At 61.9% G+C, this 52,965-nt stretch carries 45 protein-coding genes (1 of these 45 cut by a window edge); 10 read left to right on the top strand and 35 right to left on the bottom strand.

The features are described 5' to 3' along the window. The 6 genes from AB4Z53_RS25970 to cyoA form a co-directional block, all read right to left on the bottom strand. On the bottom strand, positions 1 to 6,482 hold a 6,482-nt coding region (locus AB4Z53_RS25970; RefSeq protein ID WP_441598454.1), incomplete at its 3' end, for a putative Ig domain-containing protein. A gap of 673 nt (positions 6,483 to 7,155) precedes the next feature. After that, a complete protein-coding gene (locus AB4Z53_RS25965) occupies positions 7,156 to 7,902 on the bottom strand; it encodes an SURF1 family protein (protein ID WP_441598452.1) in 747 nt (248 codons plus the stop codon). 28 nt (positions 7,903 to 7,930) lie between these two features. Beyond that, positions 7,931 to 8,332: a cytochrome o ubiquinol oxidase subunit IV gene (gene cyoD / locus AB4Z53_RS25960; RefSeq protein WP_113540671.1), complete on the bottom strand. Its 402-nt coding sequence runs from the start codon at positions 8,330 to 8,332 to the stop codon at positions 7,931 to 7,933. Next, on the bottom strand, positions 8,329 to 8,949 hold the full coding sequence (cyoC, locus tag AB4Z53_RS25955) for a cytochrome o ubiquinol oxidase subunit III (RefSeq protein WP_113540670.1): 621 nt from the start codon (positions 8,947 to 8,949) through the stop codon (positions 8,329 to 8,331). Before cyoC ends, cyoD begins: the two co-directional genes overlap by 4 nt. 4 nt (positions 8,950 to 8,953) lie before the next feature. Further along, positions 8,954 to 10,957 (bottom strand): cytochrome o ubiquinol oxidase subunit I, encoded by a 2,004-nt coding sequence (cyoB, locus tag AB4Z53_RS25950; RefSeq protein WP_113540669.1) that lies wholly within the window; start codon positions 10,955 to 10,957, stop codon positions 8,954 to 8,956. Between the two features lie 80 nt (positions 10,958 to 11,037). Beyond that, complete coding sequence (cyoA, locus tag AB4Z53_RS25945; protein ID WP_441598450.1) at positions 11,038 to 12,153, bottom strand: ubiquinol oxidase subunit II; 1,116 nt, start codon at positions 12,151 to 12,153, stop codon at positions 11,038 to 11,040. Between the two features lie 294 nt (positions 12,154 to 12,447). Here cyoA and AB4Z53_RS25940 point away from each other — a divergent pair, with 294 nt between their 5' ends. After that, entirely contained in the window at positions 12,448 to 13,773 is a 1,326-nt protein-coding gene (locus tag AB4Z53_RS25940; protein ID WP_113540667.1) for an MFS transporter, read from the top strand. A gap of 35 nt (positions 13,774 to 13,808) precedes the next feature. Here AB4Z53_RS25940 and AB4Z53_RS25935 read toward each other — a convergent pair whose 3' ends face one another. The 4 genes from AB4Z53_RS25935 to cmoA all read right to left on the bottom strand — a co-directional run bounded on the left by AB4Z53_RS25935 (position 13,809) and on the right by cmoA (position 17,442). Continuing rightward, complete coding sequence (locus AB4Z53_RS25935) at positions 13,809 to 15,125, bottom strand: ATP-binding protein (RefSeq protein WP_113540666.1); 1,317 nt, start codon at positions 15,123 to 15,125, stop codon at positions 13,809 to 13,811. Between the two features lie 4 nt (positions 15,126 to 15,129). Next, positions 15,130 to 15,783: a response regulator transcription factor gene (locus AB4Z53_RS25930; RefSeq protein WP_113540682.1), complete on the bottom strand. Its 654-nt coding sequence runs from the start codon at positions 15,781 to 15,783 to the stop codon at positions 15,130 to 15,132. Between the two features lie 144 nt (positions 15,784 to 15,927). Continuing rightward, positions 15,928 to 16,662 (bottom strand): methyltransferase family protein, encoded by a 735-nt coding sequence (locus AB4Z53_RS25925; RefSeq protein WP_441598448.1) that lies wholly within the window; start codon positions 16,660 to 16,662, stop codon positions 15,928 to 15,930. Positions 16,663 to 16,674: 12 nt separating this feature from the next. Next, the gene (gene cmoA, locus AB4Z53_RS25920; protein ID WP_113540664.1) at positions 16,675 to 17,442 is read right to left on the bottom strand and encodes a carboxy-S-adenosyl-L-methionine synthase CmoA; all 768 of its coding nucleotides are present in this window, start codon (positions 17,440 to 17,442) and stop codon (positions 16,675 to 16,677) included. A gap of 254 nt (positions 17,443 to 17,696) precedes the next feature. On the opposite strand from cmoA, the gene AB4Z53_RS25915 reads away from it, so the two are divergent. Next, positions 17,697 to 18,995 carry a S41 family peptidase gene (locus tag AB4Z53_RS25915; protein WP_441598447.1) on the top strand — a complete coding sequence of 433 codons (1,299 nt, stop codon included), beginning with the start codon at positions 17,697 to 17,699 and terminating at the stop codon, positions 18,993 to 18,995. 65 nt (positions 18,996 to 19,060) lie between these two features. Here AB4Z53_RS25915 and AB4Z53_RS25910 read toward each other — a convergent pair whose 3' ends face one another. Then, complete coding sequence (locus AB4Z53_RS25910; protein WP_441598445.1) at positions 19,061 to 19,906, bottom strand: class I SAM-dependent methyltransferase; 846 nt, start codon at positions 19,904 to 19,906, stop codon at positions 19,061 to 19,063. 204 nt (positions 19,907 to 20,110) lie between these two features. Here AB4Z53_RS25910 and AB4Z53_RS25905 point away from each other — a divergent pair, with 204 nt between their 5' ends. Next, the gene (locus tag AB4Z53_RS25905) at positions 20,111 to 21,919 is read left to right on the top strand and encodes an ABC transporter ATP-binding protein/permease (protein ID WP_291150347.1); all 1,809 of its coding nucleotides are present in this window, start codon (positions 20,111 to 20,113) and stop codon (positions 21,917 to 21,919) included. Between the two features lie 132 nt (positions 21,920 to 22,051). On the opposite strand, the gene AB4Z53_RS25900 is transcribed toward AB4Z53_RS25905, so the two are convergent. Beyond that, a complete protein-coding gene (locus AB4Z53_RS25900; RefSeq protein ID WP_441598442.1) occupies positions 22,052 to 22,879 on the bottom strand; it encodes a bifunctional allantoicase/(S)-ureidoglycine aminohydrolase in 828 nt (275 codons plus the stop codon). Positions 22,880 to 22,948: 69 nt separating this feature from the next. Next, complete coding sequence (locus AB4Z53_RS25895; RefSeq protein ID WP_113540660.1) at positions 22,949 to 23,635, bottom strand: GntR family transcriptional regulator; 687 nt, start codon at positions 23,633 to 23,635, stop codon at positions 22,949 to 22,951. A gap of 369 nt (positions 23,636 to 24,004) precedes the next feature. On the opposite strand from AB4Z53_RS25895, the gene AB4Z53_RS25890 reads away from it, so the two are divergent. Then, positions 24,005 to 24,739, top strand: a complete 735-nt coding sequence (locus AB4Z53_RS25890) for an aspartate/glutamate racemase family protein (RefSeq protein WP_441598440.1) — start codon at positions 24,005 to 24,007, stop codon at positions 24,737 to 24,739. A 67-nt stretch (positions 24,740 to 24,806) separates the two neighbouring features. Here the strand turns inward: AB4Z53_RS25890 and AB4Z53_RS25885 are convergent, their stop codons facing one another. The 17 genes from AB4Z53_RS25885 to AB4Z53_RS25805 all read right to left on the bottom strand — a co-directional run bounded on the left by AB4Z53_RS25885 (position 24,807) and on the right by AB4Z53_RS25805 (position 42,892). Next, the gene (locus AB4Z53_RS25885) at positions 24,807 to 25,457 is read right to left on the bottom strand and encodes a YceH family protein (protein ID WP_441598438.1); all 651 of its coding nucleotides are present in this window, start codon (positions 25,455 to 25,457) and stop codon (positions 24,807 to 24,809) included. A gap of 267 nt (positions 25,458 to 25,724) precedes the next feature. Next, on the bottom strand, positions 25,725 to 26,705 hold the full coding sequence (locus tag AB4Z53_RS25880) for an ABC transporter ATP-binding protein (protein ID WP_441598437.1): 981 nt from the start codon (positions 26,703 to 26,705) through the stop codon (positions 25,725 to 25,727). Continuing rightward, positions 26,702 to 27,688: an ABC transporter ATP-binding protein gene (locus AB4Z53_RS25875; RefSeq protein ID WP_441598435.1), complete on the bottom strand. Its 987-nt coding sequence runs from the start codon at positions 27,686 to 27,688 to the stop codon at positions 26,702 to 26,704. The genes AB4Z53_RS25880 and AB4Z53_RS25875 overlap by 4 nt, the downstream gene beginning before the upstream one ends. Further along, positions 27,685 to 29,169 carry an amidohydrolase family protein gene (locus AB4Z53_RS25870; RefSeq protein ID WP_441598433.1) on the bottom strand — a complete coding sequence of 495 codons (1,485 nt, stop codon included), beginning with the start codon at positions 29,167 to 29,169 and terminating at the stop codon, positions 27,685 to 27,687. The genes AB4Z53_RS25875 and AB4Z53_RS25870 overlap by 4 nt, the downstream gene beginning before the upstream one ends. Further along, entirely contained in the window at positions 29,166 to 30,359 is a 1,194-nt protein-coding gene (locus AB4Z53_RS25865; RefSeq protein ID WP_441598431.1) for an amidohydrolase family protein, read from the bottom strand. Before AB4Z53_RS25865 ends, AB4Z53_RS25870 begins: the two co-directional genes overlap by 4 nt. Before the next feature lie 3 nt (positions 30,360 to 30,362). After that, positions 30,363 to 31,313, bottom strand: a complete 951-nt coding sequence (locus AB4Z53_RS25860) for an ABC transporter permease (protein WP_441598429.1) — start codon at positions 31,311 to 31,313, stop codon at positions 30,363 to 30,365. 10 nt (positions 31,314 to 31,323) lie between these two features. Then, positions 31,324 to 32,295 (bottom strand): ABC transporter permease, encoded by a 972-nt coding sequence (locus tag AB4Z53_RS25855; RefSeq protein ID WP_113540653.1) that lies wholly within the window; start codon positions 32,293 to 32,295, stop codon positions 31,324 to 31,326. Between the two features lie 58 nt (positions 32,296 to 32,353). Continuing rightward, the gene (locus AB4Z53_RS25850) at positions 32,354 to 33,916 is read right to left on the bottom strand and encodes an ABC transporter substrate-binding protein (protein WP_113540652.1); all 1,563 of its coding nucleotides are present in this window, start codon (positions 33,914 to 33,916) and stop codon (positions 32,354 to 32,356) included. A gap of 427 nt (positions 33,917 to 34,343) precedes the next feature. Continuing rightward, a complete protein-coding gene (locus tag AB4Z53_RS25845; RefSeq protein WP_441598427.1) occupies positions 34,344 to 35,375 on the bottom strand; it encodes a histone deacetylase family protein in 1,032 nt (343 codons plus the stop codon). A 22-nt stretch (positions 35,376 to 35,397) separates the two neighbouring features. Next, positions 35,398 to 35,802, bottom strand: coding sequence for a GNAT family N-acetyltransferase (locus tag AB4Z53_RS25840; protein WP_441598425.1), 405 nt, complete (start codon positions 35,800 to 35,802; stop codon positions 35,398 to 35,400). Between the two features lie 169 nt (positions 35,803 to 35,971). Then, positions 35,972 to 36,916: a 3-keto-5-aminohexanoate cleavage protein gene (locus AB4Z53_RS25835; RefSeq protein WP_113540649.1), complete on the bottom strand. Its 945-nt coding sequence runs from the start codon at positions 36,914 to 36,916 to the stop codon at positions 35,972 to 35,974. 10 nt (positions 36,917 to 36,926) lie between these two features. Further along, positions 36,927 to 38,294, bottom strand: a complete 1,368-nt coding sequence (locus AB4Z53_RS25830; protein WP_441598422.1) for an aminotransferase family protein — start codon at positions 38,292 to 38,294, stop codon at positions 36,927 to 36,929. Positions 38,295 to 38,306: 12 nt separating this feature from the next. Next, positions 38,307 to 39,944, bottom strand: coding sequence for a N,N-dimethylformamidase beta subunit family domain-containing protein (locus AB4Z53_RS25825; RefSeq protein WP_441598421.1), 1,638 nt, complete (start codon positions 39,942 to 39,944; stop codon positions 38,307 to 38,309). A gap of 7 nt (positions 39,945 to 39,951) precedes the next feature. After that, complete coding sequence (locus AB4Z53_RS25820; RefSeq protein WP_441598419.1) at positions 39,952 to 40,716, bottom strand: amino acid ABC transporter ATP-binding protein; 765 nt, start codon at positions 40,714 to 40,716, stop codon at positions 39,952 to 39,954. Then, on the bottom strand, positions 40,713 to 41,372 hold the full coding sequence (locus AB4Z53_RS25815) for an amino acid ABC transporter permease (protein ID WP_223728943.1): 660 nt from the start codon (positions 41,370 to 41,372) through the stop codon (positions 40,713 to 40,715). Before AB4Z53_RS25815 ends, AB4Z53_RS25820 begins: the two co-directional genes overlap by 4 nt. Positions 41,373 to 41,386: 14 nt before the next feature. After that, on the bottom strand, positions 41,387 to 42,034 hold the full coding sequence (locus AB4Z53_RS25810; RefSeq protein ID WP_441598417.1) for an amino acid ABC transporter permease: 648 nt from the start codon (positions 42,032 to 42,034) through the stop codon (positions 41,387 to 41,389). 75 nt (positions 42,035 to 42,109) lie between these two features. Next, entirely contained in the window at positions 42,110 to 42,892 is a 783-nt protein-coding gene (locus AB4Z53_RS25805; RefSeq protein ID WP_113540643.1) for an ABC transporter substrate-binding protein, read from the bottom strand. Positions 42,893 to 43,034: 142 nt separating this feature from the next. On the opposite strand from AB4Z53_RS25805, the gene AB4Z53_RS25800 reads away from it, so the two are divergent. Continuing rightward, positions 43,035 to 43,994 carry a LysR family transcriptional regulator gene (locus AB4Z53_RS25800; RefSeq protein WP_113540642.1) on the top strand — a complete coding sequence of 320 codons (960 nt, stop codon included), beginning with the start codon at positions 43,035 to 43,037 and terminating at the stop codon, positions 43,992 to 43,994. Here the strand turns inward: AB4Z53_RS25800 and AB4Z53_RS25795 are convergent. Then, positions 43,982 to 44,431: an acyl-CoA thioesterase gene (locus AB4Z53_RS25795; protein ID WP_113540679.1), complete on the bottom strand. Its 450-nt coding sequence runs from the start codon at positions 44,429 to 44,431 to the stop codon at positions 43,982 to 43,984. The two genes, AB4Z53_RS25800 and AB4Z53_RS25795, sit on opposite strands and share 13 nt — an antisense overlap. A 224-nt stretch (positions 44,432 to 44,655) precedes the next feature. Here AB4Z53_RS25795 and AB4Z53_RS25790 point away from each other — a divergent pair, with 224 nt between their 5' ends. After that, a complete protein-coding gene (locus tag AB4Z53_RS25790) occupies positions 44,656 to 45,225 on the top strand; it encodes a nucleoside 2-deoxyribosyltransferase (RefSeq protein WP_113540641.1) in 570 nt (189 codons plus the stop codon). Positions 45,226 to 45,268: 43 nt separating this feature from the next. Here AB4Z53_RS25790 and AB4Z53_RS25785 read toward each other — a convergent pair whose 3' ends face one another. Continuing rightward, positions 45,269 to 45,976 (bottom strand): pentapeptide repeat-containing protein, encoded by a 708-nt coding sequence (locus AB4Z53_RS25785; protein ID WP_441598464.1) that lies wholly within the window; start codon positions 45,974 to 45,976, stop codon positions 45,269 to 45,271. 236 nt (positions 45,977 to 46,212) lie between these two features. Further along, positions 46,213 to 47,142 (bottom strand): LysR family transcriptional regulator, encoded by a 930-nt coding sequence (locus AB4Z53_RS25780; protein WP_441598414.1) that lies wholly within the window; start codon positions 47,140 to 47,142, stop codon positions 46,213 to 46,215. Between the two features lie 66 nt (positions 47,143 to 47,208). Between AB4Z53_RS25780 and AB4Z53_RS25775 the strand changes: the two genes are divergently transcribed. The 4 genes from AB4Z53_RS25775 to AB4Z53_RS25760 all read left to right on the top strand — a co-directional run bounded on the left by AB4Z53_RS25775 (position 47,209) and on the right by AB4Z53_RS25760 (position 52,078). Further along, positions 47,209 to 47,829, top strand: a complete 621-nt coding sequence (locus AB4Z53_RS25775) for a LysE family translocator (protein ID WP_441598412.1) — start codon at positions 47,209 to 47,211, stop codon at positions 47,827 to 47,829. Positions 47,830 to 47,911: 82 nt separating this feature from the next. Then, on the top strand, positions 47,912 to 49,309 hold the full coding sequence (locus AB4Z53_RS25770) for an aminotransferase-like domain-containing protein (RefSeq protein ID WP_441598410.1): 1,398 nt from the start codon (positions 47,912 to 47,914) through the stop codon (positions 49,307 to 49,309). A 187-nt stretch (positions 49,310 to 49,496) separates the two neighbouring features. Next, positions 49,497 to 49,907 carry a DUF983 domain-containing protein gene (locus AB4Z53_RS25765; RefSeq protein WP_441598408.1) on the top strand — a complete coding sequence of 137 codons (411 nt, stop codon included), beginning with the start codon at positions 49,497 to 49,499 and terminating at the stop codon, positions 49,905 to 49,907. A 1,130-nt stretch (positions 49,908 to 51,037) separates the two neighbouring features. Continuing rightward, entirely contained in the window at positions 51,038 to 52,078 is a 1,041-nt protein-coding gene (locus AB4Z53_RS25760; RefSeq protein ID WP_113540635.1) for a porin, read from the top strand. Positions 52,079 to 52,174: 96 nt separating this feature from the next. Here AB4Z53_RS25760 and AB4Z53_RS25755 read toward each other — a convergent pair whose 3' ends face one another. Then, positions 52,175 to 52,777, bottom strand: a complete 603-nt coding sequence (locus tag AB4Z53_RS25755; protein WP_441598406.1) for an alkylhydroperoxidase domain protein — start codon at positions 52,775 to 52,777, stop codon at positions 52,175 to 52,177. 22 nt (positions 52,778 to 52,799) lie between these two features. After that, positions 52,800 to 52,965: the end of a CMD domain protein gene (locus AB4Z53_RS25750; protein ID WP_441598404.1), read on the bottom strand. The gene runs 452 nt beyond the window's last position; the window shows 166 of its 618 coding nt (coding positions 453-618); its start codon lies beyond the right edge, outside the window — the gene reads right to left on this strand; its stop codon occupies positions 52,800 to 52,802.

The following is a 52,965-nucleotide window of genomic DNA, read 5'->3' as shown; positions in this document are numbered from 1 at the left end:
GAACCGTCGCCTTCGATGTTGAACAGCAGCGAGAAGTCGAGGTCCCAGTTGTCGGTGTTCGACAAGGCCAACCCGGCTGAAACCCGCCCGAACAGGCCTTCGCCGTCGAGCGAGGCGAAGCCGACATCGGCACCGACCGACGGCGACAGGATCAGGCCGTTTTCCAGTTCCAGCGTCCGCTCGACGTCGAAGCCGACGCTGAAGCGCGCCTGTTCCTCGATGAAGCCCTTGAGATCGATGACCTCGCCGAGCACGTTCTTCACGCTGTAATCATCGGTCTCTTCGTTGAAATAGACTGCCCGGAGCTTCGGCGTCAGCACCGTGATCTCGTCGAACTGCCATTCGCCGGTCAGCTTCACATCCGCCATCCAGCGGGTGGTGTCGAAATTGCCCTTGAAGATGCCGGTGTCGATGTCGTTCGAGGAGCCGCCATAAAGCAGGTTGGCATCGAGGAACACGCCCTTGCCGAGTTCGAACGAGGCATAGGGGCCGGCCAGCCAGCCATTGCCCTTCAGTTCGGCATCCTCGTCGGTCGGATCGGTCATGTAGTCGTAGTGGAACGACAGGCCGAAGAGCGCCCGGTCATTGACGAGATAATCGGCACCGACGGAGAACAGCGCGAAGTTGCCCCACTTGTCGCTGGCGTCWTCCTCGTCCTTGTGGAACAGGAAGCTGCCGTTCATCCAGATRTCGAAGGGCCGGTCGGTCTTGACGAAGGTTTCGCCGGCCGCCGCCGCTTCCGCCGCATCGCGCGCCGCCTGRATCTGGGTGAGGCTGGTCGAGAAGCCGAGCCGTGCACCCTTGTCCGATGGCGTCACCGCCGTCGTCACCGGATCGGTGCCGGCCGCCGCCCGCCGCCGGTCGAGCAGACCGGGCGTCTGCACCGTCGAGGACAASAGGTTCTGCCGGGTGCGGACGAAGTCGCGYACGAGCCCGTCGATTTCCTCGCCGGCSGCCACGCGATCGAGCGCGATCCTGTAGGTGACGCGGCCGACATTCGACGAGCCGAGCGCGCTCTTCAGGGTGTAGCTCACGACGACGGAGCCGGAATAAGCCGGGTTCGGCGTGAACTTGAGGTAATAGCCGACCGGGGTGAAGCTGCCTGCAGCCGCAAGTTCGCCTTCGACGATCTCCGCCTTGCCGGCGATCGGCGGCGAGACCGCGGCCACCGCCGCSCCGAYGAACGGACCACCGGTGGCGCCGGCATTGAGGTAGACGTTGTTCGGTGTCGAGCCGGCGGGAACCTCGACGACGATATCCGGCGCCGTCACCGAGCGTGCCTTCAGTTCCAGCGAATAGACCGCCGAACCGCTGGCGCCGCGGCTGTCGACGACGGCGATGGTGAAGGAATAGGTATCCGGTGTGGCGTCCGCCGCCAGCGGCCCGGTCAGCTCGCCGGTGGAGACGTTGAGGACCATGCCCTTCGGCAGGTCGCCACTCTTGACGCTGTAGATCAGCGCACCGACGCCGCCGGTGGCGGAGATCCGTGACGAATAGGCCTCGCCGACCATCGCATCCGGCAGTGCTCCTGACGATGGGCTGAAGACGAAATTGCTGGAGAGGACGGCGATCTGATAGCTCGCCTGTCCCGTCGCGCCATTGGCGTCGGTCGCCGTCACCGTGAACTGGAAGTCGCCGTCGCTGGCCGGCCGGCCGGAGATGGTCCCGCTCGATGCGTCAAGCGCCAGGCCGCCCGGCAGCGCGCCGGATGTAATGGCGTAGCTGTAGGGCGCAGTTCCGGTGCTCGCCGTAATTGTCTGGCTGTAGGACACGCCGGAAATTGCATTGGGAAGTTTGCCGGACGACGGGGAAAACGCCAGAGCGGGCGGCGAAACGGTCACCGTGACCGTCGCCGGCGCCGTGGTGCCGGTCGCATTGGTCGCGGTATAGGTGAAACTGTCCGAGCCTGAATAGCCGGTAGTCGGCGTGTAGAGGATCGATAGACCCGATGTCGACACCGTTCCATGCGCGGGAGGACTTGCAACGGCGATCGACGCAGCAGCGCCGCCGGAGAGATTGGGCGTCACGGCATTTGCTGCGGAATTTGCGGCAACCGTAACAGAAACCGGACCGGCGGCAGGAGCCTGAACAGCAACGGCAAGGCTGTAGCTCGCCGCACCCGTTGCACCGTTGGCATCGGTCGCGGTGACAGAGAAATTGGTCAGACCGTCGACCGATGGGGTTCCCGAAAGGCGGCCATCCACAGCAAGCGTCAAACCCGCTGGAAGCGCGCCGCCAGTGACCGCATAGCTATAGGGAGCGTTGCCGTTCGCAGCCGTAATCGTCTGGTCATAGAACTGGCCTGCAGTCGTGCCCGGAAGCGCTCCTGCAGTCGGCGTGAAGGCGAGTGTCGGCTGCGACACGGTGATCGTGACGGTTCCGACGGCGGATGTGCCGGTCCCGTTCGTTGCCGTATAGCTGAAGCTGTCTGGGCCCGAATAGCCGGCGGCCGGCGTGTAGGCGATGGCAGTTCCCGAGGCGCTGGCTGTGCCGTGTGCCGGCGCGGAGTTGACGGCGACCGTTGCCGCAGTGCCGCCGGAAAGATCGAGCGCAATGGCATTTGCCGCGGAATTGGCCGCTACTGTCGCCACCGTAGCGCCGGCGATTGGCGCCTGGATGCGAACGGCCACACTGTAGCTCGCAGTGCCTACCGCACCGTTCACGTCTGTTGCCTGGACGGTAAAATTATAATTTCCGTCGGCCGTCGGTGCTCCCGCGATTTCGCCGGTAGCGGCGTCAAGCGTCAACCCCGGCGGCAGCGCACCACCGGAAATCGAAAAGCTGTAAGGCGCCATGCCATCGGCGACCGAGACCGTCTGCGTGTAAGCACTCGCAACCGTGCCCCCCGGAAGTGTTCCGGCTGTCGGCGCGAAGACGAGCGTCGGCGCCGTCACGGTGATCGTGACCGTGGCCGGAGATGATGTGCCGGTGGCGTTGGTCGCCGTATAGGTGAAGCTGTCGGATCCCGAATAGCCCGAAGCCGGCGTATAGGTGATCGACAGGCCCGAAACCGTAGCCGTTCCGTGCGCGGGATTACCTGCTACGGCAACCGAGTTTGCTGTGCCGCCTGAAATACTCAGCGTGATCGCGTTGTTCGACGAATTGGCTGCGACCGTGGCCGAAACCGGTGCGGTCGTGGGCGCCTGTACGGCCACGGTCAGGTCATAAGTGGCGGTCCCGGTGGCCCCATTCACATCGGTTGCCTGAACCGTGAAGTTGTAGCTGCCGTCTGCGGTCGGTGTGCCCGCAAGGATGCCGGTCGAGGCGTCGAGGGTCAGTCCAGGCGGCTCGGTGCCGCCAGAGATCGCATAGCTGTAGGGCGCCATGCCATCGGCGGCTGAAATCGTCTGGCTGTAAGCGCTTGCGACCGTAGCACTGGGCAGCGCGCCTGCTGCCGGCGAGAAGGTCAGTGTCGGCCGCGAGACCGTGATTGTAACCGTCGCCGGCGACGAGGTCCCGGTCGAATTCGTTGCAGTATAGGTGAAACTGTCGGAGCCGGAGTATCCCGCGGTCGGGGTGTAGGTGATCGAGGTTCCGGAAGCGGCCGCAACACCGTGCGTCGGATTGGTCGCAATGGCAACTGAAGCGGCCGTACCGCCGGAGAGAGCGAGTGTAATCGAATTTGCAGACGAGTTTGCCGCGACCGTCGCCGAAGCTGGGCCGGCGATCGGAGCCGCTATCGGCGTCACGGCATTGGACGCACCAGAGCTCGCGCCCTTCCCCACGCCGTTTTCGGCTGCAACGGTGAAGGTGTAAGACGTTCCATTGCTGAGGCCCGTTACGGTGATCGGGCTTGCCGGTCCGCTCACGCTGATGCCGCCTGGATTAGACGTGACGGTATAGCCGCTGATCGCGTCGCCGCCCGTGAAGGAAGGGGCGGTGAACGATACGGTTGCTTCGCTATCGGCGGCCGTCGCGGTGCCAATCGTCGGGGCGCCAGGGACGACGGCGTTAATGGTGAAGCTCTGTGTCACCGTCGGTGCTGCTTGATAGGCTGAATCCCCTCCCTGGTCTGCACTGACGGTGCAGGTACCCGCTTGAAGGAACCGAAGCTGGCCGCCACTGGTGATGGTGCAAACAGCTGTGGTCGACGAGGTGAACGTCGGTGTCAGGCTGGAGCTCGCCGTGGCGGTCAAAATCGGGGTCGTGTCGAAGTTCTGCGCGCCAGGATTGGTGAAGGATATCGATTGAGATCCCTTCGGCGTAACCACATTGGAAGCGGCGGAGACTGGCCCGGGGCCCCCGCTGTTGGCCGCCGTCACCGTGAATGTGTAGGAATAGCCGTTGGTGAGGCCCGGGACCGTGATTGGACTCGATCCGCCGGTCGCGCTGTGACCGCCGGGGTTAGACGTGACTGTATACAGGCTCGGCACTTCGCCGCCGCTCGTCGACGGAGCAGAGAACGTTACGCTCGCCTGCATGTCGCCGGCGGTTGCAGTCCCGATTGTCGGCGCGCCGGGAGCGATGGCATTGACGGTGAAGCTCTGAGTTACCGTCGTTGCGGCAAGATAGGTGCCATCGCCGGGCTCGTCGGCGCTGATCGTGCAGGTACCAGCTTTCTCGAAATTCAACTCACCGGCGCTCGTGATCGTGCAGACGGCCGTGGTGGAAGAGGTGAACGTGGGGGTGAGGCCGGAGTCCGACGACGCGCTCAGTGTCGGGCTCGTGCCGAAGGCCTGGGCGCCGGGATTGGTGAAGGTGATCGTCTGGGTCGCTTTCGGAGTGACTGAATTCGAGGCAGCGGAAGCAGCACCTTCACCAACGATGTTGGTCGCGGTCACGGTGAACGTATAGGCAGTCCCATTCGCGAGGCCGGTCACACGGATCGGGCTCGATGGTCCGTCTACCTTCATTCCTCCGGGGCTCGCTATCGCGGTATAGTGTAAGATCGCCGCTCCGCCGGTAATCGGCGGCGCGGTGAAGGCCACATCGGCCGTCGTGTCGCCCTCGACGGCAGTGCCGATAACGGGCGCCCCGGGGACGACCGGCGCAATGGTCATGCCGTAGGCACGGCTCCCCGTCTGGCCGTATTGATCCGTCGCCGTAACGGTGAAGGTGAACGGACCGGCCGCGGTCGGCGTGCCAGAAAGCGTGCCGTTGCTTGCGAGCGTCAATCCGTTGGGCAGCGCCCCTTGCGTCACGGCGAGCGTATAGGCCGAAGCGCCGCCGGAGGCCGCAAGCGTCTGCGAATAGGCCGTACCGAAGGTGCCGTTGGAGAGCGATACTGGTTCGATCGCAATCGTCGGGGCGGCAATGGTCACAGAGTATGCCTGTGATGCCGTCGACCCTTCGGCGTCGGTCGCAGTGATGGTGAAGTTGAAAGGCCCGCTCGCGGTCGGCTTGCCTGAAAGAACGCCGCCGCTTGAGAGAAACATCCCAGCCGGCAAAGCACCGGCGGTTCTGCTGAAGGTCAGCGCTCCCGATCCGCCAGTGGCGGCCACCGTCTGCGACGAATAGGTCTGATTGTAGACCGGATTCGGCAGCGTCGTCGTTGAGATGGCAATGGGAGCGTAAGTGACAGTATTGTCGGAACTCGTCGAGGCGTCGTTGGTGAGGCCCGCCACGCTCGTGGCTTTCCCGGCAGGAATGCTGGCCGTAACCGTGCCCGCCTGCGTCATTCCGCTCACAGAGACCGTGTAGCTGGCGCCGGACCCGGACACGCTTGCCGTGGTTGCTCCGGCGGTACCGGAAAGCTGGACGTCGCTGCCGTTGAAGCCGGTGACTGATTTGTCGAAGGTGACGTTGAAGAGGACTGACGCCTTCGCGCTCGGGTCTGCTTGACCTGGCGCCTGGTTGATGGTGACGGTCGGCTTGCTGTCGACCCAATGGCTCGTGCCTGTCTTCGTGCCGGTGCTGCATCCGCTACCGCCGCCATAGCTTACCGAAACGGCATGTTCGCCGACCGGCAGAGTCGACGTCTGGAACGTCGCTGACGAAGCCGGGCTGACCGGTCCGGTTGGAGTAAGCCCAAGGGTCGCCGATTGCGATCCAATGGAGATCGTCACGCTGCCCGGCGGCGATTGACCTGCGTTACAGCCCATCGACGAAACAGTCGCCGTCACGGATACCTGCTGCCCCGGGATCGATGGGCTCGGCGAAGCTACCACGTCCATGACGACGGGACCGCCGGTCGCTGCACGCACGACGATCGTGTTGCTGTTGGCGGTATAGTTGCCGCCGGTGCGCGTCCCGGTGAATGTCACGAAATCGACAAACTGCCCGGACATCGCATCCAAAGCATCGACCTGGTAGGAACCGGTGCAGGTAACCGGGGAAGTAGTTCCGCCGCCGGCGATCGGTGGGCATGAAACCACCACGGCCTTATTGGCGGTCGAGACCGGTGCGATACTGAGGATGTTGTAGGATCCGGGGTTCAGCACATAGCTGAAATTGATCGTGTCGCCGGCCGCGTTGAAGGTCGCAGGGCTCGCCGATATCGTGACGACCTGCGCTGACGCGCTGGCAGCCGCAACGAGCAGCATGCCGATCGCTGCGAAGAAAGACAGAAAAGAACCTCGCCAAAACGCGCACGAAAACGATCGTCCGCTTGCGACGTTGCCGCCCCGCAGCCCCATGAATACCCCCAATTATTACCGGGAAAATAGCCCCACCCGGCGCTCGCAGCTAATAAAGCAGCAGGCAACAAGTCAATGATGCAACTCTCCATTGTTCCTCAAAGTATCAACCGGCAATCTCGTGTGGCCTATTCAACACACCATCTGACGCGGCCGTCGCGGACAGTTCGCCGGCCGCGCGCAGGGTACGCGGTAGCCACAACTTTTGGAGGCATTTTCACAACAAATCCATGGAGACAGGCCCAGGCCCGTCATTGCGGCGGTCGACGGGAATCAGGAGCGCCAGAAGCCCTGACTCTTTTCGTCTCAAGCGGCACCCTGACACCGAAAACGTATTGGCATCGCCCTTGAAATCTTCGAAATCCCCTCCATCTAACGACCATCACCCGTTTCGAGGGTTTCGTTCGACGTGCCGCTGGCACGCGATTGGAGCTTTCCGGGTTGGAACAGGGCGCTCCCCGAAAGGGTCGAGTGCCCTGTTTCGTTTTAAAGTGCTGCTGAAATGGATCGGCGACCGGTCCGCACCTCGTTGGGGCGCCGCCGCTCATGCGGGATTGGACAGGACGCATGCGCCCCGGCGTTAAGTCTTGTTTCGGTGGCGGTAGACGAGATATGCGCCAGCCATGCTCATCGCCGCCAAAGCGAACCAGGTCAGCGCATAGACCAGATGGCTATTGCGAAAACGAACGACCGTAAGTCCGCCGACAGGCAGGCCGCCGGGATTGGGTGCCGCATCCGCATCGATGAAGTAGGGTGCGACATCATGCAGGCCCTTCGCCGCAGAAATCGCGGCGACGTCGCGCGAGAACCAACGGTCGTTTGCCGGATCATTGGAGCGCAGGAAGGCGCCGCCAGGTTCGGTGACGCGGAGTAGCCCTGTTACCGTGGTGGCCCCGTCGGTATCACCTTCAGCGCGTTCGGCAGCATTGCGGCGATCGACGGGCACAAAGCCGCGATTGATCAGCACGTTCGAACCGTCTTCCAGGCGCATTGGCGTCAGAACCCAGAACCCGGCGCCAAGCTCCGTCAATGCCTGCACCAGCGTGGACTTGTCATGACTGAAGGTGCCGCTTGCGGTGACGCGACGGTATTCCTCCTTCTCCCGTGTGACGGCACCCCAGTCAGATCGCGCTGGTGCCGGCACGGCGGGCGCATTGATGCGTGCCTCGACACGGGCAATGAGATCAAGCTTCCAGGAGAGCCGCTGCACCTGCCAGGTGCCGAGCGCCAGGAACACCGCTACGAGGAACAACAGGGCGCCCGTCATCATCAAACGGGCGCGGGAGGATACGCGGTCCCTCCCCTTCACCTTGTCGTCGGTGGTCATCGTGGTATCCACCTGCCCTGACCCGTCGTCAGGGCATGTTCTTCATCATCTCGTGGGTCATCGGCATCATGTTGGTGTTGAGGTGATGCATGACCCAGAGAGAGCCCGCGAGTGCGATGCCGACGATGATGATCGTGAAGATCAGCGCCATCAACGTCCAGCCTCCCTCGGAGCGCGCATTCATGTGCAGGAAGTAGATCACGTGCACGACGATCTGGACGACGCCGATGCCCATGACGATGACGGCGGTCAAGATCTTGCTGTCCAGCACGCCACCCATAACCAGCCAGAACGGGATGGCCGTCAGGATCACCGAGAGGATGAAGCCCGTCATATAGCTCTTGAACGAACCGTGACCGGCGGCGTCGCCGTGATGGCTGTGCGCGTGATGCGGTTCGAACGCGCTTTCGTGGTCGGAATGTGCGCTCATCCGAGAACTCCCAGGAGATAGACGAAGGAGAAGACGCCGATCCAGATGACGTCGAGGAAGTGCCAGAACATCGACAGGCACATCAGGCGACGGCGGTTTTCCGGGATCAGCCCGTGCTTGCCGACCTGCACCATCAGCGTGATCAGCCAGATGATGCCGAAGGTGACGTGCAGCCCGTGCGTGCCGACCAGCGTGAAGAACGACGACAGGAAGGCCGAGCGCGTCGGGCCTGCACCTTCGAGAAGCAGGTGATAGAACTCATAGAGTTCGACCGCCAGGAAGATCGCGCCGAACACGCCGGTGACGCCGAGCCAGAACAGCGTCTCCATCTTGGCGTTGCGCTCCATCTGGAGCATCGCAAAGCCATAGGTGATGGAAGAGAGAAGCAGCATCGCCGTGTTGAAGGCGACGAGGCCGAGGTCGAAAAGATCCGCCGGCGACGGTCCCGCCGCGTAGTTGCGGCCGACAACGCCATGCGTCGCAAAGAGCACGGCGAAGATCAGGCAGTCGCTCATCAGGTAGAGCCAGAAACCCAGCATGGTGCTGTGTTCCGGGTGATGCTCTTCCGTCAGGTAGAACTGCGGCTTTTCGTTTTCTTGGACTTGGGTTTGGCTCATCGTCTCAGATCCGTTCCGTGAGCAGCTTGGAGCGCGCATCCTCGGTCGCCGCAACGGTTTCGGCGGGGATGAAGAAATCACGCTGATAGTTGAACGTGTGACCGATCGCGACGGCGATGAGGGCGATGAAGGACACGGCCGCCAGCCACCAGATGTACCAGATGAGCGCGAAGGCGAGCATGACGCTGATGCCCGAGAGGATGACGCCCGTGCCGGTGTTCTTCGGCATGTGGATCGGCTTGAAGCCTTCGAGCGGGCGCTCGTAACCTCGGTTCTTCATGTCGTACCAGCTGTCGTGGTCGTGGACGACTGGGGTGAAGGCGAAGTTGTAGTCCGGCGGCGGCGACGAGGTCGACCATTCGAGCGTGCGGCCATCCCAGGCATCGCCTGAGGTCTCGCGCAACTGATCGCGCCTGAGGAAGCTGACGACCAGTTGGATGATGAAGGACGCGATGCCGATGGCGATCAGGACCGCGCCGAAGGCGGCAATGATGAACCAGATCTGCAGCGACGGATCTTCGAACTGGCTGACGCGGCGGGTGACGCCCATCAGGCCGAGCACGTAGAGCGGCATGAAGGCGAAGAAGAAGCCGATCTGCCAGAACCAGAAGCTCATCTTACCCCAGAACGGATCAAGCTTGTAGCCGAACGCCTTCGGCCACCAGTAGACCAAGCCCGCCATCAGCCCGAACAACACCCCTCCGATGATGACGTTGTGGAAGTGGGCAATCAGGAACAGCGAGTTGTGCAGCACGAAGTCGGCCGGCGGGATCGCCAGCATGACGCCGGTCATGCCGCCGATGACGAAGGTGACCATGAAGCCAATAGTCCAGAGCATCGGCAGCTCATAGCGGATGCGGCCGCGATACATGGTGAAGAGCCAGTTGAACATTTTGGCGCCCGTCGGGATCGAGATGATCATCGTGGTGATCCCGAAGAAGGCATTGACCGATGCACCGGAACCCATGGTGAAGAAGTGGTGCAACCACACGAGGTAGGACAGGATCATGATCACGCAGGTGGCATAGACCATCGACGTGTAGCCGAAGAGGCGTTTGCCGCAGAAGGTCGCCACCACCTCGGAGAAGATGCCGAAGGCCGGCAGCACGAGGATGTAGACCTCCGGGTGACCCCAGATCCAGATGAGGTTGATGTACATCATCGGATTGCCACCAAGGTCATTGGTGAAGAAGTTCATGCCGAGGTAGCGGTCGAGCGAAAGAAGGGCGAGTGTTGCCGTCAGGATCGGGAAGGTCGCCACGATCAGGATGTTGGTGCAAAGCGAGGTCCAGGTGAAGACCGGCATCTTCATGAAGGTCATGCCGGGAGCGCGCATCTTCACGATGGTCGCGATCAGGTTGATGCCTGATAGCGTCGTGCCGACACCGGCCACCTGAAGTCCCCAGATGTAATAGTCGACGCCGACGCCCGGACTGTAATCCGCGCCCGAAAGCGGCGGGTAGGCGAGCCAGCCGGTCCGTGCGAACTCACCGACGAACAGCGACATCATGATGATGACCGCACCGCCCGTCGTCATCCAGAACGAGAAATTGTTGAGGAACGGGAACGAGACGTCGCGCGCGCCAATTTGCAACGGCACGACATAGTTCATGAAACCAGTGACGAAGGGCATCGCCACGAAGAAGATCATGATCACGCCGTGGGCGGTGAAGATCTGGTCGTAGTGATGCGGGTTGAGATAGCCCTCGTTGCCGTTGAAGGCGATCGCCTGCTGTATGCGCATCATGATCGCATCGGCAAAGCCACGCAAAAGCATGACGATCGCCAGGATGATGTACATGATGCCGATCTTCTTGTGATCGACCGACGTGAACCACTCGTGCCAGAGATAGCCCCAGAGCTTGTACTTCGTGACCAGGGCGAGAATGGCGATGCCGCCGACGGCCACCGCTGCGAAGGTCGCGACGAGGATCGGTTCGTGATAGGGGATCGCTTCTAACGTAAGCCGCCCGAAGATGAATTGCGTGAGGCTGGTGTCACCAAACATGGGTCTTCCAATATGTCTCGAATTGCGGCCCAAAGGACCTTGGCGCTCGCTGGATCAGGGCCAGCGAGCGCGCGAAATTCCTAGTGCGTCTTGTGCATGTCGTGGTTCATCGGTTCGACCGCCGACGGCTGATCGCTGCCGGCGACCGGCTGTTCGCGACCGGCGGCATTGCCGGCTTCCGGAGCCGTTGCGCCCGGTGCTGCCGCTTCGACCACGCCGCCCGCATGGCGGTTGTCATGCTCGAGCTTGGCGCGGTTCTCGTGGCTTTCAACGCCGGCGCCACCCATCATGTCGATGTGCATCATGTCCTTCATGCACATCTGCCCTTCGCGAACGCACATGTTGAGCACGGCGTCGTAGAGACCGTCTTCAACGGAGGCGAAGTAACGCACCGGCTCCTTGACGCTCGGCTTTTCGAGCTTCAGGTAAGCGTCGCGGTTGAGCATCGTGCCGTTTTGCTTCACGCGAGCGACCCACTGGTCGAAGCCCGCCTGGTCCACACCGTGGAACTTGAAGCGCATGTGCGAGAAGCCGTCGCCGCTATAGTTGGACGAAAGGCCCTCGTACTCGCCGGCCTTGTTGATGACGGCGTGCAGCTTGGTCTGCATGCCGGGCATGGCGTAGATCATGCCGGCAAGCGCCGGGACGTAGAAGGAATTCATCACCGAGGATGCCGTGATCTTGAAGTTGATCGGCACATCGACTGGTGCTGCCATCTCGTTGACCGTGGCGATGCCGTAGTCCGGATAGAAGAACAGCCATTTCCAGTCGAGGGCTACGACCTCGACGGTGATCGGCTTCATCTCATCGGTTACCGGGCGCGCCGCATCGATGCGATCGAGCGGCCGATAGGGGTCGAGCTTGTGCGTGCTTACCCAGGTAATCGCGCCGAGTGCGATGATGATGGCGAGCGGCGCCGACCAGATGATAACTTCGAGACCGGTGGAATGGTGCCATTCCGGATCGTACTTGGCAGCGGTGTTCGACTGGCGATAGCGCCAGGCGAAGAAGAGCGTCAGGAAAATGACGGGGACGATGATCACCAGCATCAGGACCGTCGAAATGACGATCAGATCCCTCTGCTGAGCGGCAATATCGCCGGAGGGCGACATGACCACCATGTTGCATCCCGAGAGAACGGAGAGCAACAGGACGGCGACCATCGATCGTCCGGCTAAACTGAATGGCTTCGGCATTGCGGCCTCAACTTGCGTTTTGTCTAGTCGGCATTACTCGGGCATGGTCGCGCATGGAAGTGAGGTCCATCGTCGCAGCGCAGCATTTTGCCGCAGTGCAGTGACGGCCGTATCGCTCTATGCGCGTCTGTACGGGCGCAATGGCTTAATGTCGGTTCGATGCCGGCTGTTCAAGCGAACGTTAGGCACGAACTCGAATGAGGCATGTGCGCATGTACGTGCACGGCATTCTTGATATCAGACGCCAATTGGTCAACACTCTAACGACAAGACGCACGTTCGTCGGAGAAGTTCATGGTTTCGGTCACTCATCCCACATCGTCTGGACTCGAACGGGATGCACGTCGCATCCATGAGGACGACAAGCCTCTGTCCCCGGGAAGTATCGCCATCGGCGTGGTCATTGGGCGAACCTCCGAGTTCTTCGATTTCTTCGTCTATGGCCTCGGCTCGATTCTTGTTTTCCCGAAGCTGATCTTCCCGTTCGCGCCCAATGCGGTCACCGCGACGCTTATGTCCTTCGCGCTGTTTCCCCTCGCCTTCCTCGCCCGTCCCGTCGGGTCCTTCGTATTCATGTGGGTCGACCGCAACTACGGACGCGGCACGAAGCTGACGATCGCCCTCGTCATCCTCGGCGGCTCCACCGCGTCCATCGCCTTCCTGCCGGGCTACGACACGATCGGCTACTGGGCCGTGGCGCTCCTTGCGCTCTTCCGACTGGGACAGGGCTTTGCGCTGGGCGGGGCCTGGGATGGCCTTGCGTCGCTGCTGAACCTCAATGCGCCGCAGAATCACCGCGGCTGGTACGCAATGATCCCACAGCTCGGTGCGCCGATCGGCTTTGCGCTTGCGAGCATTCTCTTCGGCTACTTCGTCAGCAATCTCTCGCAGGAGGATTTCCTCGCCTGGGGCTGGCGGTACCCCTTCTTCGTTGCCTTCGCGATCAACGTCGTGGCGCTTTTCGCGCGCCTGCGCATCGTTGCCAGCAAGGAATTCGGCGCTGCAATGGAAGCCAAGGAGCTCGAGGCGCGGCCGATCTTCGAGATGCTGAGCAAGCACAGCATCGACGTCGTGCTCGGCGCCTTCGTGCCGCTCGCAAGCTTTGCGATGTTCCACCTCGTAACGATCTTCCCCTTGAGCTGGGTGACTCTCAACGGTGGCCAGTCGGCCGCTGAATTCCTGTGGGTCCAGGTTGCGGGCGCCGCCCTCGGTGCCATCGGCATCGTGCTGTCAGGCGTGATCGCCGACCGCGTCGGCCGCCGCAACCAGCTGATGATTGGTGCGATCCTGATCGCGATCTTCAGCTTCTCGGCTCCGTTCCTGCTCGATGCCGGCGGCAAAGGTCAGGACGCCTATATCCTGATCGGATTTGCCATTCTCGGGCTTTCCTTCGGCCAGTCCTCTGGTGCCGTGTCTTCGCGCTTCACCCAGTACTATCGCTACACGGGTGCTGCACTGACATCCGATCTCGCCTGGCTCGTCGGCGCCGCCTTCGCGCCGCTCGTGGCGCTCGGGCTTGCCAGCAGCTTCGGCATCATATTCATCGGCGGTTACCTGATTTCCGGTGCGATCTGCACGATCGCCGCGCTTAGCCTGACCCGCGCTCTGGATCAGCAGTAAGGAGACGGCGGGGCGGCGACGCCCTGCTGACCTCTTCAGAGGCGGACCTCGACGTGAAAGCCCCGGTCCGTTCCCGGGGCGGGCGATGCGATCAGCAATCGTCCATGCATCTGTTCCACCAACCGCTGCACGATTGCAAGGCCGAGACCGGAGCCGGAAGCTTCCGTCGGCCCACGACTGAAGCGCTTGGTCAGGCCAGCCAGCGTCTCCGCGTCGATGATGGCACTGTCGTTGGTGACACCCACACCACGAGCATCAACGTTGATCCTGACCGGACTGCCGGATGGGCTGTGGATCAGGGCGTTTTCCAGAAGATTGCGGAGCACGATCGCAAAGGCATCGGCGGGGATCGGACGGACGAGATCGGCGCCTTCCGCGACATGGACCTTCAGGCGGCTGGCACCAAGTGCCGAGCGTTCCATGTCCTCAAGGACGAGATCCAGAACCGGCAATAGTTCGGTGCTTTCATCGGATATGGCGATCCCGGCTTCGGCCCGCGACATCTGCAACAGCTTTTCGGCCAGTCGACCCAGATGAAGCAGTGCGCGCTCGATTTGGCTGGTTCGCTGGCGAAAGGCGGGAGGCACCTCGCTCGCCAGCCGCTGTGTTTGCGCCAGCGCACCCGCGATCGGCGTCCTCAGCTCATGGGCGCTGTTGGAAGTGAATTCGCGTTCCGCTTCGAGTGCCGCCTTGAGGCGCGTCAGCAGAAGGTTGACCGAACGGGCGATCGCGCGCAGTTCTCTCGGTAGCGCGCCCTCATCAAGCGGGGCCAGGTTGCCGCTGTCCTTGGTGAGGATTTCTTCGCGCAACTGTTCGACCGGCGCCAGTGCGCGGCGCGCGACAAGAATGATGGCGAGAATGCTTGTTGGGATCAGCACGAGCAACGGCAGGAGAAGCGCCGTGCCGCCCTCGAAGAGGGCTTCAGTCCGGTGCTCGAAAGCGTCGGCCACCTGGACGAAGAGCGAGCCGTCGGCTGCTCCGGCCGTGTAGATCCGGTGCGTGTCTGTCTGCGAGAAGCCGACCTCGAGCGGAACTGCGAAGGGCTCCGGTGCTCCGTCTTCGAGCAGAACCCTGCCGTCGCGATCGCGGACCTGATAGGTCAGATATTGTGAGTTCATCGCAGGCGCGATGAGGGCCACGGCGGGCTTGCCGTCGTTACGGTCACGAGCAACGTCATCGGCCACGATTTGCAGCAGCCGCTCGGCGGTCTCCTGGACGCCGCTGTCGAAGATCTCGGTGAACTCGTCGTGCATGACAAAGACGCCGAGACCAAGCGCGACGCACCAGAAGACCGCGACGACGCTCGTGATCGCGATGGTCAGCCTGCGGGTCATGCTTGCGACGCGCGACATCCGGTCACCTGATGCTGTAGCCGAGGCCCCGCACGGTCTCGATCCGGTCGGAGCCGATCTTCTTGCGCAGGCGGCTGATATAGACCTCGACCGTATTGCTCTCGATTTCAGCGCCAAAGGCGTAGAGCGCGTCGTGCAACTGTTCTTTCGACACGAGTGCGCCGGGATGGGCGACGAGCTTGTCGAGCACGGCCCACTCCCGCGCGCTGAGGTTCTGGCTTTCCCCTTCGACCAGCACCTTGCGATGAACCTGGTCGATCTCGATGCCGGGAAGTCTGACCGTCGGCGTGGCATTGCCGACATAGCGCCTGGAAACGGCCAGCATGCGCGCACTCAACTCGCCGAGGTCGAATGGCTTGACCAGGTAGTCGTCGGCGCCGCTGTTCAAGCCTTCGATGCGATCGGAGATCTGGTCGTGCGCCGTCAAGATGATGACCGGCGTGCCGTCGTCCCGCTTCCGAAGAGCACGCAGCAGCGACAGCCCCGAGCCATCAGGCAGCCGGAGGTCAAGCAGTATCAGGCCGTAGAGGACCGTCTCCGTCGCTGCCGTAGCGTCGACTATACGCGTAAACCAATCGACTGCATGGCCAGCCGCCGCGACATGATCGCGTAGCGCCTCCCCCAGAACCTGATCGTCTTCGACTAGTAGGACTCTCAAGATATCACCGGACACTTGTTCATCCTTGCCTATGTTCGATGGGGGATGGGCGTCAAGCCCCTGAGCGTTGCGCATCACGATGCGGCAACGACGTGGCCGACGCATGGGCGGCCGCGACGGTGGGATAATGGCGCTGGCGGATTGTCAGGAAGCGGCGCGTTCGCGAAACGCACCGCGCCTTTTTTTGTAGCTGATGATCGCCGTGGCGATACCGACAAGCGCCATCAAAACGCCGAGCACCGTGAGTGCACCGGTGTTGTGTTCAACGGGCGCATTGCTCGCGAACTTGTACATTTCGGTCGCAAGAATTGCGATCAGGGCCGCCGAGACGGTCGAATAGTCCTTGCCGATGACGCGCTTCACGTTGAAATTCATGCCCTCGGTAGACTGCGCGAAATTTCTCAAACGCAACGCCCACCGCGGAACGTCGCGGCAGTATTCCCGATAGGCGACCCCGAACGTCCTGTCGAGAAAGGCTTCTTCGGCATAGACGATGCACTGGTACATGAAGGCAAAGAGCCCGATACCGAGGACGACCAGAAGCGGATTACCGTGCAGGAGGAACACGCCGGAATAGAGCAGCATGTTTCCAACGTAGAGCGGGTTGCGGCAGACGCCGAACATGCCTTCGGTCACCAGATCCTTGGCGTAGACCTTTTTCTTCAGGCCGCCGCGCTGAATGTATTTGTAGCCGACCACGGTCGCGCGCAAGGCGAGCCCCGCCAGGATGACCAGCACGGCGGCGAGGTCCTTGAGCAGCGTGAGTGCCGGGTTATCCAGCACAAGGGCTGGAGGCGGCGCCAGCAGAAACAGAACGATGATGATGGCCGGAAACAGCTGGTTCCGGAAGCGGAAGAGAAAATTGCCGATCGCGATCATGGTCTGGATTTCCTACTTGACCGCGATGATGCCGCAGAAATTGTACCAGCGGAAAAAGACCTCGACACTGCGGAAGCCGGCTTCCTTGAGCAACTGCATGTTCTCGTCCAGACGATAGGGGATGAGGACGTTCTCCAGAGCTTCGCGCTTCTTGGCGATCTCGATATCGGAGTAGCCGTTGCGGCGCTTGTAGTCGTAGTAGTGCTCGATGAACAGGCGGTTGAAGGTCGAGTCTTCGCTGGTGAGCTTTTCGACCAGCAGCAGGGCGCCGCGTTCATTGAGCCCATTATAGATCGTGCGCATGATCCGCTCGCGATGGAGCGGACGGACGAACTGCAACGTCAGCAGCATCATCACGACACTTGCGTCATGAATGTCGATGCCCTGGTGAAGGTCGCCAACCCTGAGGTCTATCGACCGGTTGGTGTTGGCTTCGACGATCTTCTCCCTCGCCTTCTCGATCATGTCGGGAGCGTTGTCGATGCCGACAAAGCGGACAGAGGGATCAACCATAGTGTCGAGGCCGAGCAGTGTCGTCGCCGTCGAACAGCCGATGTCGTAGAGACAGCTACCCGGTTCTGCGAAGTCTCCGGCGAGTTCGCAGGCCATGCGCTGGATCTCACCGTAGTAGGGAACCGAGCGGCTGACCATGTCGTCGAAGACGGCGGCAACCGTCGCATTGAACGCGAAGTCGCCGACCGGCTGGTCGGGTGCCGCGAAAACTTCATCTCGCCTGTTGTTGTTCTCGTGCACCTGCAGGTGCGGTACCTTGCTGGCCATATGCAGGTTCCTTTGTCCTTCCAAAGCACTTCCGGCATTCGGGCCCCGCCAATCGTCAGGGACCGATTTGGCGGCTAGAGGGCCATCGAAACCTGACATGAACCTGAAAGGCACGCGCTGACTATGTCGAGCCGGCCGCGCGCCACCGGTAATGAGACCTTTGCCCACAGATCACGCGATTTTGCAGACAGGTGAACACGGGTGCGGGCAGAGTTCGCCGATAATCGACCCCTCGGAAATCGGGAGAGATGGCGATGCCCTCAGGACTATCGGCTGTGGCGCTGTCCTTGTCATTGTTGCTAGCGGCATCGGCGGTGTCGCACGCAGATGACTTGCCGCGCTCCGGCCAGCCGGTGTTCGACCGTGTCGTCGAGTTGGTGAATGCGAACTTTTACGACGGCAAGGCGCTCGACCGCTTCAACGCGGCGGTTCGGTCTAAATTGGGTCCCGGGAATGCGCCAATCTCGCCGACCAGCCCGGTCGCCGACGTCGACGGCGCAATCACGTCGGTCCTCGCCAGCCTTAGGGTATCGCATACCGGGCGCTACAAGCCCGATACGATCGACTATTTCGAGCTCTCCGACATTTTCCGTTTCGCGATCCGCGACGATGTATGCCGCCTATTTCCGCCGGACGGCGAGGTCCGCTATCCCGGTATCGGCATGGTGACGACCGTCGAGGACGGCCACCGTTTCGTCGTCGACGTCTATGATGGTTCCCCTGCCAAGAAGGCCGGCCTGCTCGTCGGAGACGAGATCCTCGCTGTCGATGGGGATCCCTATCGGGAGATCGGCTCGTTCGATGGCAAGGTCGGCAGCAGTGTCGATATCCGATTGCAACGGGAGCGCGGCGCAGCACCGATTTCGATCAGGATTCCGGTGGAGCAATTGCGACCGCTGCCGATGTTCGAGCGGGCTATCGACGAAAGCGTGACACTGAGCGAACGAGATGGCCACAGGATCGGCTACGTGCGCATGTGGACACTGTCCACGCGCCATGGTCTCGATATCGTCGCAGACGCCCTGGCGAACGGAGCGCTCAAGGATGCGGAAGGCCTCGTCGTTGATCTGCGCGGGCGTTGGGGTGGGGGTCCGGCCGATGCAGCCGAGCTTTTCGTTGGCGATACGCCTTCGTTCCGGCTGATTCCGCGAAAGGGCGAAGCAACGCTCGCGAACTTTCGGTGGCGCAAGCCTGTGATCGCGTTGATAGACAAGGGCACGCGCAGCGGCCTGGAACTTTTCGCCTACGCACTTAGGCAAAACGCCATTCCGCTGGTCGGCGAACGGACGGCAGGTGCCCTTCTCGCAGGCCGCGCCTATGTGCTCCCGGATGACAGCCTGCTCGAACTTGCGGTTTCCGACGCCGTGATCGACAACGATCTGCGGCTCGAAGGGATCGGCATCGAGCCTGATATTTCCGTGGCATCGCCACTCGCCTATGCCGCAGGAAAGGATCCGCAACGGGAGGCGGGGTTCGTTGAGATGGCCCGGATGCTCGCTGCCGGGAAAAGTGGTCAGGCAGCGACGCCGCGCGATCCGGCATTCACACGCTGATCCGGCCAATGGCCTTGCCCGCTGCAGGTGACGTCGAGGCTTAGTCCACAAGTATGCCCTTAGGGCTAACGCGTACCGGCGACGATGGTCGCGGTGGAGCGCAGTTCGACTTTGCCCGCCCTGCTCGCCTGTCGGGCAAGACCCAGCACCTCGACCTTTATACGCTCCCGTGTTGCTACATCTGCCTGCCCCAGACCCGCCACCACGGGCGCGGCGATTTCGGTCATGAAGGCCCAATAGTCTTCGGGCGTGTCGTGCACCATCGTGGTCGTGACCTCTTCCTCGTGGACGTCGCGCAGCCCTGCGTCGGTAAAGACAGCCGTCATCAGTCCTTCCGGCGCGCAACGGAACAAGCCGGGCGCTCCCGCCGGCGGTTTCGGCAATTCGACGTGGCGCGCTATGGTCGACATGATCGTCGTTGCCCAGGCGTTCTTGTCAGGAGCCCCCCAAACGGCGGCACAGACGCGCGCACCCGGCTTCGCTACCCGCCGCAGCTGCTCGGTGGCTGCCGCCACGTCCGGGAAGAACATGAACCCGAACCGGCACAGGACAGCATCGAACGTCGCGTCGGAGAAAGGCAACGCGCCGGCATCACTGATCCTGGTTTCAAAGTTCGACAGACCCCGGTTCCTGGCATTTTCGTTCGCCACCTGCAGCATGCGCTCCGAGAGATCGGTGACGGTGACGCGGCCTTTCGGGATCGACGCGGCGACGGTCAGTCCCGGCTCGCCCGTTCCGGCGGCGACGTCAAGCACCTGATCGCCGTCCTTGATCGCTGCCTGGCGGATCATCGCCTGGCCGAAGGGGGCAAGCCAACCGAGGACGAGAGCGTCCCACTTCTTCCAGCCGGCGGAAAATCGATCCCAGGTTTCTCTTTGCTGATCGCGGATTTGATCGAGATGCGCGGACATGCAGGTTCCTCCCATGGCGCCGTTTTCGCCCTCGTCTGGCGAAACTATGGACCCGCTGCCAAACGTTACAAATCACTTTTGCGCCGGGACAAGCGGGGCTTTGTGACCGCGGTTACATGTGATCTCAGACAATCCGCTCTAGGGTGAGGGGGCGAGGCACGCTATATTCTAATTGAGGAGACCGGGAAGGAGAGATTCGCACCGATGTCGAACCGGACCAACGGCAAAAATAACGGCCGGATAGAACCCAGCGACGAACAATCCCTCGGTGATCAATTGCGGATGATGCATCGGGCCTTTATGGCCTCGCCGCTACGCAACAAGATCATTTGGCTGACCATAAGCATCGTCGTTGTCATTGTGGTGACAGCCTTCGGCCAAATCATCCTCAATCAATGGTACAAGCCATTCTACGACACGCTCGAGCGCCGCGACCTGCCAGCCTTTTTGCATCAGCTTGTCGTTTTCGCCCAGATCGCAGGCGTGCTTCTCGTCCTCAACGTTCTGCAAACCTGGCTCGGACAGGTGATAAAGCTGCGTCTGCGAGAAGGGCTGACCGAAGATCTCATCAACGAATGGATGCGCCCCTCGCGTGCATTTCGGTTGGCGAATGCCGGCGCGATCGGCATCAACCCGGATCAACGCATCCATGAGGATGCGCGCCATCTGACCGATCTCTCCGCAGGCCTTTCGATCGGCCTTTTCCAATCGGGCATTCTGCTGGTGAGCTTCATCGGCGTGCTGTGGTCACTTTCCGACGGTTTCGTCTTCCATGTCGCGGACTACGCCTTCGCCATACCCGGCTACATGGTCTGGGCTGCCATTCTCTACGCGGGCACGGCCTCCTGGCTCAGCTGGCTCGTCGGCCGGCCGCTGGTGGCGCTCAACGGAGAGCACTATGCCCGCGAGGCGGCGCTGCGGTTCTCGCTCATGCGCGTCAGCGAACATATCGAGGCAGTATCCCTCTCGTCGGGTGAAGCAAATGAAAAGAAGCGCTTACAGCGCGACCTTGCATCAGTACTTGAGATCAGCTACGGCCTCTTGCGCGCCGTGACGAGACTGACCTGGGTAACCGGGGGCTATGGCTGGATCACCGTCGTCGCCCCGATCGTCATCGCCGCACCGGTCTATTTCTCGGGAGACTTAAGCTTCGGCGGGCTGATGATGGCAGTCGGCGCCTTCAACCAGGTGCATGCATCCTTGCGCTGGTTCGTCGACAACATTGGCGCGATCGCCGACTGGCGCGCCACGCTGCTGCGTGTTGCCGCCTTCCGTTCGGCATTGCTGATGACCGACGAAAGGCATGAGGGCGACAAGCGTATCGACTTCAAGACGTCGGAAACGCCGCAGATGAGCTTCGACAATGTCGAGATCGTCTCACCGACCGGCTGCATCAAGCTTCGGGAGCAAAGCGTTACGATCGATCCGGGCGAACGGGTGCTCGTTACCGGTGCTCCCGAGGTGGAGAAGGCGCCATTCTTCCGGGCGATCGCCGGACTTTGGCCCTGGGGCCATGGCCGTATCGCACTGCCGGTGGATGATGGCCTCGCCTTCGTCCCGAAGTCACCTTACTTCCCACCCGGGACCCTTGGCGACGTACTMGCCTATCCCGGTGCTGCAGATACCTACGGCAAGGGCGAGCTCGCAGGCGTGCTCTCGAAGGTCGGACTTGGTCGGCTGAGCGGCCGGCTCGACCAGGATGCGCGCAAGCAGATGAACCTCAGCGAGGCGGAGCAACGGCTTCTGGCCATCGCCCGGCTCAGCCTGCACAAGCCGCGGTGGCTGATCATCGACGAGGCGCTCGACACGCTGGAGGACGATGCCTATCAGCGCGTCCTGAAGTTCATGGACGAGGAACTCAAAGGCGTCACGATCGTCAATATTGGAAGGACCGAGCGTGGCAACGACTTCTTCACGCGCGTGCTGCATCTCGACAAGAACCCGGCCGGCAATACGCTGCGGCGGTTGCAGCCAAGGAGCCTCCAGCCAGCTGATCCGCAACTGGTGGATTGAAGCAAGCGATCGTGTCCGCGCGGTCGCGGCAATGTCTCGAACGCACGGCTCGGACCGGCGTAAAATGTAATGGAATCAGAAAACCGCGCATTCTGTGAATGCGCGGTTTTGCTTTACCCGGCGTCGATCGCCTTAACGCGCCTTCAGCTTCATGTGGCGGTTCACGTCCTTGTAGAGCAGGTAGCGGAACCTGCCCGGGCCACCGGCGTAGCAGGCCTGCGGGCAGAAGGCGCGCAGCCACATGTAGTCACCGGCCTCGACTTCGACCCAATCCTGATTGAGCCGATAGACCGCCTTGCCTTCCAGCACATAGAGGCCGTGCTCCATGACGTGGGTTTCGGCAAAGGGGATGATCGCGCCAGGCTCGAACGTCACGATGGTGATGTGCATGTCGTGGCGCAGATCGGCCGGATCAACGAAGCGGGTCGTCGCCCACTTGCCGTCGGTGCCGGGCATCGGCGACGGGGTGATCTCGGCTTCGTTGGCAAAGAAGGCTTCCGGCACCGGCAAGCCGTCAACCTGCTCATAGGCCTTGCGCACCCAATGGAAACGAACCGGCGCTTCGCTTCCGTTGCGAACGGTCCAATTGCTGGCCGGCGGAATGAAGGCGAACCCGCCCGGCTGCATCTTGTGCGCCTTGCCGTCGAGCGTGACGGTCAGTTCGCCCTCGACGACGAAGATCGCGCCCTCGGCGCCCGCGTCGAGTTCCGGCCGCTCGCTACCGCCGCCCGGAGCGACTTCCATGATATATTGTGAAAATGTTTCAGCAAAACCGGAGAGCGGACGGGACAATATCCACAGCCGGGTCTTGTCCCAGAACGGCAGATAGCTGGTGACGATGTCCATCATCGTCCCCTTGGGAATCACCGCGTAGGCTTCGGTAAAGACCGCGCGATCCGAAAGGAGTTGGGTTTGCGGCGGGTTGCCGCCATGGGGCGCATAGTAACTACGGTTGGTCATATCTTCCTTCAGTCTGCTGGCAGGCACCGCCTCCTCTAAAGAGCGGTGCAATGGGTCGGGCGCCGGGCGTCAAAGCAAGGCAGTGCGCAGATCGCGGGGCTGGTCCTTTTCCTCGTCCAAGTCCAGTTCTGCTTCCACGTGGTTCAGGTGTTCGGCCATTTCCTTGATCGCACTTGCGGCATCGCGCGACGCGACGTGCTCGACCACAGCCAGATGTTCGTCCGGTCCGCAGTTGTGCAGGTGGTTCGAGCGATACATAGCGGTGATCAAGGATGTGCGGGAAACGAGGTCGCGCAGGATGCCGAAGAGGAAGGCCGAGCCCGAGAGTTCGGCGAGCAACAGGTGGAAACCACCGGAAAGCCGAACGATATCAGAGAGATTGCCGGACCGACCTGCGATGCGCTCTTCCTCGATATGTGCGCGCAGCCGCACGATATCCTTGGGGTTGGCGCGTTCGCAGAGGCGTTCGACCACGCGCTGCTCGATGGCCCGGCGGGCAACGAAGACATCGCGCGCCTCATCCACGGAGGGCTCGGAGACAAAGGCGCCGCGGTTCGGCATGATCGTCACCAGGCCGTCGCGCTCGAGCGCAGTCAGTGCCTGCCGGATCCGGGCCCTGCTGACGGAGAATATTTCGGCAAGTTGCTCTTCCTTCAATCGCGTTCCCGGCCTTAGCCGCCGTTCTGCAATCGCAAGCCAGATCTTCTCGCAAATGATCGCCGTCGGAGCACCGGCGGCTTCGTCCGCGTTGTACATGAAATCTCCCTTAGCCGTTCACTTACTCTCGCCGTGCGGCGCTCAAAGTCAATTCCACCCGCTGCAGTTAGATATTGACTACAAAATTGTAGACAATATTGTGTACCGCAACTTGATGTGCAATGGCAACTGCTTAAACACGACCGCGCGACGGGGCTTGAGACCCAGGCGCGGCGCCACTTGAGAGCCCCGATGGACTTTGATTTCACTGAACTGCCGGCCCAGGACTATTTATCGCCTGCTGCCGGATTTCACCGGACGACGGCCGAATGCGGCGGCCCCGGCGCTCTCGCCAAGCGGTCCGCAATGCTGACGCCTGACACGGCGGCCGCCCCCCTCCTTGCTGCTCTTCGGAAATCGAGCTGATCCATGCGCCTCCTGCTCATCAACCCGAATTCCACCCGCTCCATGACCGAACAGGCGCATCGAAGCGCCGAGCGTGTTGCAGCACCCCAGACCCAACTGGAGTCTGTTAACCCAACGTCAAGCCCAGCCAGCATTGAAGGCCACGCCGATGAAGCCATGGCCGTGCCGGCCATGCTTGCCGAAATACGCAAGGGTGAGCAGCGCGGCGTCGACGCCTACGTTATCGCCTGCTTCGACGATCCCGGTCTTGGCGCCGCGCGTGAAATCGCCCGCGGTCCGGTGATCGGCATCTGTCAGGCGGCAGTGCAAGTGGCGATGAACATAGCCACCCGGTTTACGATCATCACGACCCTGCCCCGCTCGGTGCCGATCATCGAGGACCTCGCCGAGGCCTATGGTGCCGGCCATCGCTGCCGCAAGGTCCGCTCGGTTGACATGCCTGTGCTGGCATTGGAGGAAGATCTCGTCCACACAGAGGAAATGCTGGTACAGGAGATCCTCAAGGCGCGGCAGGAAGACGGCGCTGAAGCAATCATCCTCGGCTGTGCGGGAATGTCCGAACTCTGCGACCGCCTGAAAGCGCGCACAGGGATGCCCGTTATCGACGGCGTGACCGCTGCGGTGAAGCTGGCCGAAGCTCTGGTCGGTGGCGGCTATGCCACCTCGAAGGTCGGCGCCTATGATTATCCTCGCGTCAAGGAAAGCCCGGCCTGCAGGCTGGTTGACGTGGCCGGTTAAATCTCGGCCGTCACGACCACCGGGCGGCGACCCGTCCGGTGGATCTCACTGACACGGGATAGCTGTTTCAGCGCAACAAGGCGTCAAGCTGCTCCTGCAGTGTCGCCACCTTCTGCTCGAGTGCTTCCAGTCGTTCTTCGAGGGCAGATAGCGCCGAGCCGCTCGGCGCCGAAGATACCGCCACCCTTTCGGCCGTCGGCTGCTCGACTTCGCCGCACAGCAGGTGCGCAAAACGGTCCTCGCGCTGACCTGCTCCCCGGTTCAATTGAACGATCAGTGGCGGCCTGCGGCCCATCATCAGGTCGATATTGTCCTTCAGATCCTCGATCGAGGCGAAACGCGCCATGCGCTCGCTGCGCGCCCAGAGCTCGTAGGCAGTCTGCGGGCCACGAAGAAGCAGGAGGCCCAGCATGGCGATCTGCGGCGATGTCAGTGAGAAGCGGTTGGCGACCAGGTGTTCGTAGCGCTCGACGCGCGATGCAAACGCCTGGCGCACCAGTCCTTTCTGCGACAGCGAAGAGAGCGCGCGATGAACATCTACCTGCTCGACCGCCATGACGGGGTCGCGTGCCGTCTTCTGGTTGGCCGCCGCATGGGCAGAGTTGAGCGTCAGCGGATAGACGTCAGGCGTCGTTTCCTTCTTCTCGATCAGGCATCCGAGAACGCGGGCTTCAACGGCATTGAGGACGGGGAAATCGGTATCGGAGGTCGTGTTCATAAGCCAACTCTTCAAATCAACGCATTCGATCCCAGCCAAACCTCGCTGCGAGTCCGGTCTGGCCTGCGGCCCCACCCTAACGTGAGTGTCGAAGCCCGGAAATGGTCATGGGCCGATTTCGTTGAATTCCGGTTAGCACCGTAGCATTCACCTGACGACGGGAATGCGAAATACATTGGTTCGCAAAGCGGCTCGCTTGAACCGCGAAAAAAGAGGCTCCGCGACTGGCACGACACGGAGCCCAAGGCTTCAGGGAACTAAATTATCTCAGGCCGCGTGGATCGCCTTCACCGTCTCTTCGATGCGGTGGCAGGCGGCTCGCGAGCCATCGGCGAAACTGCGCATTTCCGGCCGCTCGCTCTTGCAGCGCTGGTCAGCGAAGGGGCAGCGTGGATGGAACGTGCAGCCGGACGGCGGATTGAGCGGACTTGGCACCTCACTCGCAGCAATGCTGCGTCCGCGCTTGGGATGGGTGATGTCCGGAATCGTCTCCAGCAGCAGCTGCGTATAGGGGTGCCGCGGATTGGCGAACAGCGTTTCGGTGTCCGCCTCTTCGACGATCCGTCCGAGATACATTACCGCGATACGGTCCGACATGTGGCGCACCACGCTCATGTCGTGGCTGATGAAGAGATAGGTCAGCCCCATCTCGTCCTGCAGCTTGCGCATGAGGTTCAGGATCTGTGCCTGGACCGACACGTCGAGTGCCGAGGTCGGCTCGTCGCAGACGAGGAATTCCGGTTCGCCGGCAAGAGCGCGTGCAATCGAGATGCGCTGGCGCTGTCCGCCCGAGAATTCGTGTGGGAACTTCGCGCCATCCGAGGGCGCGAGACCGACGATGGTCAGCAACTCACCGACACGTTCCATGATCTCGGCTTCCGAATTGCGCAGCTTCAGCTCGCGCAGCGGCTCGGCGATGATGTTGCGAACGCGCCAGCGTGGATTGAGGCTGGCATAGGGATCCTGAAAGATCATCTGGGCCGAAAGCGGTCGCCCGTCCCTGCCCGGCGCAAACCGCACCTCGCCTTCCGTCGGCCGGTAGAGACCGGTGACGAGCCGCGCCACCGTCGACTTGCCGCAACCGGATTCGCCGACGAGGCTGAGGCAGCCGCCCATTGGCACGGTGAAGCTGATGTCGTCGACCGCCCGCACGAACTGCTGCGGCTTGCGCTCGATCACCCGGTTGAGCCAGGGCGCGGAAACATCGAAATTGCAGGTCAGGTCGTTGACCGTCAGGGCATCACTCATAGAACTCCTCCTGCATTGAGCCAGCAAGCGGCGACGCCGGTGCCGACCGAAGCCGGTTCGGGACGATCCTTGCGGCAGCGCGGACCCGCCTCCGGGCAGCGCGGGTTGAAGGCGCAGCCGGTGGGGATCGCGTTGAGACGCGGCATCGAACCGTCGATCTGGTTCAGCCGCTCGACACGACGGCCGAGAGCCGGGATCGAGCCCATCAGGCCGCGGGTATAGGGGTGGCGCGCGTTCTTCAGCACGTCGTCGACCGGGCCGATCTCGACCAGTCGTCCGGCATACATCACGGCGACACGGTCGGCGGTCTCTGCGATAACGCCCATGTCGTGTGTGACCAGCATGACCGCAGTTCCATGGTCGTCGCAGAGACGACGCAACAGCGAGGTGATCTGCGCCTGGATCGAGACGTCGAGGGCGGTCGTCGGTTCGTCCGCAATGATCAGCTTCGGCTCGGCGGCGAGCGCCAAGGCGATGACGACGCGCTGACGCATGCCGCCGGAGAACTGATGCGGATAGTGATCGTAGCGCGCCTCGGGAGCCGGGATACCGACTTCCTTCAGGAGCTGGATCGCGCGGGCCTTCGCATCGGCCTTGGGGAGCTTCAGGTGAAGACGGATCGTTTCGACGAGCTGCGCGCCGATGGTAAAGAGCGGGTTCAGCGAGGTCAACGGATCCTGAAAGATCGCGCCGATCTGCCGGCCACGCACCTGCTGCATCTGGGTGTCGTCGAGTTGGTCGATACGCCGTCCGGAGAGCCAGACTTCGCCGCCGGAGACACGGCCGGGCGGCTCCAGCAGACCCTGGACCGCAAGGCCGGTCATCGACTTTCCGGCACCGGATTCGCCAACGACGCCGAGGATTTCGCCTGGGCGGATGCTGAGGGAGACGTCCGAAAGCGCCTGCACCGTTCCATGGCGCCCGGGGAATTCGACGCAGAGGCCGCGCACGTCAAGCACGGCCGATGAGTGGTGTTCCGTCATCGCTGCACCTCCAGAGGATAACTCGGCGGGAAGATCTCGCTGACCGGCGGATGGCCGAAGCTTCTTTCCGGATACTTGGCGATCAGGCCATCGAACTGCACCTGCGCCTTTGCGCGCGCCTCGTTCATGTCGAAACCTGCAACCTCGCCATCACGCATCGACAGCCGGCCATCGACGAAGACAGCCTTGGTGACGCGTCCGGAACCACCGACCACCAGCGTGGTGATCGGATCGATTGCCGGTGCCATGTGGTGGTCCATGAGGTCGAAGACGGCGATGTCGGCGCGGGCACCTGCTTCCAGGCGACCGAGGTCCGACCGGCCGAGCGCCTTGGCGCCGCCAAGCGTCGCGGCGTCGAAAAGATCGGCACAGCTGACAGCGGACGCATCACCCTCCACAACGCGACAAGTGATCAACCCGACCAGCAGGTTCATCAGCATGTCCGGAGGCGTCGTATCCGTACCCATGGCAATGTTGACGCCGCGAGCCTTGACGGAGCGGAACGAGTTCAGCGTGCTGCCGCCGCGGGCCGAAACCAGCGGGCAGTGAACGATGCTGACGCCGTTTTCCGCATAGAGCCGCAGATCGTTGTCGGTCGCCTGGGTCGCATGCGGCGCAATCAGCCGGTCGCTTAAGAAACCGAGGCTGGCCAGCCACTCCGGCGCCGTCTTGTTGTGCAGGCGGCGAACGGTATCGACTTCCATGGTGCCCTGCGCCGCATGCAGGCGGATCGGGCAATCAAGATCACGCGCCGCGTCTGCCGTACGGACCAGAAGCTTCTCGGTACACGTTTCCACCCGATCCGGAGCCAGCAGGCCCTTGACCAGACCGCCGTGACGCCCTTCGTGCTCGCGGATGAAGCCGATGGCATCATCGAGGCCCTTGAGGCCCCTTGCCTCGTCGAAGATCGCTTCGAGCTGGCCAGGCGCTGTGACCATCATGCCGCCGGCGCGATAGGCCGGGCTCAGATAGACGCGCAAGCCCAGATCGCCAGCCGCATCCGAAGCCGCGGCGAATTCCGCGACGGTCTCGCCCCACTCGCGATAAAAGAGCGAGGCGATCGGAGCGGCCGTGGTGATGCCGTTCAGGAGAAGCTGGGCGAAGGCAAAGCGCTTCTGGAACGCCAGTTCCTCCTGCGTGTACATCTCATAGGGGCCGCGCTCAATGTAGGAACGCGGCCAGACGCGACCCTTGGCCCAGCCGGGCTGATGGTCGATCGAGAGGATCGTCGTGTCGAGATCGGAGAGCGCATCGAGATCGATCAGCCCGGGGCTGATCATCGCCGCTCCAAGATCGATCCGCCGGGCCACCTCGCCCTCGAAGTGCGGTCCGACATAGAGCAGCGTGCCGCCTTCGATCACCACCTCGCCGTTCGGGATAAGCCGATGGGAGCCGTCACGGTGACCGAGCACCCATTGCGCGGTCAGAAGCGTGCGTCCCTCGGCACGGTGGCCGAGTGTCAAATCCTTGATGCTGCTCACGGGATGGCTACCTCCGAAACGCCGTTGCGGGCGACGATTCGTCCGCGCTTGACGACCAGCGGCCGCGGCGCGACGTCGACGACGGCATGCGCCAGCGTCTCGCCGGTAAGCAGGGTGAAATCTGCGTCGCAGCCGACCTCAAGACCGTACCCCTTGATGTCCATGACCTCGGCGCCGCCCTTCGAGCAGACATGGAGCGCATGCTCGAGGTCGACGTCACGGCGCAGGCCGTTCTTCATGCCGAGGATGCGGGCACGATCCATCATGTCGGGTTGTCCCCACGGACCCCAGGTGTCGCGAATGCCGTCGCAGCCAGCCGCCACCTTGACGCCTGCCTCCTTCAACCGAAGGATCTGCGGCACGGTCGAGGACGGTGAACCGGTCGTGATGATGCGGATATCGAGCTCGGCGATCTGTTCGATCAGGCCGGCGACCCGCAGATAATCCGGGGCTCCGAGTGCGAAGGCGTGGCTGATCGCCACCTTGCCCTGCATGCCGAGCGCGCGGATGCGCTCGAACATCATCTCCATGCTGAAGGCGCCGAGTTCGCCCTGCTCGTGCAGGTGAATGTCGATCGGCTTGGCATGTTTGTCGGCAAGGCCGAAGATCGCATCGAGGTGTCCCTTCGGGTCTCGGTCGATGCCACAAGGGTCAATGCCACCAAGGACTTCGGCGCCATTGCTCAGAGCTTTGTCGAGGAGTTCGATCGTACCCGGGCGGGTGACGAGACCCGACTGCGGGAAGGCAACGATCTCGATGTCGATGATGCCTTCGAGGACCTTGCGGGTCTCCATGATGCCTTCCATCAGCCGCAGGCCATGGGTGGTATCGATGTCGACGTGGCTGCGGATGTGGCTTGCACCGTTGGCAGCGAGCATGATCGCCTGGCGCATGGACTGGCGATGCGGGTCGATGCCGATTTCGAGCCGCTGCTCGCGTTCGAAGTCGATGCGTTCGCGCAGCGTCGCGGACTTGGCATTGACATGCCAGGGCATGCCCCAGACCGATTTGTCGAGATGGGTATGGGCTTCGACGAGACCGGAGATCACGATGTGACCGTTGCCTTCTTCGGTCGCGACGCCTTCGGCTGCGAGCCCCTTGCCAAAGGCGGCGATCTTGCCCTCGCGAACGAGGATGTCGGTCGCTTCGCCGGCGTTGGGCCTGACGTTACGGATCAGAAGATTGGACATCATTCACCTCAATTTCGGATTGAGCGCATCGCGCAGCCAGTCACCGAGCAGGTTGACCGAGACCACGAGAAGGCAAAGCTGGACGACAGGGAAGAGCACGACCCACCATACGCCAGAAAACAGGAACTGGTTGCCGAGGCGGATCAGCGTTCCGAGGCTCGGCTGGCTCGGCGGCATGCCGATGCCGAGGAAGGAGAGCGTCGCCTCGGTCAGGATCGCCATGCCGAAATTCAAGGTCGCGGCGACCATGATCGGCGTCAGCGTGTTCGGCAGGATGTGCTTCAGCATGATCCGCCGTGCCGGCGTCTTCAGAAGGCGTGCGGCCTGAACATATTCCTTGCCGCGCTCGACGATCGTCTGGGCGCGGACGGTACGGGCATATTGCACCCAGGCACTGAGCGTGATCGCCAGTACCAGGACCGCGGCCGAGCCAACGTCCCTCAGTTCCGGCGGCAGCATCTGGCGTGCGACGGCGCTGACGAGGATCGCGATCAGGATCGTCGGGATCGACAGAAGGACGTCACCGATGCGCATCAGCACGTTGTCGATGAAGCGGCCGAAATAGCCGGCGACGAGACCGAGGCTAAGACCGACGGCGAGCGACAGCACGACCGACGCGACGCCGATCAGGATCGAGATGCGCGAGCCGTAGAGGATGGCCGAGAGCATGTCGCGGCCCTGCGTGTCGGTACCGAGCACATAGGGCCACTGGCCGTCTGCCTCCCAGATCGGCGGCAACTCGGAATTCCAGAGTTCGAGCTGAGCCGGATCGAAGGGGTTCTGCGGCGCAATCAGCGGAGCGGAAAACGCGGTCACGATCAGGAAAGTGAGGATGGCCGCACCGATGATTGCCGAAGGCTTATGGGTGAAGGACCACCAGAGGTCGCTCTGGCGCCAGCGGGCAAGCCGCGACGGCCGGCGTGGCGGTGTGGATTGCTGGACGTGATCTGTCATGGCAGCGACCTCAACGGGTAGCGTCGCGCAGCCGCGGATCGATGACCGCATAGGCGATATCGACGAGCGTATTGAGCGTGACGAAGATGAAGGAGACGATGCAGAGATAACCAGCCATGACAGGCATATCGAGGAAGGTTACCGCCTGGATGAAGAGCATGCCCATGCCCGGCCACTGGAACACGGTTTCGGTGATCAATGCGAAAGCGATCAACGAACCGAAGTTCATTGCGGTCATGGTGACGACAGGCATCAGACAGTTCCTGAGCGCGTGACGGAAATAGATCCGCCAGCGCGGTACGCCGCGGGCGCGGGCGAACTTGACGAAATCGGACCGAAGCACTTCCATCATCTCGGCGCGAACGAGCCGCATGACCAGGGTGATCTGGTAGAGCGCAAGCGCGAGAGACGGCAGAAGCAGCGATGCCCGGCCGGATGGCGTCAAGAGGCCAGTGCTCCACCAGCCGAGTTGCACCACATCGCCGCGCCCGAAGGCGGGCACGAGGCCAAGCGTCACGGCAAAGACGAGGATCAAAAGGATGCCGACGACGAAGCTCGGCAACGAGACGCCGATGATACTGACGAATTGGAGCCCTTCCGAGTACCATCGCCCTCGATGGATCGCGGTTAGAACGCCAAGCGGAATGCCGATCAGTAGCGACAGGACGGTTGCGACGAGCGCAAGCTCCATCGTCGCCGGGAATCGCTCAGCAATAAGCTTCATGACGTCCTGGCCGTTGCGGTAGCTGATACCGAAATCGCCCTGGGCAGCGTTGCCGACGAACCGGCCAAACTGGGTCAGGAAGGAGTCATTGAGCCCGAGCTTTTCGCGCAGCTCGATCCTGTCGGCCTGCGACATCTGCTCGTTTGCCATCAGCTCGACCGGATCTCCGGCAAAGCGGAAGATCAGAAATGCGAGCAGCGCAACGGCGAGCATGACCAGCACGGCATTGGCCAGCCGCTTGATGAGAAAGACAATCATTGGGTTTCTCGCAGAATGAGGAGCCCCGGCGAAGCACACTCCGCCGGGGCAAGGAAACTCAATCGCCGATACGGGTCAGCCAGTGGCGCGGCTTGTTGTCGGCGCGGATGGTCACGTCGGTCACGTTCTTGGACATTGCCCAGGCCATCGGCTGCTGGTGCAGCGGGATCATGATGACCTCGTCCTTGGCGAACTTCAGCGCTTCGGTTTCGATCGCCAGACGCTTGTCGTGGTCCATCTCGACCGCGGCCTTCTTCACCATCGCGTCCAGTTCCGGATAGGACCAGCCGCCATAGTTGGCGACGCCCGCCGCACCTTCGCGGGTCGAAAGCACCTGAACCAGGATCGAATAGGCATCGAGCGTCGGCTCGTTGGCCCAGCCGATCATGTAGGCGTCGGACTTGCCGCTTGCGCGCTTCGGCGCCTGGACGGCACGCGGGCCGATGTCGAGGGTCGGCTTGAGGCCGACGCGCGACAGCATCGAGACCAGCGCGCTGCAGACGTCCTCTTCGTTGACGCTTTCGTCGTTCATGCAGACGAGCGTGAACTCCTTGCCGACGGCGCCTGCTTCTTCGAGCAGCTTCTTGGAGAGTTCCGGGTCGTAGCTCGTCGGCACGTCGAGCTCGGCGCTGTAGCCCGGGATTTCCGGTGCGACCATGGTGCCGGCGACATGGGACTTGCCGCGCATCACGCGCTTGAAGATGAGCTGGCGGTCGATCGCGTGATCGATTGCCTGGCGCACCTTGATGTTGTTGAAGATGTTCTCACGACCGTCGGCGAAGGTCTCGTGACGGTTGAAGACCATATGGACCGTGCGCAGGTCGGTGCGCTCGATGACCTTGATCTCCGGCGAGCTCTTCAGGCGTTCCAGGTCCTGTACCGGGGCGCCGTCCGTGAGATCGATTTCGCCCGAAAGCAGCGCCGCAACGCGGGTTGCTGCCGAGGTGATCGGCATGAATTCGATACGGTCGAGATTGTGCTTCGGCGTATCCCACCAGCCGTCGTTCTTGATCAGCACGGTCTTGCTGTCGGGAACGCGGGATTCAACCTTGAACGGGCCGGTACCGTTGGTGTTGTAGGTGGCAAAGCCTTCGACCTTGGCGCCGACGTCGGTCGGCAGCTCGGACTTGTTGTCGACCAGCCAGTCCTTGTCGAACATGAAGATGTTGGTCATGTCATTGAGGAAGAGCGGGTTCGGCGAATTCACTTCGATATCGACGGTGTAGTCGTCGACCTTGGTGGTCGAGACATAGGCCGGAATATTGCCGCGCAGCGGCGACGTCGGGTGGCTGACGCGGGCCATGGAGGCGACGACGTCGTCAGCGTTGAAATCGGCGCCGTTGTGGAACTTCACGCCCTTGCGCAGATGGAAGCGCCAGACCTTCTCGGAAACCATCTCCCAGCTGGTGGCGAGCGCGGGCTCGACCTTGAACTCGGGCGTGTAGCGGGTCAGGCCCTCATAGACGTGGTTGAGGAAGGCCAGGTTCGAGGTGCTGCCGTAGGAATAGGGGTCGAGCGAGAAGATATCCCGCGGGCTTCCCCAGCGCAGCGTTTCCGCAGATGCGGAGGATGCGAGCATGGCAAATGCCAACCCCGCGAGGAGATGCTTTCTCAGTTTCATGTCGTTCCCTCTGTTTTCTCGTCAGTCGCCACAGAACGGCGCCCTCGCCCACCCCGTGAGCAAGCCGCCCTAGATTTGAAGCTGTTGGCGACAATGTCAACTATTTTGTCGACAATTTTGTATGCATAAATGTTTAATGTGGAATACAGCCCAAAAATACGGGGCATTTTCCGGACGCCCAGAGCCAAGAATGGCAGGTACAAAGACAATCAATGCGCGAATCTCGTCCAAACAATATCCCAAACCAAATCACCCGACGGTGTATCGAGACACCGTCGGGTGATTGGGAATTTCCCGAAAAGACAAGTGGTTAGGGCTATCTGCCCACGCGGAACACCTAATTGCGCCTGCCCATCAGTCGCCTGAAAAAGTTGCGAGCGCGGCTACACGTCCGCGCCTTTGTCAAACGGTGGCCGGATTCTAACGGTTACCGAGCGGCAGCGGCACCGAAACCCGAGAGGAATGCCGTCAGATTGTCCGAGAGCGCGTCACAGAGGTAGCCACCTTCCTGCACGATTGCTGTCGGGATGCCGAGGCCGGAGATCGCCTCGCCGATCCGGGCAAAACCGGGCGTCGATACGGAAAGACCGCCGAAGGGATCACCTTCGAAGGCATCGAGGCCGAGAGCGACGACGAGTGCGTCCGGCGCATAGGCACGAATGCGACGGAAGGCAACGTCGAGAGCGGCCAGGAATTCGCCGTCGCCCGATTTACGTTCGAGCGGGAGGTTGAAGTTGTAGCCGAGACCTGCCCCTTCGCCGCGCTCGTCCGCATGCCCCCAGAAGAACGGGTAGAACCGCACCGGATCGGCGTGGATCGAGACCGTCAGTACATCGGCCCGCTGATAGAAGATGCCTTGCGTGCCATTGCCGTGGTGCAGGTCGACATCGAGGATGACCACGCGGGCCGCGTTCGAAAGGAAACGTTGTGCCGCGACGGCCGAATTGTTGACGAAGCAGAAGCCGCCGGCAACGTCGGCAAAGGCGTGATGGCCCGGTGGGCGGCAAAGCGCATAGGCCGCCCGCTCTCCCGCCATCACGGCATCGGCAGCGTCAACCGCGCTCCAGGCGCTCCAGCGCACGCTGTCCCAGGTTTCCCCGGAGATCGGGCATGCGGTATCAGCCATGTGATAACCGGCCTGCCCGACGGCTGACGCCGGATAACGACCATCGCGCGCTAGCGGATGGATATTCGGAATAACCTCCTCAGAGGCATCGGGGATACGCTGCCAGCGGGCATAGATATTTTCGAGGAATTCGAGGTATTCGGGCGTATGCACCGCGGCGATCGGGGCGAGCCCGTGATCGCGTGGCCGCAGGATCTCGCAGCCCGCAGCGCGCGCGCCGTTCAAAAGCCGCTCGACGCGCTCGGGTTGCTCCGGGTTCGGCTGCGGCGCACCGCTCGAAAGAAAAGCCTTCGGATTATGTCGCTTCTGTTCCAGTGCGTAGAAGGCTTTCATGCTCTCTCCAGCTCCTTCGTCTTCAAATTTTCGGGCCGCCTGCGAGGGCCGCGAAGGCTTCATCATAGGCGGCATGGGCGCGGTCCTTCGCCTGCCAGGTAATGCCGATCCGCTCGTAAAGCCGTTGCGCCGGCAGGTTATCCACGTCCACCTCCAGCCGGAGGTAGTCTCCGCCCCGCGCGCTCGACCATGCGGCAACTTCGCGAAGCAGGGCTTCGCCGACCCCGAGACCCCGGAAACGACCCTCAACATAGAGGTCCTGTACGAAGACGCCCGGACGCCCGCGCCAGGTGGAAAAGATCGGGAAGAACAGGCAAAGACCAGCAAGGTCTCCACCCGCCTCGGCGATCAGGCTGTGGAAGGCGGCATTCGGACCGAAACCGAAACGGCTGAAGTCATCAACCGTGCAGGTGACCTTGTCCGCCATATCAAGACCGCGCCCCATGGCCAGGATCGCACTATGTATGCTGCCTGCATCCTCCGGTTCGCCTGCGCGAATTCGAATATCGGATGTTAAACTCTGCTTCGTCGTCACAGTTTTCCCTTTCACTGCCGGCAGGCGAAGGCTTAAGTCCAAGCATGCTATGCCGCCGGTCTCAGAATGCCACCTGATCTGCGCCCTTCAGGCCGAGAAGCGCGCGTGCTTCCTTAGGGGTTGCAACTTCCAGTGACAAKGCGTCGAGAACGGTGCGGATGCGCTGAACCTGCTCGGCATTGCTGGTCGCAAGCGTGCCTCGACCGTTATAGAGACTGTCTTCGAGCCCGACGCGCACATTGCCGCCCATGGCGGCAGCCATGGTGATCATCGGCATCTGATGACGGCCGGCCGCAAGCACCGAGAACGAGTAGTCGTCGCCGAAGAGCTTGTCGGCGATGCGCTTCATATGCGTCAGGTTCTCAGGGTCGGCACCGATGCCGCCGAGAATGCCGAAGACGAACTGGATGAAGAGATGGCCGGAGACCAGGCCCCGATCGCGGAAATGCGCCAGCGAATAGAGGTGGCCGACGTCATAGCACTCGAACTCGAAGCGCGTGCCACAGCCCCGGCCGAGCCGCGTCAGGATGAACTCCATATCGGCGAAGGTGTTCTTGAAGATCGAGCTGCGCGTCGCTTCAAGGAGCTGCGGCTCCCACTCGTGCTTCCATTCGGCCGGCTTGTCGAGTGCGGGAAACAGGGCGAAATTCATCGAACCCATGTTCAGCGAGCACATTTCCGGTTCGGCGCGCATTGCGGCGGCGAGCCGATCTTCCAGCGCCATCAGCGACGATCCGCCGGTGGAGATGTTCACGACGGCATCGGTCGATTGTTTGATGCGCGGCAGGAACTGCATGAACAATGCCGGATCCGCCGATGGCCGACCGTCCTCGGGGTTCCGTGCGTGCAGATGCAGGATGGACGCGCCGGCCTCGGCAGCTGCGATCGCTTCGGAGGCGATCTGGTCGGGCGTTACAGGCAGGTAGGGCGACATGGTCGGCGTATGCACCGATCCCGTCACCGCGCAGGTGATGATCACTTTGCGCGATGTTCTGGCTTTCGTCATGGTCAAGCCCTCAGCGGTTGACGGGGAGATTGAGTTCTTCGGCGAGGACTTCGAGCACGTCGCCAAGGATGGCAACGATCTCGCCGATCTGTTCGCGCGTGATGATCATCGGCGGGCAGACGAGGAAGTGATCGCCCTCGACGCCGCCGCGCGTGCGCCTGGAATAGATGATCAGGCCGCGCTCATAGGCGAGATCGACCATGCGCTGATGCGCGTTCAACTCCTTCGGCAACGGCTTCATGGTTTCGCGGTCGGAAACGAACTCGGCCGCGAGCAGCAGCCCCTTGCCGCGCACGTCGCCAATGAAGGGGAAGCGGTTGGAAAGCGCCACCAATTCCGCCTTCAAGGCCTCACCCATGGTAGCGGCATTGTCGATCAGACCGAGGCGATCGATCTCGTCGAGAACGGCAAGACCGGCGGCGCAAGCGAGCGGATTGCCGGCATAGGTGAACCCATGCTGGAAACCGCCTGCGTCAAGCACCGGCTGCACGATCCGTGACGGTGCCGCCATGGCGCCGAGTGGGCAATAGCCGGAGGCAAAACCCTTCGACAAAGCGATCAGGTCCGGGCGGCAGTTCCAGTGATCGCCGCCGAGGAACTTTCCGGTCCGGCCGGCGCCGCTCATCACCTCGTCATGGATCAAGAGGATGCCGTACTTGTCGCAGATTTCGCGAATGCGCGGATAGTAGCTGTCTGGCGCCACCAGCGCCCCGGTGGAGGCGCCACCGATCGGCTCCATGATGAAGGCCAGCACGCTCTCCGGGCCTTCCGCCTGGATCTTCTCCTCCAGCAGGTCGGCATATTTGATGCCGCGCTGCTCCATCGTCAGGTTATCCCGGTCAAGATAGGCGGTTGGCGCTGCAACCTTTGGCATCTCGCGCATCATCGGCGAGAAGGGTTCGGAAAGCGCTGCATAGCCTGTCACGGCCAAGGCGCCCAGCGTACCGCCGTGATAGGACGGAAAGCGGGAGATCACTTTCCATCGATCCTTCTGGCCCGTGGCGACGGCCCATTGCCGCGCGAGCTTCAGGCAGGATTCAACCGCTTCCGAGCCGCCGGACACAAAGAAGATCTTGTCCATGCCCTCGGGCAATTTTTCTGCCGCACGGCGCGCCAAGTCTTCGGCAGGCTCGTTCTCGAAATGCAGCCGATAGGCGAATGTCACGCGGTCCATCTGGCGCTTCATCGCATCAAGCACATTGCGGTTGCCGTGGCCGATATTGACCACCATAGCGCCGCTGGAGCCGTCGATCACCCGGCGTCCGTCCTGGTCGAAGAGATAGATGCCTTCGGCCCGGTCGACCAGCGGACGGCGCAGGCGCGATTGGTAGAAGAGATGCGAGGCGGGGCGTTCGTTGGAAGCTGTCGTCTTGAGCATGGCAAATCTCTGTCAGCGAGTGAGATAGTGATTGAGGACATTGGCGGTGACGCGCTCGACCATCGCGTCGCCGCGCTTGAGAGCCGCCACCCATTCGCAACTGCCGGCGTGGAACACCTCGCCTTTGCCGCGCGGAAAATTGACGATCATGCCGCAGCCGCGCTTGACGCGCTCGACGGCAGCCTCGCCATGATCGCCGATCAGGGTTTCAGCGACAAATTTGGCGTCGGCATCCGAAAGGAACTGATCGTCGGCGGGTATGTCGGCGCTTTCCTCCTTCAGCGAGGACATGCCGAGCGCAAGGATTTCAAGCCCGTCAGGCGCGCCGCTGTCTTCGGTCGGCTCGGGCAGTCCGCCGCGTATAATGTAGTCGAGGCCATCGACCTCATAGCCGAAGGCGTGGCCTTCGGCGCCGAGAATGTCGCCGTAGTAGATGCCGGTTCCGGCGAAAGCCCAATGCTCGGGTCGGTAGACCGGGAATCCGCGCGCACCGCGCGGGGCGCAGCCACCCCAACCGACATAAAGGCCGCGCGTGGCATTGAGCCCGAACGTCGCAGATCCTGGCCGGCCGATCTCGGCCGCCTCCCAGGAGCCGCTGGTGCGCGTCGGATCATCCGAGCGAAAGGCCGGGTCTTCTGCACGTGAACGATACTTATAACAGACTTGGCGTTTGCCACCGTCTTCGAGGCGCGTCTGCCACATGAAGTTGCCGGCAAAGCGCGCTGCGTGGCCGCCGCGCTCGACGTAACCGTCGACCGCATCGCGCATTTCCCAGGTCCAGTATTCGTCGTGGCCGACAAAGACGACACAGTCATAGCCGTCGAGGATTTCCGGGTTGAAATGCAGCTCATGCTGGCTGGCGAGATCGACGGCATAGCCCTTCCTTTCCGCCCAGCGGAAGAAGTGGCTGTCGTAGCTTGCCCAGCCGGAAGAGGCATATTTCTTCGAATAACCATTGGCATAGGCCCATTCCATATGCGGGTAGCGCGGTGCGACAGCCATCGGCGCATAGATCTCGAGCGGCACGCGCGGCGCATCTGCCGGCAGCATCACGAAGCCGCGGCAGAAGGGCCGCTCGATGCTGACCGTCGTCGCGTACTGATCGCGGTTGGGACCGGTGATGCCCTGGTAGTGGTTGGAGCCTCCCCAGGTGTTGTATGAAGTCCAGGAACCGGTGGCGGCGACCTGCAGCACGCGGCCGGGCTTGCGGCCGGCGAGCGGCCGCACGATGAAGAGATGGTGGCACTCGATCGACTTGCCATCCCTGCCCTCGGCTCTCAGCGTGATACGGTAGGCGCCGGACGGCCAGTTTTCGTCGATCTTGAATTCTAAGCCCGTCTCCCAGCCGCAGCCGAGCACTGAACATTGGTCCGGCGCTTCCTGCCAGCGGGCGGAAAGACCGTCACGCTTCAGGACGGTTTGCTCTGTGGCTCCGTCGCGCACGACTTCGATCGAGAATTGAGGCGCAGTGGAGCTGACCTGCAGCCGCACGGTAGCACCGGGCGGATAGGCATAGGCGTCTGTGTAGCACCAGATCTCGCCGCGCGCGCCGTCCATGCCGGGATATTCGTAGTAGTGACCGAGCACCGCCTCACGGCGCTGTTCCGGCGTCAGTCCGAAATCAGGGTATTGATCCTGATGTCCCATCATTTCCCCCTCACGCAGCCAGATATTTCTTGAGGAACGCGCGCGTGCGCTCCTGGGTCGGCTGGCGGAAGATCTCGCTCGGCGCCCCTTGCTCGACGACGACGCCACCATCCATGAACAGGACACGGTCGGCGACCTCGCCGGCAAAGCGCATCTCGTGCGTGACGATCAGCATCGTCATATGCTCGGCCGCGAGCTGCTTCATGACCGCGTTCACTTCGTCGACCAGCTCCGGGTCGAGCGCTGAGGTCGCCTCGTCGAAGAGCATCACCTTCGGCTGCATCGCAAGCGCGCGAGCAATCGCGACGCGCTGCTTCTGTCCGCCGGAAAGGCGGGAAGGAAAGGCATCGACCTTGTCGGCGAGGCCGACCTTCGACAAGAGCTCGATCGCAAGCTCGCGTGCCGCAGTCTTCGCCATTCCCTTCAGGACGATCGGCCCCATGGTGATGTTTTGCAGGACCGTCAGGTGCGGGAACAGATTGAAGTGCTGGAACACCATGCCCATCTGCTGGCGCACCACATTGATGTGCCTTTCGAAAGCCTGGCCCTTCAGGTGCTGGTTGACTTGGACGCCGTCAAGCCAGACTTCGCCGCCATTGAGCGTCTCGAGGTGGTTGATTGACCTTAGAAGCGTGCTCTTGCCGGAGCCGCTCGGGCCGATAATCGCGACGATCTGGCCGCGCGCGACCGAGAGATCGATGCCTTTGAGCACCTCCAGAGCGCCGTAGTTCTTGCGGGCACCCTTTACCTCGACCATGGGTTTCTGTGCGATCATCGGGAAACCTCCGCGTTCTTTTCGACCTGGCGCAGACCCGCTTCGAGGACGAGATTGAGAATGTAATAGAGTGCCGCGACCGTGATGTAGAATTCGAACGGTCGGAATGTCTCGCTGATCGCAAGCTGGGCCGCATGGACCAGTTCGGCGATGCCGATGATCGAGACCAGCGAGGATTCCTTCAGAAGCACGATCAGGTTGTTGCCCATGGCTGGAATGGTGTTGCGGATCGCCTGCGGCACGATGAAGTACCGCAAGGTCTGCATCCGACCGAAGCCAAGGCTGCGGGCACCCTCCGTTTGCCCGACATCGACGGCGACGATACCGGCACGAAGGATGTCGGCATTGTAGACGGCAAAGTGCAGGCCGAGACCGATGATGCCGGCGATCAGCGCCGGGATCTTGAAGCCCAATTGTCCGAGCCCGTAATAGATCAGGAAAAGCTGTAGAAGCAGCGGCGTGCCCATGAACAGCCACATGAATGCCCGTACCGGCAAGGCCACCGTCTTCGGCGCATAGAGAACGACGAGAGCGAAAACGATGCCGAAGATGAAGCTGATCGCGGCGGCGGATATGGTGAGGACGACCGTCCACCAGACGCCCATCCAGATGATATCGGCATAGGGCGGAACGACGCTGAAATCGAGACCTTGCATTTGACCGTCCCCCCTCAGGCTATGGCGTAGCGTCGGTCAAGCAGATCGACGATCCGCGCGACGACATAGACGATGAGCATGTAGAGCACGGCGGCAACGCCGAAGATCTCGAATGGCTTGTAGGTCGAGCCGATATAGCGTTGCGCCGTGTAGGTGAGTTCGACCACGGAGATCGTCGAGACGAGTGCGGAGCCTTTGACGAGAGCAACAGCGTTGACGCCAAGCGGCCGGATCATCAGCCTTGCCGCCTGCGGCAGCACCACCTTGCGCATGGTCTGCAACCGGCTGAAGCCAATCGAGCGCGCCGCCTCCGTCTGGCCACGATCAACCGAAAGCACGGCTCCGCGAATGGACTCCGCCATATAGGCGCCGATGTTGAGCCCCAGCCCTATGACGCCGGCGGCAAACGGTTCGAGATTGATACCGACCTGCGGGCCGCCGAAATAGAGCACGAAAAGCTGGATCAGACACGGTGTGCCACGAAACAGGCTGACATAGGCCGTGCCGAAGGCCCGCAGCAGGAATGAGCGCGACATCTTGGCGGCGGCTATCAGGAACGCGACCACCAAGCCAAGCGCGAGCGCAAGTGCCGATATCTCGATCGTGATCCATGCCGCTTCCACGAAAAACGGGAAGACGCGCTGCACCAGCGAAACGTCCATTGGGAAACTCCGGAAGGCAAACTCGTGACTTCCGGCCGCGGCTTTCGCGGCGGCCGGAGTGCGGGAGGCGTCAGGTCAGCGGATGTCGCTGCCGACCCATTCCATGGCAATCTTCTCGTAGGAGCCGTCTGCCAGCATGTCCTCGAGCGCCTTCTGCATCGCCGCTTTCAGTTCCGGGTTGTTCTTGCGGATCGCGATGCCGATCGCAACGCTGCCACCTTCGATGTCGGGGGTTTCCAGGCGACGGACCTTCTCGCCGGTTTCCTTGACGGCAACCATGACCGGGATGTTGTCGACGACGATCGCATCGACCCGGCCGCTCTTCAGTTCCATCAGCAGTTCCGGCAGACCCTTGTAGGTGCGCACGTCCCAGCCGCCCTGCTCGCGCGCCCATTTTTCGTGGGTTTCGCCGAGCGTCACGCCGAGGGTCTTGCCCTTGAGTTCGTCGAGTTTCTGAACGGTCGACTCCTCACTGACGAAGACGGCGCGACCGGCATGGTAGTAGGGGCCGACGAAATCGACGACCTTCTCGCGCTCCGGCGTAATCGTCATCGAGCCGACGATGGTGTCGTACTTGTTGGCGAGCAGCCCGGCGATAATGCCGTCCCACGCAGTCGTCACCAACGTGCCCTTGACGCCGACCCGCTCGGCAATCGCCTGGCCGATCGAGGCGTCGAAGCCGACGACCTGGTTTTCTTCATTGACGAAGTTGAACGGCGGATACTGGCCCGACATCGCGATCTTCAGTTCGCCGGCCGCCTTGACGCTCTCGAGGTCGTCGGCCTTGGCCGAGACGGCGGAAAAAGTCGCAGCAATGGTCAGCGTCGCGGCCAGCAGGCCGGAGAATAGGCTCTTCATGAAATGTTCCTTGCTCCTCTGGAATGAACGCGCCTTCTTGTGCGCTTGGGATCGGCATCGAGGCGTCTTCCGAATTTCATGATTGCTTCTGCGTCAGCATTGCGCAAATAGATAATGGGAATAGAAGGCATAGATTTCAGGAATGGCTTCACCTCGATTGGAACGGCTCGTCTGGGAGCTCGACTGGAACCTTCTGCGTACCTTTGTGGTGATCGCCGAAGTCAAGAGCATCACGCGCGCAGCCGAACGGCTGAACCTCAAACAACCAAGCGTCAGCAACGCTCTGCGCCGACTGGAAGATCGCGTCGGCCGCCGGCTGGTCGAGCGTGATGCGACGCGTTTCGATCTCACCGAGGTTGGGCAGTTGCTCTACGAGCAAAGCGTCGAGGTGTTCGGCACGATCTCGCAATTGCCGCTGCTCGTGCGCGGCGTTAGCGACGATGTCACGGGCCACGTCACGATCGCGGTGGCGAGCCATGTGGTCTCGCCGATTTTCGACCGGGCGCTGATGGAGTTTCATCGCAGCTACCCGCGTGCGACCTTGACCATCAACGTTGCACCGAGCGGCGAGGTGACACGGCAACTCCGGGAGAAACGGGCCTCCTTCGGCCTGTGTCTCGTCAGCGTGCGTGATCCCGCGCTCGACTACCTGATGATGTATAGGGAATTCTTCGGCTTCTTCTGTGGCCCGCACCACCGACTGTTCGGAAAGGAAGGGTTGAAGCTTGGCGACCTCAAGGGAGAAACCTCGGTGTCCTTCCACACCGACCACATTGCCGATGCGCTCCGGCCCGTCGCTCTGCTGCGCAGCGAGGCCAAGCTCAACGCCAACGTCGTCGGCGTTTCGTCAAGTCTGGAAGAGGTGCGCCGGATGACGCTTGCAGGTCTCGGCGTCGGCTCGCTGCCGCTGCACGTTGCCCGCCGTGATGTGGCCGATGGTCTCCTCTGGCGCCTGCCGCCCTACGACAATCCGCCCGCCATCGACATCTTCATGCTGACAAACCCTGAGAAGGCGCTGAACCGCGCCGAGAAGGCGCTGATCGCCGGCTTGCAGAGCCTGATTAATGAGACACCGGCCGAAGAGCGGGTCTACGCCGACTGATCGCGAGACAGCGCCCGCTCATCTGACAATAGCGTCTCGGCCCGCGTCCGCGCGTCCGGCTCCAGCGCGATTGCGGCGCGCGCCTGAAGGTCGAACCGCACCGTCGTCGTCCTGTTGACCGCATGTACGACACCATCGAACGTTCCGGACATCACCTGCTCGAAGGTCACCGACGAGCGCCCGAGCTTGATGACGCGCGAACGAATGGTAAGGAGCGTTCCCGCCTTGGTCTCGTGCTTGTACTCGACCTCGGCGCGCACATCCGCCCAGCCCCTGTCCGGGTCTGATCCGGCTTCGATCCCGGCGATATGGCCGAGAAGCTGGAAACTCGCATCATCGAACATCGCCGCGTAGTGGCGCACGTTCATATGCCCCATCGTGTCGCACATCCACGGGTGGGCGACACCGACGTAGGTTGTCAAAGGCTGGGTGGACATGGGGCGCGCCTCATTAGAATTGTGACCGTACGCGAGACATAGCGGATGCTTGACGCCTCTGTCCATCGCGGCCGAGAGCGGCATGCTTTCAACGTTCGCGTCCATTCCGTTTTGACAAAAGGCGAGAAAATTCCGTGGGTAAGCGCGCTTGCTTCCAACGATGGCTAGGCGCGGCGCGGTTGCCCTCTTAGATTGGCCGCTTGCAATGTGAGGAGGAATGAAGCGTGAAAGTCTATCTCGCTGGCCCGGAAGTTTTTCTGTCCAATTCGGTCGAGATCCAGAAGGAGAAGGCGGCGCTGGCGCGCGCGGCCGGCTTCACGCCACTGGTTCCAGGTGATCTCGAGATCCCTCCGGCTCCCACCAAACATGAGCGTGGTCTGGCGATCTACGCCGTCGACGAGGGCATGATGCTTGCCTCCGACATGATCATTGCCAATCTGACGCCGTTTCGCGGTATCAGTGCCGACGTCGGCACGGTGTTCGAACTGGGTTTCATGTGCGGCCACGGCAAGCACGTTTACGCCTATACAAATACTTCACGCAGCTATTACGAGCGGATCCTCAACGATCACTACAATGGCAACGCTGCGCTGCGCCCTGACGGACGCATGGCCGGCCCCGACGGCCTCAGCATCGAAGATTTCGACATGGCCGACAATCTCATGCTGGATGGCGGCATCCTTCGCCGCGAGGGCGCGCTGATCAAACGCGAGGTGCCTGAGGCCGATCGTTTCACTGATCTGGAAGCTTTCAAGGAATGCCTCGCCATCGCTGCGAGGCGGCACCTGACTTAAACATAACAGGCTCCGCTGTCTCTTTTGGAGGCAGCGCCTGTCTCTAGTCGGTGGCGCACGGCCAGCCTGTCGGCGTCTTCAGTTCGGCCGGCAATTTGGTCGAGCCGTCGCCGCAGGTCATGTCGACCTGCTCCTGCTCAAGCCCGGTCGCCTCGGAGAGGTTCACGCCCTCAATCCTGGTCTGAAACATGAAGGCGCCATCGAAGTCGATCGGCCCCGTGAAGCTCGAGTTTGCGAAGCTGGCGCGCGACAGGTTGGCGTGAGAAAAGCGGGTGCCGGTCAATTCCGCCCTGTCAAAATTGGCACGGCCGAGTTCGGCCTTCTCGAAGCTCGTCCCCGTCAACCGGGCTCCACTGAAATTGGCGCGTTGCAGCTCGGAGTTGACGAAGGATGCCTTTTCGGCAGCGATACCCGCGAAATTGCAGCGATAGGCCTCGATCTTCGAAAAGTTCGCCCCATCGGCCAGCGCGCCAGCCACCGATGAGCGCACCAGCGTCGCCTTCTCCAGGTTGGCGCCTGTCAGATTGGCGCCCCGCAGGTCAGTCAAGGTGAAGTCCGTATTGACCAAATTCGCGCCCTGAAGATCGCTGCCGCCAAGCATCAGTGCCTTCTTGTTGCAGTCGGTCCAATCCGCGCCAGGCGACGCCGAATCCTTGCAGCTGGCGGCGTGACCCACAGCCGGTGCTGCCAGGGTGACAAGGCATGCCGTGATTGCTGGCGCGAGCAGGGTTTTCAATGTGCGCCGCTCCATTTTCAGTGCGCTTCGGCGTGGCGTAGCGGACCGGCGCATCGCGCCGCACCCGTGGTCGAGATCGGTTTTGAGGATAGTCATGGCGCCGCTCCGGGACCCGCGGGGTCGAATCGATTGCATTTCAGATGGCATACACAGCCGTCGCGTGATCGGCATCACCGGTTGTGCGTGCTTCGCTGGTAAACGTATGACGTTGCTCCTCTTTATGCAAATAACAGAAATGAAAACGCTTCGGTTCAGATAGCGGCTTCCAACAGCCAGTCACGCAGTTTGGCTTGAGCGCTCTGCTCGACAATGGCTGCTGGCGCGAGCAGATCATAGACCGTTCCGTCCTCGACAAATCCCAAGGGCGCGGCCAGAATGCCGCTCTCGACGTCGTCGCGAACAAGCTGCCAGGGGCCGATCGCGACACCGATTCCGGCGACCGCGGCCTGAAGACTTATGTAGAAATGCTCGAAGCTTTGCGAGCGTCGCCCGAGCGTGCGGCAATCGGCGAGCCCTGCCCAGGTTTCCCAAGCGTCCGGGCGGCTACGCGAATGCAGAAGCGCCGCCTCGGCACGCAGCGTCGACAGGCTCCCTGCATCGGGTCGGTCGAAATAGTCTGCGACCTTATCGATGCGACAGACCGGGCCGGTACGCTCGAGAAACAGCGGGGTTGCATGGACCGTCTCGGCTCGCACGAAGTCGTTTCGCCGAATCGCGAGGTCGATGCCGCGCCCCAGCGTTACCGGGCCGCCGCCGGCAACGAGATGTATGGAAACATCCGGATGCCGCTGTTGAAAGTCCGGAAGCCGCGGGATGAGCCAACGCATCAGAAGCGTCGGCTCGCAGGAGACCACGAGCGCCGGCGCCCTCACCTCTTCCCGAATCTCCCGGACCGCGGTTTCAACGAGCGCGAAGCCTTCGCGCGCAGCAGTGGCGAGCTTGCGGCCGGCATCTGTCAGGAAGACGCGGCGGCTTCGTCTTTCGAACAACGCCACCCCCAACTCGTCCTCGATGACACGGACTGCCCGGCTGATCGCGCCATGAGTCAAGTGCAGGGCGTCCGCAGCGCGGCTGAAGCTCTCCAGCCTCGCCGCCGCCTCGAAGCAGCGGAGCGCTGCCAACGGCGGGAGACGAACGGCGTCGGTCTGTGATCTGTGCTCACCAATTACGTCAGGATTCATCGTTAGTCGCCGACCCGATTGTCGCTTAAGTCTAGCGTAGCATCAACGGTACGAGCGAGAAAAGCAATGACCGAACTGTTAGCAGTAGTCACCATCACGATCTTGGCTGTCATAAGCCCTGGGCCCGATTTCGCGATGGTGACGCGCAACAGCCTTCTCTTGTCCCGGCGGGCCGGCGTCTTGACGGCGCTCGGGATCGGCGCCGGCGTCTGCATCCATGTCGGCTACACCATTCTCGGTGTCGGCCTGATCATCCGGCAATCGATCGTGCTCTTCAGCATTCTGAAGTTTGGCGGTGCCGCCTATCTGGTCTGGCTCGGCCTGAAGATGCTGCGGGCAAAACCCACAGAAGGGCCACAAGATGCTGCTGCGTCCGAACTCTCCGATCTCGGCGCTCTGCGCACCGGGTTCTTGACCAACGCGCTCAACCCGAAGACGACAGTCTTTATCGTCAGCCTTTTCATGCAGGTCGTCGAGCCGACGACACCACTCATTGTTCAAGTCGGCTATGGCGGCTTCATCGCGGCCGCACATGTCGTCTGGTTTGCCCTCGTGGCACTGTTCTTCTCAACCGGTATCGTGCGCGTTCGCCTGTTTCGACTGCGGCACTGGATCGACCGCACTTTCGGAGCCTTGTTGGTGGGATTCGGCGTTCTATTGGCAACGGCGACTTCAGTCAGACAATAGCGGCGCTAAGTCAGGCATCTGCTTGCCGACGATGCAAAAACATGCAATATCCATACAATCATAAACGTCGGATATTGCTGTAATGAACGACGAACGCTTGCAGATCTCGTGGCGTCCCACCATACGCAAGGCAGATGGCCCTCTCTATCTCGCGATCGCAGACGCCATTGCCGCAGACATCGCCGACGGACGCCTTTCGGACGGCATGCGATTGCCGCCGCAACGCGTGCTCGCCGAGGCACTTGCGATCGATTTCACGACCGTCAGCCGCGCTTACAACGAAGCAAGACATCGCGGCCTCGTCGAGGGCCGCGTCGGCCAGGGCACCTACGTCAAGGCGCGGCGCTCGCGGATTGCTCGCCCCGCCACCAGCGGCATTGTCGACATGAGCATGAACCTGCCACCGCTCTTCGACGATCATCTGCTCGCCGCAAGGCTCTGGGACGACATGACGGCACTCCAGGCCGAGCACGGGCTCGACCTTCTGATGCGCTACCAGGCCCCCGCCGGTACCCTACACAACAGAGCCGTTGGCGCCACGTGGCTAAGGCCGCGTCTGGGTGAGGTGCAGGTCGAACGCATGCTGGTCTGCCCCGGAGCGCAAGGCGCGCTCCTTGCGATACTCACCAGCCTGGCAAAGCCGGGCGACGCCATATGCGCCGAAGCCATCGCTTACCCCGGCCTTCGCGCGCTCGCCGCCCATCTCGGCATCACGCTTTTGGGGGTAGCGATCGACGAAGAGGGGCTRATTCCCGAATCATTTGACGAAATTTGTTCAAGGCACGCTTTAAAGGCTCTCTACTGCAACCCGACGCTGCATAACCCAACGACAGCCACGCTCTCGTTGGAGCGCCGTGAGGCGATCGTCACGATCGCTCGGCGACATGGCGTACCGATCATTGAGGACGACGCCTATGGCGCCCTTCCCGTGGCGCCGCCGCCCGCACTTGCCGCGCTGGCGCCGGAACTTGTCTACTACATCGGCGGCCTCGCGAAATGCCTTTCGCCGGCGCTGCGCGTTGCCTATCTCGTCGTTCCAGACAGCCGCAGCTCGGTCAGAATCGAGGGCGCCATCCGGGCGACTGCTGGTCTGGCTTCACCGCTCACAGCCGCAATCGCGACCCGCTGGATCGAGGATGGAACGGCCGATGCTGTCCTCGGCGCGATCCGCACCGAAACGAACGTTCGACAACAGATCGTCGACCACACCCTCCCAAAAGGCACGGCCCTGTCGGACCCGCATGCCTTTCACGTCTGGCTGCGACTGCCGCAACCCTGGACGCGCGGTGAATTCAGCGGTCGACTGCAGGCCGCGGGCATCGCGGTTGTTCCAAGCGACGCCTTTGCGCTCAGGGCAGCCCCGGAAGCCGTGCGCTTAGGCCTTGGTGCGGCCGCGACCCAAGAAGACCTGCGCCGCAGCCTGTCGACTATCGCTGACCTCCTCGGCCAATCTCCCGCTGCATCGAGCCTCGTGGTTTGACGACGGGCTTATTTCCTGCGAGCGAAATTGTCGCAGCAATGTATGCATACAATAAATTGACAATGTATGCTTTCGGGCGCTTAATCGTCTGGAGCCTGAGGCGGTATCCGGGAATGGCCGGCCGCATACCAGGCAACATCGGCGCAACACCAGTGTGCGCAGGACGAGACGCCTGAAAGGAACGACTATGTCTTCGGATCACGAGTGGCCACCCATCCCGCCCATGCAGACCGGCCTGCGCGGCCGATGCCCGCGCTGCGGCCAGGGACATCTTTTCGAAGGGTTCCTGAAGATGCGCAAGGAATGCGAAGTCTGCGGTCTCGACTATTCTTTCGCGGACCCGGCGGACGGTCCGGCTTTCTTCGTCATCTGTTTCGCCTGTGTGCCAAGCGTGCTTCTCGGCGTCTGGCTTGAAGTTCAATACAGCGCTCCGCTCTGGGTGCACTTGCTCGTCACCGGCCCGTTCATGCTGCTGACATGTATTCCACCGCTTCGACCCTTGAAGGGATGGCTTGTCTCAAGTCAGTTCTTCTACAAGGCCGAAGAGGGCAAGGTCGTCAGGCGCGGCGCGGAGGCGCCGGTTGCGACAACACAGTAGCACTGCCCGGACCGCACCTCCCTGCGTGAACATCGGTCGCCGATGGTGCGGCGACCGTCGTCAGGGGGCATAGCGCCTGAATCAGGCGGCAGAGCCCGCCCGCGTCAGCCAAGAAGGTCGGTCACTTGTTTGAAAGAGGGCGGCACGGTTCGAGCGCAACCTTCGCCTTGGCATCCGCCTTACGGTCGCGCCAAGTCCACGGGCTGAACGTGTCCCAATCGGCCAACGGTAACTGCTTCGTCACCGGGTAGAGACAAACAGGTCTCCTCGGCGTGGTTGGTGAGGGGCGACTTGCACGGTTTTGTCCGCAAGTCCTGCCACCGCGGGCTCCTCACTGTTCTACTTCCCATAGGCAAATGTACCCGGGCCCGGTTCGCAAGAATAGGCAATGGCCGTTACTGCCGTAGTCCCCTTTGCAGCGAAAGATGAAAATGTATTCGAAGAGCAAATGACTGCCGCGGAGATGGGGGATGCACATCGATTCATGCCGAAATCTCCGATGCGGCCGTGCGGGCTGGTCCACCTTGCCGCCCTGCGTCCTCGGAGAGTGTTCAACCACTGGCTTCATTTCATCAAACGGCGGCGGCTATCGAAACAGCAGGAGCAGCCGCTTTCGTAAGCAGTGGATCTTGATCACAGCACCACTGATCGCGAAGAACCAATCGCGCCCTAGAGTAGCCCCCTAAAAAATGACTGCGCCGCCAACTGTTGATCGTTGACGGCGCTCTTCACCGGAAGCCTCTCTTCTCAAAGGCCGGAACTAGGTAAAATAGAGCAACTAATCCGTCAATGTGTAGTTTGTGAAGTTTTTATGAGAGATTTTTGTCACTATTGTTCGGTATAGAAACATCGTTCGGATTGATTACTATCTTGAATCGCTCGTTTTTATTTTAGAGAAACGTGATAGTGTTTATTTTGCCACACTATATATCAAAGAAATTCTGCGAAGATTCAAAACAAAATTGTTACAAAACTGTCGTTTGGCGATGATAGCGGTGTCGCCGCTGCCCGCCGCGAGTCATCGTGGCCGGTTCATTTCGTCGCAGCGCGAGCGAGGTAGCCGATAATTCTCTGGGGGACACCAGGGTCGGGCCTTGTTGACCTTGAAAACCATTAGAGAGATCGTCCGTATGAATATCAAAAGTCTTCTTCTCGGCTCCGCTGCCGCCCTCGCAGCAGTCTCCGGTGCCCTGGCAGCCGACGCAATCGTCGCAGCCGAGCCGGAGCCCATGGAATATGTTCGCGTTTGCGACGCTTTCGGCACCGGCTACTTCTACATCCCGGGCACCGAAACCTGCCTCAAGATCGGCGGCTTCCTCCGCTTCCAGACCTCCTTCGGTCCGGATGAAGTCAACGGTCGTCAGGGCTGGGGTACGGCTGGCACGTCTGACTGGGATGCCTTCTCGCGCGCCTACATCTCGTTCTCTGCCAAGAGCGACACCGAGTATGGCACGCTCACGGGCTTCTTCGCCGCTGAGTTCAACGCCGACAACGACACCGACGCTGGCGACAGCCGCATCGACGTCGACGAAGCTTACATCCAGCTCGGCGGCCTGAAGGCCGGCTTCTTCTACAGCTGGTGGGACAAGGGCCTGAACGGCGAAACCGACTCGATCGGCAACGTCACCGAGTTCAACTCGATCGCCTACCTCTATGACGGTGGCTCGTTCCAGGCTGGTATCGCCGTTGACGAACTTGAGGGCTGGTCCACCAAGGCAAACGGCGTTGGCGTTGAAGGTATCGTTTCGGCCACGCTCGGTGGCGTTTCCATCGACCTGCTCGGCGGCTACGACACCGAGTGGGAAGAAGGCGCGATCCGCGCGCTGCTCTCGGCCGACCTCGGCCCGGGCCAGCTGCAGGTTGCCGGCATCTGGGCTTCCAACCCGAACACCTATTGGCGCGCGTCGGAATGGAGCGTTGCAGCTTCGTACGCCTTCAAGGCCACCGACAAGCTGAAGATCACCCCCGGCGTTCAGTACTGGGATAGCCTGCGCACCGGCAACGACTTCAACAACGACCTCGACAAGTGGCGCGCGGGTGTAACGCTCGACTACGCGATCACCGAAGGTCTGGCGACCCGTATTTCGGTTCAGTACAACCAGGAAGACCTGACGGCCACGACCGACCGCGACTACGTCTCGGGCTTCGTCCGCCTGCAGCGCAACTTCTAATCCGACGCCATCCGATGAAAGAGCCCGCAACTTCGATCGAGGTTGCGGGCTTTCTTGTTGCCAACGATGGATGTCAACCGCCGGATCAGGAGTTGGTCAATTGGCTGGCGTCGGCTCGCCCAGTGAAAGCATCAGACGGTTAGCCCAGTTGAAGAAGGCGGCGCCATGGATCACATCGGCGATTTCTAGTTCATCTAGTCCGGCCGCAGCCAGCCGAGCGACATGCTCTTCGCCGAAGGCGGGCGGTGTCGCAGTCAGTGCGACGGAAGCGGCAACAATCGCGTTCCAGCGTTCGCCAAGATCGGCGCCGACACCTTCATCCAGCAGCTTCTGCACGTCGTCGGCACGTTTCGAATGGTGAGACGCGAAGCGCGAATGGACGGAGGCGCAGAAGATGCAGCCGTTGGAGCGCGAGGCGGCCGTGGCCGCTAGCTCGCGCTCGGCCCGCGGCAAGCCCGTGCGGGTATTGTAGAAGATGTCCTTGTCCGTCTTCGTGCGGGCTTCCAGTACCTCCGGATCGCGCACCAGCAGACGGAAATAGGGAGACTTGGCGCGCGCCGCTTCGACAAGCCCTTGGAGATGTCGTTCGGTCAGGTCGTCCTCCGCCAGGGGCTGGAGCCACGGTGTCCAGCCGATCTCGGCCTGCGTGAAGGTCACCGGAGAATTTTCCACGCTGGGGATAATGGCAAGTTCAGTCATTGTCGCGGTTCCTTTCGGTGGCTTATGCGGCGGCGCGCTTCGATGCGGCGGAAAGCAGGCCGAGCCCGGCGATCACCCGGATCTGGAACGCGACAAACGATACGAGTTGCGACAGCGTGACGATGCCATCGGTCGTCCAGCCGGCATCGAGCAGCACCTGCAACGCTTGCGGGCTGGCCTCGCGCGGA

This window comes from Ensifer sp. 2TAB8 (assembly GCF_052115125.1).
Lineage (GTDB): Bacteria > Pseudomonadota > Alphaproteobacteria > Rhizobiales > Rhizobiaceae > Ensifer.
This window is presented reverse-complemented; position numbering and strand designations above follow the sequence as displayed.

Coding starts and splice junctions, on each gene's coding strand:
- AB4Z53_RS25965 (WP_441598452.1), bottom strand. CDS start 7,902: ATGACCACCGACGACAAGGTGAAGGGGAGGGACCGCGTATCCTCCCGC.
- cyoD (WP_113540671.1), bottom strand. CDS start 8,332: ATGAGCGCACATTCCGACCACGAAAGCGCGTTCGAACCGCATCACGCG.
- cyoC (WP_113540670.1), bottom strand. CDS start 8,949: ATGAGCCAAACCCAAGTCCAAGAAAACGAAAAGCCGCAGTTCTACCTG.
- cyoB (WP_113540669.1), bottom strand. CDS start 10,957: ATGTTTGGTGACACCAGCCTCACGCAATTCATCTTCGGGCGGCTTACG.
- cyoA (WP_441598450.1), bottom strand. CDS start 12,153: ATGCCGAAGCCATTCAGTTTAGCCGGACGATCGATGGTCGCCGTCCTG.
- AB4Z53_RS25940 (WP_113540667.1), top strand. CDS start 12,448: ATGGTTTCGGTCACTCATCCCACATCGTCTGGACTCGAACGGGATGCA.
- AB4Z53_RS25935 (WP_113540666.1), bottom strand. CDS start 15,125: ATGTCGCGCGTCGCAAGCATGACCCGCAGGCTGACCATCGCGATCACG.
- AB4Z53_RS25925 (WP_441598448.1), bottom strand. CDS start 16,662: ATGATCGCGATCGGCAATTTTCTCTTCCGCTTCCGGAACCAGCTGTTT.
- cmoA (WP_113540664.1), bottom strand. CDS start 17,442: ATGGCCAGCAAGGTACCGCACCTGCAGGTGCACGAGAACAACAACAGG.
- AB4Z53_RS25915 (WP_441598447.1), top strand. CDS start 17,697: ATGCCCTCAGGACTATCGGCTGTGGCGCTGTCCTTGTCATTGTTGCTA.
- AB4Z53_RS25910 (WP_441598445.1), bottom strand. CDS start 19,906: ATGTCCGCGCATCTCGATCAAATCCGCGATCAGCAAAGAGAAACCTGG.
- AB4Z53_RS25900 (WP_441598442.1), bottom strand. CDS start 22,879: ATGACCAACCGTAGTTACTATGCGCCCCATGGCGGCAACCCGCCGCAA.
- AB4Z53_RS25895 (WP_113540660.1), bottom strand. CDS start 23,635: ATGTACAACGCGGACGAAGCCGCCGGTGCTCCGACGGCGATCATTTGC.
- AB4Z53_RS25890 (WP_441598440.1), top strand. CDS start 24,005: ATGCGCCTCCTGCTCATCAACCCGAATTCCACCCGCTCCATGACCGAA.
- AB4Z53_RS25885 (WP_441598438.1), bottom strand. CDS start 25,457: ATGAACACGACCTCCGATACCGATTTCCCCGTCCTCAATGCCGTTGAA.
- AB4Z53_RS25880 (WP_441598437.1), bottom strand. CDS start 26,705: ATGAGTGATGCCCTGACGGTCAACGACCTGACCTGCAATTTCGATGTT.
- AB4Z53_RS25875 (WP_441598435.1), bottom strand. CDS start 27,688: ATGACGGAACACCACTCATCGGCCGTGCTTGACGTGCGCGGCCTCTGC.
- AB4Z53_RS25865 (WP_441598431.1), bottom strand. CDS start 30,359: ATGTCCAATCTTCTGATCCGTAACGTCAGGCCCAACGCCGGCGAAGCG.
- AB4Z53_RS25860 (WP_441598429.1), bottom strand. CDS start 31,313: ATGACAGATCACGTCCAGCAATCCACACCGCCACGCCGGCCGTCGCGG.
- AB4Z53_RS25855 (WP_113540653.1), bottom strand. CDS start 32,295: ATGATTGTCTTTCTCATCAAGCGGCTGGCCAATGCCGTGCTGGTCATG.
- AB4Z53_RS25850 (WP_113540652.1), bottom strand. CDS start 33,916: ATGAAACTGAGAAAGCATCTCCTCGCGGGGTTGGCATTTGCCATGCTC.
- AB4Z53_RS25845 (WP_441598427.1), bottom strand. CDS start 35,375: ATGAAAGCCTTCTACGCACTGGAACAGAAGCGACATAATCCGAAGGCT.
- AB4Z53_RS25840 (WP_441598425.1), bottom strand. CDS start 35,802: ATGGCGGACAAGGTCACCTGCACGGTTGATGACTTCAGCCGTTTCGGT.
- AB4Z53_RS25830 (WP_441598422.1), bottom strand. CDS start 38,294: ATGCTCAAGACGACAGCTTCCAACGAACGCCCCGCCTCGCATCTCTTC.
- AB4Z53_RS25825 (WP_441598421.1), bottom strand. CDS start 39,944: ATGATGGGACATCAGGATCAATACCCTGATTTCGGACTGACGCCGGAA.
- AB4Z53_RS25820 (WP_441598419.1), bottom strand. CDS start 40,716: ATGATCGCACAGAAACCCATGGTCGAGGTAAAGGGTGCCCGCAAGAAC.
- AB4Z53_RS25815 (WP_223728943.1), bottom strand. CDS start 41,372: ATGCAAGGTCTCGATTTCAGCGTCGTTCCGCCCTATGCCGATATCATC.
- AB4Z53_RS25810 (WP_441598417.1), bottom strand. CDS start 42,034: ATGGACGTTTCGCTGGTGCAGCGCGTCTTCCCGTTTTTCGTGGAAGCG.
- AB4Z53_RS25805 (WP_113540643.1), bottom strand. CDS start 42,892: ATGAAGAGCCTATTCTCCGGCCTGCTGGCCGCGACGCTGACCATTGCT.
- AB4Z53_RS25800 (WP_113540642.1), top strand. CDS start 43,035: ATGGCTTCACCTCGATTGGAACGGCTCGTCTGGGAGCTCGACTGGAAC.
- AB4Z53_RS25795 (WP_113540679.1), bottom strand. CDS start 44,431: ATGTCCACCCAGCCTTTGACAACCTACGTCGGTGTCGCCCACCCGTGG.
- AB4Z53_RS25785 (WP_441598464.1), bottom strand. CDS start 45,976: ATGGAGCGGCGCACATTGAAAACCCTGCTCGCGCCAGCAATCACGGCA.
- AB4Z53_RS25780 (WP_441598414.1), bottom strand. CDS start 47,142: ATGAATCCTGACGTAATTGGTGAGCACAGATCACAGACCGACGCCGTT.
- AB4Z53_RS25775 (WP_441598412.1), top strand. CDS start 47,209: ATGACCGAACTGTTAGCAGTAGTCACCATCACGATCTTGGCTGTCATA.
- AB4Z53_RS25765 (WP_441598408.1), top strand. CDS start 49,497: ATGTCTTCGGATCACGAGTGGCCACCCATCCCGCCCATGCAGACCGGC.
- AB4Z53_RS25760 (WP_113540635.1), top strand. CDS start 51,038: ATGAATATCAAAAGTCTTCTTCTCGGCTCCGCTGCCGCCCTCGCAGCA.
- AB4Z53_RS25755 (WP_441598406.1), bottom strand. CDS start 52,777: ATGACTGAACTTGCCATTATCCCCAGCGTGGAAAATTCTCCGGTGACC.